Origin of the sequence: Kordiimonas lipolytica, assembly GCF_042651265.1 — a bacterium.
Taxonomy (GTDB): domain Bacteria; phylum Pseudomonadota; class Alphaproteobacteria; order Sphingomonadales; family Kordiimonadaceae; genus Kordiimonas; species Kordiimonas lipolytica.
Genome location: NZ_JBHSCR010000005.1, coordinates 170,053 through 226,624, shown reverse-complemented (window position 1 = coordinate 226,624; position 56,572 = coordinate 170,053). Strand labels below are relative to the sequence as shown.

The 56,572-nt window shown below is 56.6% G+C and carries 55 protein-coding genes (2 of these 55 running past the window's edge); 34 read left to right on the top strand and 21 right to left on the bottom strand.

The window, feature by feature from the left end:
* The 4 genes from murB to ftsZ form a co-directional block, all read left to right on the top strand.
* Positions 1-902 carry the 3' portion of a UDP-N-acetylmuramate dehydrogenase gene (gene murB, locus ACFO5Q_RS08800; RefSeq protein WP_231727334.1) on the top strand. 16 nt of this gene lie to the left of the window's left edge, so 902 of the gene's 918 nt are visible here — the last part of the coding sequence; its start codon lies off the left edge, out of view; its stop codon occupies positions 900-902.
* Positions 899-1,675, top strand: coding sequence for a cell division protein FtsQ/DivIB (locus ACFO5Q_RS08795; protein WP_068152028.1), 777 nt, complete (start codon positions 899-901; stop codon positions 1,673-1,675). The genes murB and ACFO5Q_RS08795 overlap by 4 nt, the downstream gene beginning before the upstream one ends.
* A 21-nt stretch (positions 1,676-1,696) precedes the next feature.
* Positions 1,697-2,959, top strand: coding sequence for a cell division protein FtsA (gene ftsA / locus ACFO5Q_RS08790; RefSeq protein WP_068152030.1), 1,263 nt, complete (start codon positions 1,697-1,699; stop codon positions 2,957-2,959).
* A gap of 74 nt (positions 2,960-3,033) precedes the next feature.
* Positions 3,034-4,716, top strand: coding sequence for a cell division protein FtsZ (ftsZ, locus tag ACFO5Q_RS08785; RefSeq protein WP_068152032.1), 1,683 nt, complete (start codon positions 3,034-3,036; stop codon positions 4,714-4,716).
* A gap of 131 nt (positions 4,717-4,847) precedes the next feature.
* On the opposite strand, the gene ACFO5Q_RS08780 is transcribed toward ftsZ, so the two are convergent.
* The 10 genes from ACFO5Q_RS08780 to ACFO5Q_RS08735 form a co-directional block, all read right to left on the bottom strand.
* Positions 4,848-5,297, bottom strand: a complete 450-nt coding sequence (locus tag ACFO5Q_RS08780) for a DUF6265 family protein (protein WP_197421286.1) — start codon at positions 5,295-5,297, stop codon at positions 4,848-4,850.
* Between the two features lie 25 nt (positions 5,298-5,322).
* On the bottom strand, positions 5,323-5,769 hold the full coding sequence (locus ACFO5Q_RS08775; RefSeq protein ID WP_068152035.1) for a molybdenum cofactor biosynthesis protein MoaE: 447 nt from the start codon (positions 5,767-5,769) through the stop codon (positions 5,323-5,325).
* A 2-nt stretch (positions 5,770-5,771) separates the two neighbouring features.
* Entirely contained in the window at positions 5,772-6,023 is a 252-nt protein-coding gene (gene moaD / locus ACFO5Q_RS08770) for a molybdopterin converting factor subunit 1 (protein ID WP_269448989.1), read from the bottom strand.
* Between the two features lie 2 nt (positions 6,024-6,025).
* Positions 6,026-6,577 carry a CDP-diacylglycerol--glycerol-3-phosphate 3-phosphatidyltransferase gene (gene pgsA / locus ACFO5Q_RS08765; RefSeq protein ID WP_068152039.1) on the bottom strand — a complete coding sequence of 184 codons (552 nt, stop codon included), beginning with the start codon at positions 6,575-6,577 and terminating at the stop codon, positions 6,026-6,028.
* Positions 6,578-6,654: 77 nt separating this feature from the next.
* Complete coding sequence (gene uvrC, locus ACFO5Q_RS08760; protein ID WP_068152042.1) at positions 6,655-8,511, bottom strand: excinuclease ABC subunit UvrC; 1,857 nt, start codon at positions 8,509-8,511, stop codon at positions 6,655-6,657.
* Positions 8,512-8,887: 376 nt separating this feature from the next.
* On the bottom strand, positions 8,888-9,313 hold the full coding sequence (locus tag ACFO5Q_RS08755) for a dihydroneopterin aldolase (protein WP_068152044.1): 426 nt from the start codon (positions 9,311-9,313) through the stop codon (positions 8,888-8,890).
* A 3-nt stretch (positions 9,314-9,316) separates the two neighbouring features.
* The gene (locus ACFO5Q_RS08750) at positions 9,317-10,075 is read right to left on the bottom strand and encodes an SDR family oxidoreductase (protein WP_068152047.1); all 759 of its coding nucleotides are present in this window, start codon (positions 10,073-10,075) and stop codon (positions 9,317-9,319) included.
* Positions 10,075-11,055 (bottom strand): calcium/sodium antiporter, encoded by a 981-nt coding sequence (locus ACFO5Q_RS08745; RefSeq protein ID WP_068152049.1) that lies wholly within the window; start codon positions 11,053-11,055, stop codon positions 10,075-10,077. The genes ACFO5Q_RS08750 and ACFO5Q_RS08745 overlap by 1 nt, the downstream gene beginning before the upstream one ends.
* 79 nt (positions 11,056-11,134) lie before the next feature.
* The gene (locus tag ACFO5Q_RS08740) at positions 11,135-12,070 is read right to left on the bottom strand and encodes a 2-hydroxyacid dehydrogenase (protein ID WP_068152052.1); all 936 of its coding nucleotides are present in this window, start codon (positions 12,068-12,070) and stop codon (positions 11,135-11,137) included.
* A gap of 16 nt (positions 12,071-12,086) precedes the next feature.
* A complete protein-coding gene (locus ACFO5Q_RS08735; RefSeq protein ID WP_156432057.1) occupies positions 12,087-12,788 on the bottom strand; it encodes a hypothetical protein in 702 nt (233 codons plus the stop codon).
* Positions 12,789-13,041: 253 nt separating this feature from the next.
* On the opposite strand from ACFO5Q_RS08735, the gene rpmF reads away from it, so the two are divergent.
* On the top strand, positions 13,042-13,227 hold the full coding sequence (rpmF, locus tag ACFO5Q_RS08730) for a 50S ribosomal protein L32 (RefSeq protein WP_068152552.1): 186 nt from the start codon (positions 13,042-13,044) through the stop codon (positions 13,225-13,227).
* A gap of 92 nt (positions 13,228-13,319) precedes the next feature.
* Here the strand turns inward: rpmF and ACFO5Q_RS08725 are convergent, their stop codons facing one another.
* Positions 13,320-14,570, bottom strand: coding sequence for an RDD family protein (locus ACFO5Q_RS08725; protein WP_068152055.1), 1,251 nt, complete (start codon positions 14,568-14,570; stop codon positions 13,320-13,322).
* Positions 14,567-16,258, bottom strand: coding sequence for a molecular chaperone HscC (locus tag ACFO5Q_RS08720; protein WP_068152059.1), 1,692 nt, complete (start codon positions 16,256-16,258; stop codon positions 14,567-14,569). Before ACFO5Q_RS08720 ends, ACFO5Q_RS08725 begins: the two co-directional genes overlap by 4 nt.
* Positions 16,259-16,398: 140 nt before the next feature.
* On the opposite strand from ACFO5Q_RS08720, the gene ACFO5Q_RS08715 reads away from it, so the two are divergent.
* Together ACFO5Q_RS08715 and ACFO5Q_RS08710 are read left to right on the top strand one after the other, a co-directional pair.
* Complete coding sequence (locus ACFO5Q_RS08715) at positions 16,399-17,178, top strand: M48 family metallopeptidase (protein ID WP_068152063.1); 780 nt, start codon at positions 16,399-16,401, stop codon at positions 17,176-17,178.
* Positions 17,179-17,288: 110 nt separating this feature from the next.
* A complete protein-coding gene (locus tag ACFO5Q_RS08710; protein WP_068152066.1) occupies positions 17,289-17,693 on the top strand; it encodes a DUF6869 domain-containing protein in 405 nt (134 codons plus the stop codon).
* Between the two features lie 18 nt (positions 17,694-17,711).
* Here ACFO5Q_RS08710 and nadC read toward each other — a convergent pair whose 3' ends face one another.
* The 3 genes from nadC to ACFO5Q_RS08695 form a co-directional block, all read right to left on the bottom strand.
* Positions 17,712-18,551: a carboxylating nicotinate-nucleotide diphosphorylase gene (nadC, locus tag ACFO5Q_RS08705; RefSeq protein ID WP_068152069.1), complete on the bottom strand. Its 840-nt coding sequence runs from the start codon at positions 18,549-18,551 to the stop codon at positions 17,712-17,714.
* Positions 18,552-18,576: 25 nt separating this feature from the next.
* Complete coding sequence (nadA, locus tag ACFO5Q_RS08700) at positions 18,577-19,575, bottom strand: quinolinate synthase NadA (protein WP_068152071.1); 999 nt, start codon at positions 19,573-19,575, stop codon at positions 18,577-18,579.
* Positions 19,576-19,650: 75 nt separating this feature from the next.
* A complete protein-coding gene (locus tag ACFO5Q_RS08695) occupies positions 19,651-20,559 on the bottom strand; it encodes an MBL fold metallo-hydrolase (protein ID WP_068152072.1) in 909 nt (302 codons plus the stop codon).
* 490 nt (positions 20,560-21,049) lie between these two features.
* On the opposite strand from ACFO5Q_RS08695, the gene ACFO5Q_RS08690 reads away from it, so the two are divergent.
* From ACFO5Q_RS08690 to ACFO5Q_RS08680, 3 genes are read left to right on the top strand one after another with little or no spacing between them, the layout of a single operon-like run.
* A complete protein-coding gene (locus tag ACFO5Q_RS08690) occupies positions 21,050-22,366 on the top strand; it encodes an APC family permease (RefSeq protein WP_068152076.1) in 1,317 nt (438 codons plus the stop codon).
* Entirely contained in the window at positions 22,363-23,241 is an 879-nt protein-coding gene (locus tag ACFO5Q_RS08685; RefSeq protein WP_068152077.1) for a dimethylarginine dimethylaminohydrolase family protein, read from the top strand. The genes ACFO5Q_RS08690 and ACFO5Q_RS08685 overlap by 4 nt, the downstream gene beginning before the upstream one ends.
* Before the next feature lies 1 nt (position 23,242).
* Entirely contained in the window at positions 23,243-24,352 is a 1,110-nt protein-coding gene (locus tag ACFO5Q_RS08680; protein WP_231727337.1) for an aromatic ring-hydroxylating oxygenase subunit alpha, read from the top strand.
* Here the strand turns inward: ACFO5Q_RS08680 and ACFO5Q_RS08675 are convergent.
* Positions 24,349-25,287 (bottom strand): MBL fold metallo-hydrolase, encoded by a 939-nt coding sequence (locus ACFO5Q_RS08675; RefSeq protein WP_068152080.1) that lies wholly within the window; start codon positions 25,285-25,287, stop codon positions 24,349-24,351. The two genes, ACFO5Q_RS08680 and ACFO5Q_RS08675, sit on opposite strands and share 4 nt — an antisense overlap.
* An 80-nt stretch (positions 25,288-25,367) precedes the next feature.
* Positions 25,368-26,396, bottom strand: a complete 1,029-nt coding sequence (locus ACFO5Q_RS08670; RefSeq protein WP_068152083.1) for a polyprenyl synthetase family protein — start codon at positions 26,394-26,396, stop codon at positions 25,368-25,370.
* Positions 26,397-26,549: 153 nt separating this feature from the next.
* Here ACFO5Q_RS08670 and ACFO5Q_RS08665 point away from each other — a divergent pair, with 153 nt between their 5' ends.
* The 9 genes from ACFO5Q_RS08665 to ACFO5Q_RS08625 all read left to right on the top strand — a co-directional run bounded on the left by ACFO5Q_RS08665 (position 26,550) and on the right by ACFO5Q_RS08625 (position 36,606).
* Complete coding sequence (locus tag ACFO5Q_RS08665; RefSeq protein ID WP_068152086.1) at positions 26,550-27,371, top strand: tRNA1(Val) (adenine(37)-N6)-methyltransferase; 822 nt, start codon at positions 26,550-26,552, stop codon at positions 27,369-27,371.
* A 33-nt stretch (positions 27,372-27,404) separates the two neighbouring features.
* Entirely contained in the window at positions 27,405-28,292 is an 888-nt protein-coding gene (locus tag ACFO5Q_RS08660; RefSeq protein ID WP_068152087.1) for a S49 family peptidase, read from the top strand.
* Between the two features lie 33 nt (positions 28,293-28,325).
* Positions 28,326-28,628, top strand: coding sequence for a chorismate mutase (locus ACFO5Q_RS08655; RefSeq protein ID WP_197421288.1), 303 nt, complete (start codon positions 28,326-28,328; stop codon positions 28,626-28,628).
* Between the two features lie 3 nt (positions 28,629-28,631).
* The gene (gene map / locus ACFO5Q_RS08650) at positions 28,632-29,372 is read left to right on the top strand and encodes a type I methionyl aminopeptidase (RefSeq protein WP_068152089.1); all 741 of its coding nucleotides are present in this window, start codon (positions 28,632-28,634) and stop codon (positions 29,370-29,372) included.
* A 117-nt stretch (positions 29,373-29,489) separates the two neighbouring features.
* Positions 29,490-30,386: a glycine--tRNA ligase subunit alpha gene (locus ACFO5Q_RS08645; RefSeq protein ID WP_231727338.1), complete on the top strand. Its 897-nt coding sequence runs from the start codon at positions 29,490-29,492 to the stop codon at positions 30,384-30,386.
* Between the two features lie 3 nt (positions 30,387-30,389).
* Positions 30,390-32,495 carry a glycine--tRNA ligase subunit beta gene (gene glyS, locus ACFO5Q_RS08640; RefSeq protein ID WP_068152091.1) on the top strand — a complete coding sequence of 702 codons (2,106 nt, stop codon included), beginning with the start codon at positions 30,390-30,392 and terminating at the stop codon, positions 32,493-32,495.
* Between the two features lie 105 nt (positions 32,496-32,600).
* Complete coding sequence (gene ppdK, locus ACFO5Q_RS08635; RefSeq protein WP_068152094.1) at positions 32,601-35,261, top strand: pyruvate, phosphate dikinase; 2,661 nt, start codon at positions 32,601-32,603, stop codon at positions 35,259-35,261.
* 42 nt (positions 35,262-35,303) lie between these two features.
* Positions 35,304-35,726 carry a hypothetical protein gene (locus ACFO5Q_RS08630; protein WP_068152101.1) on the top strand — a complete coding sequence of 141 codons (423 nt, stop codon included), beginning with the start codon at positions 35,304-35,306 and terminating at the stop codon, positions 35,724-35,726.
* 58 nt (positions 35,727-35,784) lie between these two features.
* Positions 35,785-36,606, top strand: coding sequence for a phytanoyl-CoA dioxygenase family protein (locus tag ACFO5Q_RS08625; RefSeq protein ID WP_068152103.1), 822 nt, complete (start codon positions 35,785-35,787; stop codon positions 36,604-36,606).
* Here the strand turns inward: ACFO5Q_RS08625 and ACFO5Q_RS08620 are convergent, their stop codons facing one another.
* The 3 genes from ACFO5Q_RS08620 to ygfZ form a co-directional block, all read right to left on the bottom strand.
* Positions 36,607-36,729: a hypothetical protein gene (locus ACFO5Q_RS08620; RefSeq protein WP_269448990.1), complete on the bottom strand. Its 123-nt coding sequence runs from the start codon at positions 36,727-36,729 to the stop codon at positions 36,607-36,609.
* Positions 36,730-36,797: 68 nt separating this feature from the next.
* Positions 36,798-37,508: a hypothetical protein gene (locus ACFO5Q_RS08615; protein WP_380084329.1), complete on the bottom strand. Its 711-nt coding sequence runs from the start codon at positions 37,506-37,508 to the stop codon at positions 36,798-36,800.
* Positions 37,509-37,779: 271 nt separating this feature from the next.
* Complete coding sequence (gene ygfZ / locus ACFO5Q_RS08610; protein WP_068152107.1) at positions 37,780-38,565, bottom strand: CAF17-like 4Fe-4S cluster assembly/insertion protein YgfZ; 786 nt, start codon at positions 38,563-38,565, stop codon at positions 37,780-37,782.
* A 130-nt stretch (positions 38,566-38,695) separates the two neighbouring features.
* Between ygfZ and pyrC the strand changes: the two genes are divergently transcribed.
* The 11 genes from pyrC (at position 38,696) to ACFO5Q_RS08555 (ending at position 50,955) form a co-directional block, all read left to right on the top strand.
* Positions 38,696-39,778 (top strand): dihydroorotase, encoded by a 1,083-nt coding sequence (gene pyrC, locus ACFO5Q_RS08605; protein WP_068152111.1) that lies wholly within the window; start codon positions 38,696-38,698, stop codon positions 39,776-39,778.
* Between the two features lie 28 nt (positions 39,779-39,806).
* Positions 39,807-40,442: a LysE/ArgO family amino acid transporter gene (locus ACFO5Q_RS08600; protein ID WP_068152117.1), complete on the top strand. Its 636-nt coding sequence runs from the start codon at positions 39,807-39,809 to the stop codon at positions 40,440-40,442.
* Between the two features lie 213 nt (positions 40,443-40,655).
* Positions 40,656-41,213 (top strand): peptidoglycan-associated lipoprotein Pal, encoded by a 558-nt coding sequence (pal, locus tag ACFO5Q_RS08595; RefSeq protein WP_068152118.1) that lies wholly within the window; start codon positions 40,656-40,658, stop codon positions 41,211-41,213.
* 180 nt (positions 41,214-41,393) lie between these two features.
* On the top strand, positions 41,394-42,257 hold the full coding sequence (locus ACFO5Q_RS08590; RefSeq protein ID WP_068152119.1) for a tetratricopeptide repeat protein: 864 nt from the start codon (positions 41,394-41,396) through the stop codon (positions 42,255-42,257).
* A 23-nt stretch (positions 42,258-42,280) separates the two neighbouring features.
* Complete coding sequence (gene tilS, locus ACFO5Q_RS08585) at positions 42,281-43,558, top strand: tRNA lysidine(34) synthetase TilS (RefSeq protein ID WP_068152120.1); 1,278 nt, start codon at positions 42,281-42,283, stop codon at positions 43,556-43,558.
* Between the two features lie 148 nt (positions 43,559-43,706).
* Entirely contained in the window at positions 43,707-45,611 is a 1,905-nt protein-coding gene (ftsH, locus tag ACFO5Q_RS08580) for an ATP-dependent zinc metalloprotease FtsH (RefSeq protein ID WP_197421290.1), read from the top strand.
* A 6-nt stretch (positions 45,612-45,617) separates the two neighbouring features.
* Entirely contained in the window at positions 45,618-46,745 is a 1,128-nt protein-coding gene (gene folP / locus ACFO5Q_RS08575; RefSeq protein ID WP_231727339.1) for a dihydropteroate synthase, read from the top strand.
* A gap of 101 nt (positions 46,746-46,846) precedes the next feature.
* Positions 46,847-48,190 carry a phosphoglucosamine mutase gene (glmM, locus tag ACFO5Q_RS08570; RefSeq protein WP_068152123.1) on the top strand — a complete coding sequence of 448 codons (1,344 nt, stop codon included), beginning with the start codon at positions 46,847-46,849 and terminating at the stop codon, positions 48,188-48,190.
* Between the two features lie 17 nt (positions 48,191-48,207).
* Positions 48,208-49,023 carry a bifunctional hydroxymethylpyrimidine kinase/phosphomethylpyrimidine kinase gene (gene thiD / locus ACFO5Q_RS08565; protein WP_068152565.1) on the top strand — a complete coding sequence of 272 codons (816 nt, stop codon included), beginning with the start codon at positions 48,208-48,210 and terminating at the stop codon, positions 49,021-49,023.
* Positions 49,023-49,790, top strand: coding sequence for an alpha/beta fold hydrolase (locus ACFO5Q_RS08560; RefSeq protein ID WP_068152125.1), 768 nt, complete (start codon positions 49,023-49,025; stop codon positions 49,788-49,790). The genes thiD and ACFO5Q_RS08560 overlap by 1 nt, the downstream gene beginning before the upstream one ends.
* A 13-nt stretch (positions 49,791-49,803) precedes the next feature.
* Positions 49,804-50,955 (top strand): serine hydrolase domain-containing protein, encoded by a 1,152-nt coding sequence (locus tag ACFO5Q_RS08555; protein ID WP_197421292.1) that lies wholly within the window; start codon positions 49,804-49,806, stop codon positions 50,953-50,955.
* Here the strand turns inward: ACFO5Q_RS08555 and ACFO5Q_RS08550 are convergent.
* Entirely contained in the window at positions 50,952-51,431 is a 480-nt protein-coding gene (locus ACFO5Q_RS08550) for an EF-hand domain-containing protein (protein WP_231727340.1), read from the bottom strand. The two genes, ACFO5Q_RS08555 and ACFO5Q_RS08550, sit on opposite strands and share 4 nt — an antisense overlap.
* Before the next feature lie 371 nt (positions 51,432-51,802).
* Here ACFO5Q_RS08550 and ACFO5Q_RS08545 point away from each other — a divergent pair, with 371 nt between their 5' ends.
* From ACFO5Q_RS08545 to ACFO5Q_RS08530, 4 genes are all read left to right on the top strand, one after another.
* Positions 51,803-52,960, top strand: a complete 1,158-nt coding sequence (locus ACFO5Q_RS08545; RefSeq protein WP_068152128.1) for a phosphoserine transaminase — start codon at positions 51,803-51,805, stop codon at positions 52,958-52,960.
* 84 nt (positions 52,961-53,044) lie between these two features.
* Positions 53,045-54,622, top strand: coding sequence for a phosphoglycerate dehydrogenase (serA, locus tag ACFO5Q_RS08540; protein ID WP_068152130.1), 1,578 nt, complete (start codon positions 53,045-53,047; stop codon positions 54,620-54,622).
* A gap of 291 nt (positions 54,623-54,913) precedes the next feature.
* On the top strand, positions 54,914-56,077 hold the full coding sequence (locus ACFO5Q_RS08535) for an ATP phosphoribosyltransferase regulatory subunit (RefSeq protein WP_068152133.1): 1,164 nt from the start codon (positions 54,914-54,916) through the stop codon (positions 56,075-56,077).
* Between the two features lie 38 nt (positions 56,078-56,115).
* Positions 56,116-56,572, top strand: partial view of an adenylosuccinate synthase gene (locus ACFO5Q_RS08530; protein ID WP_068152139.1) — the beginning only. It continues 836 nt past the right edge of the window; only the first 457 of its 1,293 coding nucleotides appear in the window; its start codon is at positions 56,116-56,118; the stop codon falls past the right edge of the window.

The window sequence follows — 56,572 nt, the reverse complement described above, 5'->3', positions numbered from 1 at the left end:
GCTTGCCCCATGTAAAAGGCAGACTGGTGGAAAATGCGCCATTGTCTCGCCTGAGTTGGTTCAGAACCGGCGGGCCCGCCGATGTGCTTTTCGAGCCCGCAGATGAAGCTGATCTGGTTTCTTTCCTGCGCCATGTGCCGGGTGATGTTCCAATTACCGTCATTGGTGTTGGCTCAAACCTTCTGGTGCGCGACGGCGGCGTAGAGGGCGTGGTTATCCGCCTTGGTCGGGCTTTTTCCCAGATCGATGTGCGCGGTGACGTGGTCAAAGCCGGGGCAGGCGCCATGGATGTACATGTTGCGCGGGCTGCCCAGAAGGCAGGGCTGACAGGTCTGGAATTCATGGTGGGTGTCCCGGGCACAGTTGGCGGCGCGCTGCCGATGAACGCCGGTGCCTACGGGGTCGAGATCAAGGATGTGTTGATCCATGCTCACGGCGTTGACCGCTATGGTCATGTTCATGAATTGCGCGCTGCTGATTTCAATTTTGGCTACCGGTCATCGAACCCGGAAACCAAGAACCTGATTTTCACCCGGGCGTCCTTCCAGGCGCATACAGGTGACCCAGCAGAGATACTCTTTCGAATGGAGGAAATTTCAGCCGAACGCCAGGAAAGCCAGCCAATTGGGACACGCACCGGGGGCAGCACTTTCAAAAATCCAGAGGGCAAGAAGGCGTGGGAGCTGATCGACGCAGCAGGCTGCCGCGGCATGCGCATTGGCGATGCGCAGGTTTCCGAGAAGCACTGCAACTTCCTTCTGAACCTTGGCAGTGCGACTGCTGCCCAGATTGAAGAGCTGGGCGAGGCGGTGCGCGCCAAAGTGCTTGAAAAGACAGGCGTTGAGCTTGAGTGGGAAATTCGCCGTATCGGCCGTACCGCAGAGGAGCAGACGTCCGCATGATGACCGCTATTGTCCAGCGCAGAAGACTGCTTTTGACACTTGGTTTCCTTGCGTCAGCGGCCATCTATGGCACCTGGCTGGCGCCCATGGTTGAAAACTGGGTGATTGAACGGTCCCGTGACGCGGGGTTCGTGCTCAGTGATTTGCAGATCACGGGCGTTGAACGCAGCAAGCGCGCAGACGTGCTGGCGGCCCTCGATGTGGATGATGGCGTCCCCTTGTTGACGATGAATCTGGAAGCGATGCGCCAGCAGCTGGAACAACTTCCCTGGGTCAAGGAGGCGCAGGTAACGCGCGTGCTGCCGGAAGGCCTTAAGGTTGTGCTGACGGAACGCCAGCCCTTTGCCCTGTGGCAGAAGGATGGCAAGGTCAGCCTGATCGATGAAACCGGCACCATCATTACCCAGCGTGGATTGGTCGAATATTCCGACCTGATGATGATCGTGGGAGAAGGCGCAGCCGACAAGATTGGCGAACTGCAGGGTCTACTTGATGGTGCAGGTGGTCTGGCGGCACGGGTCCGCACGGCTGTGCGGGTTGGCAACCGCCGCTGGGACATGATTTTCGATAACGGTATCCGTGTAAAGCTCCCGGAAATGACAGCAAAATATAGCGCCTCCCAGGCGTGGAAAAAATTTGCGACGCTTGAGGACGAGTATCACTTGCTTGGCCGCGAAGTCGATGTCATTGATATGCGCCTGTCTGACCGCATGGTGCTTAGGGTTTCACCGGAAGGTCGCCGCCGTATGAGCGGCACCGGTTGGGCAACCTAGTGATGTTGAGAGTATGAAATCATGAAAACACTGAACGGCACACAGGAAGGAATGATCGCAGCGCTCGATGTCGGGTCCGCCAAGATTTCCTGCCTTATTGCTGAAGTCGATGCCGACGGCCACATGCGGGTACGCGGTGTGGGCAACCGGGCTTGCCTGGGTGGTGTTTCCTCTGGTGCAGTGATTGATATGGATGCGACGGAAAAAGCTATCCGCGCATCTGTTGACCAGGCCGAAAAGATGGCTGGTGCAACAATCAGTGATGTTTTCCTTTCCTTCTCGGGCGGAGAGCCAACAAGCACAGTCATCGAAGTTCAGGTGGATGTGGACGGTCATGCCGTCAGCCAGTCTGATATCGACCGGGCGATTGCCAAGGCCCGCGAACAGGTAGATGCCGAAGAAGATGAGATATTGCATGCCTTTCCCGCGGCTTTCGCGGTTGATGGCAATTTCGGTGTCAAGGCGCCCACCGGCATGTACGGCAAGAAACTGAGCGTAGCACTGCATGTCATCACGGCGTCGAATGGCCCGCTTCAGAATTTGCAGACCTGCGTGCGCCGGGCGCACCTGAATGTGGCGGGCGTTGTGTTGACACCTTTCGCCTCCGGTCTGGCGACCCTTGTGGCTGACGAAGCCAAGATGGGCGCCGCCTGCATTGATATCGGTGCTGGCACGACCAGCATTTCCATCTTCGCCCAGGGTGCGCTTGTGCATGCAGAGGTGCTGCCGATCGGCGGTGCCCAGATTACAGAGCAGGTTGCACGGTCGTTGCTGACACCGTTTGAGCACGCCGAAAGGCTGAAGACCTTCAACGGCGCAGCAGCAGTTGATGCCGCTGATGAACGGCTTGAGATTGAAGTGCCGCAGGTGGGCGAAGGTGGCGATGATGCCATCGTGCGCCAGCCACGAAGCGCGCTGACGGGCGTGATCCAGAAAGAACTGGAGCTTCTGTTTTCCACCATCGGCAAGCGTCTGGATGCATCGGGCTTCTCAGGGGTTGCGGGCCGCCGTGTTGTTTTGACAGGCGGTGTGGCGCAAACCGAGGGTATCCGCGACCTGGCAAGCCGTGTTCTTGGCCGCCAGGTGCGCATTGGCAAACCTGAAATGATCGACGGCCTGCCAGCTGCGGCACAGGCACCGACTTTCGCGGGCGCTGTGGGGCTTTTGCTCTATGGCGCGCGGCGTCCGGTCACTGAAACCATGAAAAAGAAACAGGAAAAAACAGCAGTACCCACAAGGGGGGCGTTTGGCCGCTTCTCGCGCTGGGTTCGGGACAATTTTTAACGGGCAGAAACGCTTGCAGGCTGGCCAATACAGCCCACGCAGGATACAAAGGGATCAAACGGAGGTACTGGGCAATGTCTATCGATTTTGAACACACGGAACTAACGGAGCTGACGCCGAAAATCGCGGTCGTCGGTGTTGGCGGTGCGGGCTGTAATGCCGTCAACAACATGATCCGCGCACAGCTGCAGGGTGTCGACTTTGTCGTGGCGAACACGGACGCGCAGGCGCTTGCCAATGCGGAAGCTGACAACCGCATCCAGCTTGGCGTGCAGATTACCCAGGGGCTTGGCGCTGGCGCCCAGCCGAAGATTGGTCAGGCCGCTGCCGAAGAAGCGCATGACAGCATCGACGAGATGCTGAACGGGTGCCATATGGCCTTCATCACCGCCGGCATGGGCGGCGGTACCGGCACAGGGGCCGCGCCAGTGATTGCCAAGCGCGCACGCGAGCGTGGCATTCTGACGGTAGGTGTTGTCACCAAGCCGTTCCAGTTCGAAGGCGGTCGCCGCATGAAGATTGCGGAAGCCGGAATTAGTGAACTGGCACAGCATGTAGACACGCTGATCATCATTCCGAACCAGAACCTGTTCCGGGTGGCCAATGAGCGCACAACTTTCGCTGACGCTTTCAACATGGCAGATGATGTATTGCATTCGGGCGTACGCGGCATCACTGACCTGATGGTTATGCCTGGCCTGATCAACCTCGATTTTGCCGATGTACGTACCGTGATGTCTGAAATGGGCAAAGCCATGATGGGCACAGGCGAAGCGGAAGGCGAAAACCGGGCCCAGGAAGCTGCGGCTGCAGCCATTTCGAACCCGCTTCTTGAAGAAGCATCGCTCCAGGGTGCCAAGGGCGTGATCATCAATGTTACGGGCGGCATGGACATGACGCTTTATGAAGTCGATGAAGCCGTAAATATGGTTCGTGAACTGGTAGACCCAGAAGCACTGATCGTCTTCGGTTCCGCATTCAATCATGACTTGGAAGGCAAGCTGCGGGTATCCGTTGTTGCCACCGGTATCGAAGGCGGTGAAGGCAGCTATGCTATGCCTGTGCCACGGCGTACCGAAGCCCCGGTTGTTGAAGATGTACAGCCAGCGACAACACCTGAAGCCGAACCTGCAGCAGACGCTGGCATCTCGGAAGCAGAGGCCCAGACGGAAGAACCAGCTGCTGAAGTTGTTGCCACCAAAGCCGCAGATGATGAGGATAATATCGTCGCGGCAATGTCTTCGCTCAAGCAATCGATGGAAGCTCCTGAGGACTCTGAAGTTGATGAGGAAGACGATGACCTTGCTCATTCCATGTCCGTGCCACACGAGGAAGCGGAAGAAGATATCGAAGCCAAGGCCGTAGCCGCCCAAGGCGAAGATACCTTCATTGCCGAAGCTCCAATGACGCCGAAGGCCAGCCCACAGCAGATGAAGCAGCCAAGCGCGTTCCAGGAAGCGGCATACACCAACACGCCTGAACCAAAGGAAGAAGCAGAAAAGCCAGCCGCCGCTGAAGAGGCCGCGCCTCAGAAACGCAGCCTGTTTCAACTGATGACATCAGGCCTGCGGTCAAGCGATGAGCCTGTGGCGCCTGAAGTGCCGTCCAATGACGCGGGCCGCCAGGCGGCTGAACAGGCTGCAGAAGAGGCCGCGCCTGCTGTTGGTGGTGTAGACCCGGATGAGCGTCCAGCCCCAAAAGCGCCAACGGACCAGCTTGAAATCCCAAGCTTTCTAAGGCGTCAGAATAACCAATAAAAGTTGGCGGAAGCCAAAATAGGAAAGGCCGGGAATTCCCGGCCTTTTTTCATTGCAGCGCTATTTCACCCGCTTATAGGCAAACAGCATATCCCGCTCGGCATCGCCTTCCTTGAGTCTGACATACATGTTCATGGCATCATCTTCATGGCATCATCGCTGACGCGCTCAATAGTGAAGCCATCAAAATAGAGCGCGGTGTCAGTTACTTTCACCAGCGGGAAGTTGACAGTTTCGTCTTTTTCTTCCCAGCCCCTCAGGTCGCCATGAAAATGTTTCAGCTGCAGAAGCAGCGTGTTGCCCACTTCGCGGATAACCTCAAGCTCATAAAAATCCACCTTGCCGTCAGACACCAGCTTGAAGGCACCTGCCATGCTGTCGCCGAGGGGCGGTGACCAGTTTTCTTCCACTTGGCCACCGAATGCTTCCCCGCGCCAAAGGCCCGCTATCCAGGCGGCATCCGCAAGTGTCGCTGGCGGGGATGTCATGCCTTCGGTGAATGTAAGGGTTCTGCCTTCTGCAATCGCAGCAGGGCTAAGGTACGCAAAGAACAACAACAGGGCAGTGATGACAGGTTTCATTCTAGCCTCCTTCTGTTCTGAATGGTCAGCCCCAGCGCTTGAGGGCGTCTGTATCGCTTTCCTTGGCATCGACCCACTGGCCGCCCTCTGACGTTTCTTCCTTTTTCCAGAAGGGGGCTCGGGACTTGAGGAAATCCATCAGGAAATCCGCGGCCTCGAATGCGGCATGCCGGTGCGCACTCATGGTGATGACAAGCACTATATTGTCACCAGGCTCCAGTCGTCCGTACCTATGGATCACGCGGCAACCAACAAGAGGCCAGCGTTTTTCAGCTTCCTCCGCCACGCGGCCCAGTTCGGCTTCCGTCATGCCGGGATAGTGCTCAAGCGTCATGGCTTTCAGGTCGCCGTTCATGTCCCGTACGGTGCCGGTGAATGTCACAATGGCTCCGATGTCCACCCGTCCGTTCTTCAGGGCCGCAATCTCATCAGCAATCTGGAAATCCCCAGCCTGAACCGAGACACTTGCCATGATCAGCCCCCCGTGACGGGCGGGAAAAAGGCGACTTCGTCTGCGTCCGTCACCGGATGGTCCAAGCCTACGTGGGTCTGGTTGACCGCGATGCGCACGACCGATTTGTCGCCAAGTGCTGCTTTGTAGATGTCATTAATGCTGCAAAGGTGGTCAATCAGGTCTGAAACAGTGGCAATGCCTCCGGGCAATTGCATGCTCTCTTCCGATTTTCCGACCCGTTCCCGGATCCAGGCGAAATAGACGAGCTGCATGATCACACCATATGCTTTAGGCCAGCACGCAGATAATCGATACCGGTGTAGAGCGTCAGAATAGCGGCCATCCACAACAACCCGATGCCAATTTCATGCGCGGGCAATCCAAACTCTGGCGCGCCTTCAGACCAGACGAGTGCGCCAAGGGCGAACATCTGCACGGTCGTTTTCCATTTGGCAAGCATGGTAACGGGCACGCTAACCTGTGCGCCGGCCAGAAACTCGCGAAGGCCGGACACGAGCAGTTCCCGGCACATGATGATAACGGCTGCGATGACATGAAGGCCATCCACCCACCCGGCAAAAACAACCATCACAATAACGGCGGCGACCATCAGCTTGTCTGCGATTGGGTCCAGAAAGACGCCGATTTTGGAGACACTGCCTGTGGCGCGTGCCAGATAGCCATCGAAGAAATCTGTAATGGCTGCAAGCGCGAAGGTGGCGAAGGCCACATGGCTGCCCAGCGGCTGATCCATAAAAAAGGATGCCACGAGAACCGGGATAACGAAAATCCGGGACATGGTCAGAATGTTAGGCAAAGTCCACATGGGTTGTCCTGTGCTTGCAGTGATGCCGCAACAATAGCTGAAACGGCGGTGGCGTCAATGATTGCTGCCGAGTTTAATCAATCACGGAAATGATCGTAAATTTGCTGGGCCATGGCTTTGGAAATGCCGTCCACGCCTTCAAGATCGCGCACATCCGCATCGGCAACAGCCTTTGCGGAGCCAAAGTGATGGAGCAGGGCTTTCTTGCGCTTTGGACCAATGCCGGGAACGCCGTCCAGCGGCGATTTCCTGATGTCGCCCGAGCGGCGCGCCCGGTGGCTGCCGATGGCAAACCGGTGGGCCTCGTCCCTGAGGCGCTGCAGGTAATAGAGCACAGCGTCATTTTCCGGCAGCATGAAAGTGTCGCGCCCGGGCATATGAAACTGTTCGCGGCCCGCGTTTCTGTCTGGCCCCTTTGAGATGGCGACGACACATACATCTTCGGATACGCCAAGGTCATCCAGCACTTCCATGACGGAAGACAGTTGCCCCTTGCCGCCGTCGATCAGCAACACATCGGGCCAGTGGCCCCGGCCTTTGTCTGCATCTTCCTTCAACAGTCTTTTGAACCGGCGGCGCATGACTTCGCGCATCATGGCGAAGTCATCACCGGGCGCCGTTTCATCCGACTTGATGTTGAACTTGCGGTAGCTGTTCTTCATGAAGCCGTCAGGACCGGCCACGATCATGCCGCCAAGCGCGTTGGTGCCCTGAATGTGGCTGTTGTCATAGACCTCGATCCGCTCTGGCGGGTCATCAAGGCCGAAAAGGTCGGCAACGCCCTGAAGCAGTTTGGCCTGGCTGGCTGTTTCCGCCATGCGGCGTTCAAGGGCCTCGCGGGCGTTGCGACGGGCCTCACCCATCACTTCAGCCTTTTTGCCCCTGGCTGGTACCGAGATCGCGACTTTGCGTTCCATGCGCTCCGACAAGGCCTCTGAAAGCAGTTGCTGGTCGGGAATCTCATGCGACAGCAAAATCAGCCTCGGTGCAGGCTTGTTGTCATAGAACTGGGCAAGGAAGGCCGCCAGAACATCTTCGACGCCTTCGCTTTTGTCGTGCTTGGGGAAATAGGCCCGGTGGCCCCAGTTCTGCCCCGCGCGGAAGAAGAATACCTGGATGCCCACGGCGCCGGCGACTTCTTCGGCCGCGATCACATCGGCCTCGTCGACCATGGCGTTCACCATGGCCTGGTGGCTCTGGATGTGGGTAAGGGCATTGAGGCGGTCCCGGTAGACGGCGGCAACCTCGAATTCGAGCGCGTCACTGGCTTCCTGCATCGCAGAGGCGAATTTCTTCTGGATGCCGGATGTGCGGCCTTCCAGGAAAGCGCGCGTTTCCGAGACCATATCGTCATATTCCGCGTGGCTGACTTTGCCCACGCAGGGGCCTGAGCAGCGCTTGATCTGATAAAGCAGGCACACGCGTGTCCGGCTTTCAAGCGTCACGTCCGAGCAGGAACGCAGCTGGAATACCTTCTGCAATGTATTCAGCGTACGGTTTACCGCCGAGACACTGGCAAAGGGGCCAAAATACAGCCCTTTGTGTTTTCGCGCGCCGCGGTGCTTTGTGATCTGTGGCCATTCGTGGTCCTGACGCATCAGGATATAGGGGAATGACTTGTCGTCCTTCAGGAGCACATTGAACGGGGGCTTGAAGCGCTTGATCAATGATGCTTCAAGCAAAAGGGCTTCGGCTTCTGTCCGTGTGGTGACAAACACCATGGACTTTGTTGCAGCCACCATGCGCATCAGGCGAACCGTCAGGCGGTTTTCCTGCGTGTAGCTGGTGACGCGCTTCTTGATGTTTTTCGCCTTGCCAACATAAAGAACATCCCCGTGGGCATTCAGCATTCGGTACACGCCCGGGGCGGTAGGGGCCGTCCTCAAGTGTTCCTTGATGGTGTTGATGCCTATTTGCAGCGCTGTCTCAACCACGAAAAAAGTGATCCTTTATGTTCGTCATATGGACTTGTGCCGGAATGAGGCAGCAGAATCAATGACATGATTTTGTCATTTTGATTCGTCAAAAAGATTTCCACTGAACCTGTGGATAAGTTTGTGGGAAAAACCCAAGATGCAAGTGCAACATCGCTGTAACACTAGGTTTTATCCTTTTTGCCTAATTTTTGGGCAAAAAAGCTAAGTCATTGATTTATAAAGAACTAGGGTCAGTCAACCACTTAATTTTTACCATAACAATTTTGTATTGTTGTCTGATGATAGGCGTTATGGCAGCCGTTGATTCGGTGTGCAAAACTCACGCCGTTATCCCGCTCGCGTCAGGTGAAAAAGTTCAATTGTTACTAATTGGTTAAGGCCGTTTGTGGCGTTCTATTTCAACGCCGACGCTGGCCGCGCCTTCGACGGCTTCCAGCTTTTCCACCTTTACCCGGGCGGCAATGACCTGGTCATCTTCCAAGGCCATCTCAGCAATTTTCTCTGCCAAGGTTTCAACCAGGTTGATATGGCCGGTTTTGATGATGGCCTGAATCTTGGTTACGATGTCGTTGTAGCAAACAACATTCACCAGTTGGTCTTCATGGTGTTCGACTGTTTCGGCTACCGATAGGTCTACGTTGATGCGAACAGCCTGACGGGTATCTTTCTCATGTTCCCAGACGCCGATCTCGGCTTGGGTAACATAATCGCGGACAAAAACATGGCGAACCGAGCGGGCCGCATCTGCAAAAGGCAGGTGCAGGATGTTTGCTCTTACCAGTGCGTCATCGTGCGACATTACTCAGTCCTCCAGAATGTCCGGGGTACGCCAGGCCAAGTGCTGACCACCGTCCAAAGCCAGCATTTGCCCTGTAATCGACGGACTCTCAAGTAGAAAACGTACAGCCGCACAAATTTCTTCAAGGTCTGGCCCGTGCCCAAGAATCGTACTGGCGGCTTCTTGTTCAAATATTTCAGAGGTTTGGCGTGTGTTTTTGAGCGTCGGGCCGGGCCCGATTGCATTTACCCGAATGTTGGGCGCAAAGGCCTGCGCCATGGTCCGTGTGAGGGTCCAGAGGCCGGTTTTTGATGCGGTATAGGAAAAATATTGGGGATTCAGCTTCAGGACGCGCTGGTCGATCATATTGATGATCGTGCCCCTGGCACCTTCCGGAAGCCGTTCGGCAAAGGCCTGGGCCAACATGGCAGGGGCCCGCAGGTTCACGGCCTGATGGGCATCCCAGCTGTCCACGCTGAAAGTCTGGGCATCGTCTTTTTCAAACAGAGACGCGTTGTTGACAAGCAGCGTAAGAGGCTTGCCGAGGGCTTCTTCCGCTGCTGCAACAAGCCCGGCAGTATCTTCAGCATTCGTAAGGTCAGCCTGCACCGCAACAGCCCTGCCGTCATAGGCCTCGATATTGGCGACAACGTCTTCGGCTTCTTCCTCTGATCCGTGATAATGCACGGCGACGTCATAGCCGTAGGCTGCCAGGTCCATAGCGATGGCCCTGCCAATGCGGCGGCTGGCTCCGGTTACCAGTGCTGTCCGCGGCGCGCGCATCAGAGCGTCATCCCCATGGCGCTGGCGCTTTCAGCAGACTGCGCCAGATAGACGATATAGGCGATATAAAGCAGCACCATAATGGCGCCGGCCTTTTTGCCAACGTGACTGCGCGCCCGGGTAAAGGGTACCAGCAGAAGCGACGCCCCAAGCATGACCCACAGGTCAACCTGCAGGAAGCTGTCTGGCACAGGGATCGTGCCCACCATTGAGGCTACGCCTACAATGGACAGCAGGTTGAATATATTGGAGCCGATTACGTTACCCACGGCAACGTCGCAGTGGCCGCGTACCGCAGCCACCAGTGCCGTGATCAGTTCCGGAAGGCTTGTGCCAAGAGCAACCAATGTCAGGCCGATGACGGCTTCTGAAACGCCAAATTCGCGGGCGATTACAACAGCACCTTCAACCAACATATCAGCGCCAAAGATCAGGCCGACGAGACCCCCCACAACCATGATCGTGGCCAAGCGGTAGCTGTCAGGTTTGTGCTGAAGCTCTTCCATCTCCTCAAGCTCTTTCGCGGCTTCGATCGGGCATGCTTTGCGGCGAGCAATGGAATAGCCGATAAACAGAGTAAGGAAGGCCAGCAGGATAAGGCCCTGCTGCCAGGCAAAAGATCCGCTGAAGGCCATAGCCATAAAGAGCACAGTGGAAACCAGCATGAATATAAGGTTGCGGCCGAGGCGCGGCGCAGAGCAAACCATTGGCGCGATCATGGCTGGAAGGCCCACCACCAGCAGCACGTTGGCGATATTGGACCCAACAACATTACCCAGCGCAAGGGCGGGTACATTGTTCAAAACTGCGTCCACACCAACGACAAGTTCAGGTGCGGATGTTCCAAAGGCGACAATGGTCAGGCCGATGATCAGCTTGGAAACGCCAGCACGGCGCGCAAGCGAAACGGATCCACGAACGAGATAGTCGCCGGCAACTACCAACAATACCAATCCGGCAACAACTTGAATGTAAGCCATACGGTGATCGAATCCTTTTTTACTCGGCCCCAAACACGCCGTTTCGGCTTATATAGGGATTCATTTCCGCAAAAGAAAGTCAGTAACCGAGATTTGTATCCAGCAAATTCTCCGGGCTCTCGCCGTTTTCGATCCGTTTAATGTTCCTGAGCACATATTCCGCAGCCGTGTCAGGGCGGGTGATGGCCGCACTGTGCGGCGTGATGATGACTGTGTCATAGCCCCAAAGGGGGTGATCCTTCGGCAGTGGTTCTTCTGGGAACACGTCAAGGGATGCACCCGCGATATAGCCGCTGTCGAGTAAGGCCATCAGGTCGTCCAGCACAATCAGGCTGCCGCGGCCGGCGTTGATGACGCTGGCACCTTCCGGTAGGCGCGACAGACGGTCGAAATCCAGCAGGCCTTCGGTTTCCTTGGTGGAAGGCAACAGCCCCACCACTATGTCTGTGCGTGCAAGGAAATCATCCAGTTGTTCCATGCCGGTGAAATGGGCCACCAGGTCGTCATCCTTGGGGCTTCGGGACCAGGCGGCGATATTGTAGCCAAGCGGCTTCAAGGCCTGCGCCGCACGCTGCCCGAGCGCGCCATAGCCCAGAATGCCAACCCGCACATCCTTGGCGGCAAGGGAGAACACGCGCTTCCACTGGTTCTTGCGCTGGGCGGCCAGAAGCTGGGGCGTCTGGCGGTGGTGCATCAGTACATTCATCAATATATATTCAGCCATGCCTTCCTTGAGGCCTTCGTCGCCCATGCGGATGATGGGCACGTCCTTTGGCAGGTCTGGGTCACGCGTCAGGTGATCAACCCCCGCGCCGAGGGAGAAGATCGCCTTGATGTTGGGGTAGCGCGCCAGAAGGCCGGGTTCCGGCTCCCACACGAAAGCGTAGGCGTCACCGTCCTCTGGACTGCCCCAGTCCGGGTTGCCGAGGAATTCGACCTTGGGGTCGATGGCGTGGATGCACTGGCGCCAGATATCGTGCGGATAATCGGCCAGGTAAAACAGAATGCGGGTCATGGGGCGTGTCTCCCTTTTACTTAACTTTTGTCGCTAGCGTGTCGTGGTGGCCCACAATCAGCTCCCGCAGGTGGAAGCTGATGTCCGCCCGGTTCTTGAAGCCTGCTTCCACGGCGGCTTGCTCAAACGCTTCTGTGGGCAGGTCTGGGCTTTCCGCGAATGTCTTCAGGCTTTCATGAAAGCCAATTGTGAAGGCATCCACGTCTGATCCCATCGTCACCGTGAAGATGACATTGGTCACTTGCCCCGTTTTGGCAAGATATTCATTTTCCCGACGGCGTTGGCTCAGGAGCGCATCGTGCTTGCCCGCTGCCGCATTGAACATTTCAATATGGTAAAGGCCGGTACCGCTGTTCATCGCTTGAATCTTGCTCCAGGGCGTTTCAGACGTGGCTAGGAAACGAAGCTCATAATCCACCAAAAGGCGGGTTGATGCCCTGAGGAGAGTAGACCACAAAGATTTGAACTTGGCGCATTTTTCGCTGGTGCAGCTATCCCCATAGGGGGCCAGCAACATCAGGTCCCACTGGTCTCCTTGGCTATGTCGCATAATTATGGGGCGAGTGCCTTCAACCTCATCCCAATCGGTTTCTTTGATTTGCTTTAAAAGTTCAGGAAGCTTGCCCGGTGCCGCCCGGTACTGCGTTACCAGATAGTCGTCTGCGGCTGCTGCCACGCCGTTTAGTGCAATTAGGCAAGCCATTATAATGGTGCGCACGTTGCTCCCCCTTTATGGTTTTGATCTTATCTAGGTCATAATATTGAAAAGTCCGCTTGAAAAGCGCCCGGGAATCAACTATTTGTGCGCCCAAGCAAGGGTGCTGACGAAAAGTTGCGTGTTTTCCTTGCATTTTGAAGACGTGCACCTTATGTTGCGCGCCTCGAATCAAGGTGTTCACGGATTTCGTGGGCCCGAACGAACAGCCCGGCAGCGCCATATGTTGGCCCCGGCGAGTGAAAAGGTTAGAAAAATGGCAGTTCCAAAGAGAAAAGTTACCCCGTCTCGCCGTGGTATGCGTCGTTCGCATGATGCCCTGAAGGCGGTTAACTACCAGGAAGACTCGCACACTGGTGAGTACAAGCTGCGTCACCACATCGACCTGAAGACAGGTATGTACCGTGGTAAGCAGATTCTGGAGCCTAAAGGCGACTTCTAAGCCTTAGCTTCCTCCTGAAGAAAAAAGCCGGCCCCTCAGCATCTGAGCGGCCGGTTTTTCTTTGCCTTCAGACCGGATGCTTGGGGGCCGCCCTAACGCGTTCTGCCATAGTTCAGGACGAACGAGAACGATAACAGGTCGTGCGGGTAACGACCGCCTGCGATCCAGCTGGTGATGATAAAGGGCCAGATAACAGCCGCGAAGTCAGAGACCGGTTCGCCCCATAGATGATTTATCCACTGTAGCCACCAGATGCTGGCACCAAGCATCAGGGAACGCATCAGGGCCTGCCAGAAGTTCAGGGGCTGTAGGTCGAGCGTCAGTGCCTGAAGCCCCAGGATGCGCTTGCCGATGGTGGCCCGCCATTTGGACGCTTCGAAAAAGGGTGTCATAGCGAGATAGGCGATAAAGGCGATGTCCGCGTGTTTGATATGGGCCTCCAGCCCGTAGAGCTTCGCGAAGATAATCAGGGGAATCGACACAATCGCCAGGTCGATCGCCATCGCAACCAGGCGGTAGAATGGGTATACGGGCCCTGCCTGTGGGCGTTTCGGGTCACGTGGTTTGCGTTTGTGCAGCTTGCTGCCGCCCTTGACCCCGAACCCATCTGCCTTGGAATGCAGCGGTGCGGCGGGCAGGTCCTTGAGGAAAGCAATCTCGCTGTAGTCAAACCGGTTCAGAAGGTCATGAAAGCGGAAAGACCAGCCAAACTGGGTATTGAGGTAGGCAAGGATAGTGTCCCCCACCTTCAGGTGCCACTGGTCGCCCCGAAGCTTCATCTGGGTCGCCTGGTGTTTGATGATCAGGGCCAACAGCCTTTCACCTACTTCAGCTCGGAAGGCTTCATCCAGCAGCAGGGGCTCTTTTTCTATGAAGCGCCATTTCTCGGGTATATGAATGTCTGGGTTCTTGGCAAGCAGTGCTTGTACCTTGTCCAACATCCTGGCGGCTGCGGCTTCATCGATGGCCTGAACTTCGTCAGCAGATGTTCCTGGCGCCGGGTGGCCTTCAATAGAGTCCATGCTGTCGGCGGCTGTTTCTACCCATACGTCAGCTGGTTTGGGCCCTTCGCCTCCTGCTTCATCAGGCGCCTCTTGGGGGGCTTCCTGCCCCTCCGGGGCTGCCATCATGTCAATGTCGTCAAAGGAAAGGACGGAAGCAGCGGGCACGGTCCTCCCGGTTTCAGCGAGTTTCAGCGCGCGCTTGTAGGCATCATGCAGCTGCTTGAAGGCCTCCGGGTGTTCGTCAGGGCGGGTTTCCTTCAGCTTCCGTGAGTAGGCTTTCTTGATGTCTCGCTTGTTTTCCGTGGGCTCAATGCCCAAACGGGACCATGGGAAAGTCATAACATGCTGCCCGGGTCCAGTTGGTCAAGGGCTTCGCTGAATTGCTCGCGGGCTTTGGCGATATCCGATTCTTTCTGGCTATCGAGCACACTCTCGAATTCTGCCAGATAGCGTCCGATCAGGGTCCGCCGCTCCCCAAGGGATGTCAGGTACAGCTTCTCCGCCCGGGAAATCAGAATCAGATTTTCCTCTTTTTCGCGGGGATGGAACTTGAGGCCAGCCAGCCGGGCGCGCGATTTTTCAATTTCTTCCTGCGTCAGGGACCCTGGCGACTGCTCGATCACATGATTGATGACCTGGCCGGTGCTGTTGATCTTAACATCAACCTCCAGGAGGCCGTTCATGTCGTAGCTGTAGCGCACGTCAATTGTCTGCTCACCTGCCGGGCCTTTGGGCACTGTGACGGCAACAGAGCCCAGGAAAATATTCTGCTCCACCAGCCGATGCTCGCCCTGGAATACGTTGACCTCCATGCGCCGCTGATTTTTTACGACCGTCGCCAGGGTCTCGACATGGCTTGTGGGTACGACGCTGTTGCGTTCGATAAGCGGCAGGAAAAAGCCCGCCTTGCCGGAACCAGATGGGTCGACCACCTCTGTTCCCAGCGTGTAGGGGCATACGTCTGTCAGGACAACATCATCCAGCGTCTTGTCGCGCGCCTTGAGGCCAGCCTGCACAGCGGCCCCCATGGCGACAACAAGATCCGGGTCAAGGTGACCGGCTGGGATGCGCTTGAAAAGAGTGCCAACCATATTGCGGAAGACGGGCATGCGCGTCGCGCCGCCTACCAGCAAAACCTCGGTCACATCAGGAACCCTGAGGCTGGCATCGCGCAGGGCTTGTTCGATGGGGTGGCGCACCCGCATCAATTGGGGCTGGGTGCATTCCTTGAACCATTCAGGAGTGGCCTCGAAGCGCACGGCTTTGCCGCCCAGGTCCAGCTCTATGGCCATGCTGTCCTGTGTGTGGATTTTGCGTTTGACCTGCTCAAGCCGGTCATAGAGCTGCTGCAACTCAGACTTTCCAAGCTTATCCTTGTCGATACCCACGGCTTTGCAGAAGCTGCCAACCATCGCCTCAAGGAAGTCTTCCCCGCCCAGGAAATTGTCCCCCGCGCTGGCGTGAACTTCCATAATCCCGTCGAAATACTCAAGGATGGACACATCGAAGGTGCCACCGCCCATATCCAGGACGACAAACATGCCTTCCGCCCGTTCATGCAGCCCGTATGCGAGCGCCGCAGCTGTCGGCTCGTTGATCAAACGTCGGACAGTCAGCCCGGCAATTTCCCCGGCCTGCTTGGTGGCATGTCGCTGATTGTCGTTGAAATAGGCTGGTACGCTGATGATGGCTTCGGTCACTTCCTCGCCCAGATGGGCTTCGGCATCTTCCTTGAGGGCCTTAAGGACAAACGCGGATAGCTCCGTTGCGGTGAAGCGTTTTTTGCCAAGGCTCACCTGATGGTTCGTGCCCATCAGGCGCTTGAACACCCCCACCGTGTTGTCTGGGTGGGTGATCAGCCGGTTCTTGGCCACCTTGCCAACAATGACATTGTTGTCGCCGTCCAGCCCGACCACCGAAGGCGTCAGGTAATCACCACTTCTGTTGGGGATCAGCTCAACTTCGCCATCCCGCCAGAAACCGCAGGCGCTATTGGTTGTTCCTAAATCAATTCCGATAATTGTCATACCAACTTCACAAGCTGCTGTTTCAGGGATTAGGATATGGAAGCATGAAGCATCATGTCTGGCATAGTGTTTTCATGACATGGATGTGTCAATGTTCGTATCGGATATTGCTTCGATCAAACAAGGCGGAGGACGGCGAAATGAAAATGATAAAGGGCGTGTTGCTGGGGGCCGGGTTGTTGCTTGTGACGGCCTGTATGACAACCAACGAGGTGACTGGTCGGTCCCAGTTCATCATCATTCCCCCCAGCCAGGATGCCGCCCTTGGCCTTGAGGCCATGAACGAAGTCAAAAAGTCAGCTCCAGTTCAGACCTCGGGGCCGATGGCAGAAAGGGTGCAGCGCATCGGTGCCCGCATCGTTGCCATATCTGACGCACCGAACCTGGGCTGGGAATTCGTTGTGATCGACGAGCCTGTCCTGAACGCCTGGGCGCTGCCTGGCGGAAAGGTGGCCATTTACAGCAAGATGGTCGAAAGCTTCACATCCGACGAAGAACTGGCTGCAGTGATCGGGCATGAGATTGCTCACGCGGTGCTGCGCCACGGCGCAGAACAGATGAGCCGTGCCCAGATGCAGAACCTGCTGATCATCGGTGCTGGCGTGGCCGTTGGTGCAACGACAGAGGATGATGAAACTGCCCAGATGGCAGTTGGCCTCGCCTCGCTTGCGACAGCCGGCTTTGTGCAGTTGCCCCATAGCCGCAAGATGGAGCTGGAGGCCGACCATGTAGGCACCATGTATATGGCCAAGGCGGGGTATGACCCACGCGCGTCTGTTCGGCTTTGGCAGCGCATGAAGACGCTGAAGGAAGGTGGGGGGCAGCCTCCGACCTTCCTGTCCACACACCCGTCGGACGACAAGCGCATTTCACGCCTTGAGGAACGCATGGAAGAATATCTTTCCTACTACCGGAAATAATAAAAGTTTAATAAAAACAATTAGGTAACTTGTCTGTTTGGTAATCTTTTGTCACGTTTTGGGACAGGGAGTGCAGAACGCGCGCAAATGCGCCCAACAGGCAGGGCAAAATGACCGAACATGAAATCCATCAGTTGGCGCAAGACTATATAGGGTATTTTGCCCTTGGCGCAGAGGCGCAAGACGCGCAGTTCAAGGCTGTGGAAAAGCTATGGAAGCTGTGCCGGGAAGACCCGTCCATCGGCTTCCGGGTGATCTGGGTCGCGGTCAATCTTGTGAACGCGGACAATCTGAAAGCGCTGTCGTTCCTTGGTACAGGGCCACTGGAAGACCTGATCAAATTTCACGGAAACGAATATCTGAATCTCATGATCGAGGCTGCGCGCGAGAATGCAAATTTTTGCGTGGCGCTTTCCTGTGTCTGGCGGCATGCCGTCAGCGAAAATGCCTGGGCGGAGCTGAGTGGCGCCATGCCGCAAATCCGTGCGTCTCATGGACGGATGCAGCCTGCTTAAAGCACAACCTTTTTGGAGTTAGGCGAAATCGAGGCCGATATCTACAGCGGGCGCTGATTGGGTCAGTCTGCCGACGGAGATATAATCCACACCTGTTTCAGCAATAGACCTGATGGTATTGAGGTTCACACCACCTGAGGCTTCACATGGGATGGCACCATCCACAATCGCGCGCGCCTGCCTGAGCATCGCGGGCGGCATGTTGTCCAGAAGCAGGCTATTGGCACCTGCCTTCACTGCTTCGCGCACCTGCTCAAGTGTATCGCATTCAACCTGGATGTCATTGCGGCCTGCGGCTTTGGCACCCGCCACAGCTTTCTCAACCGAGCCGGCGACAGCGATATGGTTGTCCTTGATCATCACGGCATCAAACAGGCCCATACGGTGGTTCTTCGCGCCGCCCATCGCGGTAGCGTACTTGCCAAGTTTCCTAAGGCCAGGGATGGTTTTCCGTGTATCCAGAAGCGTGGCGCCGGTGCCCTTGATCTGGTCTACATATTGGCGGGTCAGCGTTGCGATACCCGACAGGTGCTGCACGATATTCAGCGCAGTGCGCTCGGCGGACAGCATGGCTCTGGCCTTGCCTTCAACCCGCATGATGGCGGTGCCGGGGTCGACCTTGTCGCCGTCGTGGGCAAAGAACTCGATCGTGCAGTCAGGGTCAAGCCGCCTGAAGATGGGGGTCGTCAGCGGCAGGCCAGCCAGCACCATCACTTCGCGGGCATTCATGGTGGCCGTCAGGCGCGCGTCCTCGGGGATCACCGTTTCGCAGGTTACATCACCCGTGGCGATGTCTTCCGCGAAAGCGGTGTCGATAAAGGCGTCGATTTCCGCCGTCGAGAGTGGAAAATCGGTCATGTGCCTTGCTCCCTGGCGGATATGATTACGCGCCGATGGCGGATACGTCTTTGCCGGTATTGATGGCCGCGCTCAGTTCCAGCATCTTGCGAAGTGGCTTTTCCGCAGCCTCGCGAGTCTCTTCATCAAGCTCAATCTCAGGCCCTTCGTCACGCAGGCAAAGATACAGCTTTTCCATAGTGTTGAGCGCCATGAACGGGCAGGTGTTGCAGCTGCAATTGCCGTCTGCGCCCGGTGCACCGATGAAGGTTTTCTCTGGCGACGCTTTTTCCATCTGGTGGATGATGTGCGGCTCAGTGGCCACAATGACGGTGTCGCTCTCTGTTTCTGATGCGAACTTGAGGATCGAGCTGGTGGAGCCAACATGGTCTGCGTGCTGCACGATGTTATCCGGGCACTCAGGGTGCGCGGCGACCGGCGCGTTCGGGTGCTTGGCCTTCAGCTTGATCAGCTCTTTTTCGCTGAACAGTTCGTGGACAATACAGGTGCCTTGCCACAAAAGCATATCGCGGCCCAGCTTGCGCGACAGGTACCCGCCCAAGTGACGGTCTGGCGCGAAGATGACCTTCTGGTCTGCGGGCAGCGAGCTTACGATATGTTCGGCGTTTGAGCTGGTCACGATAATGTCTGTCAGGGCCTTCACGGCGGCTGAGCAGTTGATGTAGCTCAGCACCATATGGTCCGGGTGGGCTTTCACAAACTTCTCGAATTCGTCCGGGGGGCAGCTGTCTTCAAGGCTGCAGCCTGCGGCCAGGTCAGGCAGTACCACTTTTTTCTGTGGGCTCAGGATTTTGGCGACTTCGGCCATGAAGCGCACACCACAGAAGACGATCATGTCGGCATCGGTTTCCGCTGCCTTGCGCGAGAGGTCGAGGCTGTCGCCCACAAAATCTGCGATGTCCTGGATTTCCGGTGCCTGATAATAATGTGCCAGGATAACCGCATTCTTTTCTTTACGCAGGCGCTGGATCTCGGCCACGAGGTCGAGGGTGGGATCAACAGCGGTGCTCGTTTGCAAATTCATGTCAGTCTCCTGCACGCAATACTAAAAACCTATTGGTGCCGCATAGATAGCCCCACGAAAGCCTAAAGGCAAGGCTTAGGCGGGAAGGCGATATTCGCTCATTAGTGTTGCTGGCCCATCGGTCATCACGCGGCCTTCATCCACCAGCGCAATCAGGTGCCCAAGCACGGACCGGGCGGCCGCTGGATGCAGCGCTTTGTTCACATCTTTATACATGCGGCTGACCATTATATCGATGGTCAAAGGGCCATCTTCAAGATGCCTCAGAATTTGGCCTTCGCGCATACGCCGGTGGGTGATGATGCCGCGAATGAAGGGTTCGGGGTCTTCGACTGCCGGGCCGTGGGTTGGCAAAAGGCGCTTTGGCTTTTCCTCAATCGTACGCTTGAGGCTTTTTAGATACGCGCGCATGTCGCCGTCAGGCGGGGAAATCACTGTCGTGGCCCATCCCATGATATGGTCGCCGCAGAACAGGGTCTGTTCTTCTTCCAGCATGAAGCACAGATGGTTGGCGGTGTGGCCGGGGGTAAAGATGGCACGCAGGGTCCAACTGTCGCCAGATACACGGTCGCCGTCCGCCAGCTTGTGGTCTGGCATGAAGGCATGATCCGCGCCAGCTTCCACTTCCTCGCCGTCAAGGCCACCCTTCCGGCCTGCGCCGTGGGGGCCGAAGGCGTATATCGGGGCACCTGTTTTATCGCTGAGCCAGGCGCTGAGGGGCGAATGGTCGATATGACTGTGGGTTACCATTATGTGGCTGATGGTTTTTCCCTTGGTTGCCTCAAGGATGGCGTTGCCGTGGGCTTCCATCATCGGCCCGGGGTCGATCACAGCCACATTCTGGCCACTACCCACAATGTAGGTGCCGGTGCCGGTGTAGGTGTATGGGCTTGGGTTTTTGCACAAAACGCGGGTGATCAGCGGGGAAATGGTCTCCGCTTCGCCGTATGGGGCATTCAGGTCATGGATGAAATCGGCGCTCATAAGGTCTCCAAAGGCATGTCCAATGGGTAACCTGTGTCGCATTCGCTGAAAAGCAAAATGACAGAAATCTGATTTTTTGGGAAGGGTGGTTCGGAGCCGACCGCACCAAAGCGGATTGAGGTGGGGCAAGAGGCGCGGCCGACTCCAATGGCTGGGTCTTCAACAAATTGGCAGCTGCGAAGACCCGAAACTCAGGAACCTGGTATCTGGTGGCAGCCGGAGTGCCAGGTTCGCCTTCATAGTCGCAAACCCCGTGCCAGAAATGATGCCTTTGATTTTCAACAGTTTGGAGGGCTATAAAAAGAACATCAGCTCATTCTGTGCCGACTTGGGACAGAGTTGTCCCAATATGAGACATGTTCATGTGTCTCGATTTGATCCAGAATGGGGCGCTTTATCTTCAGCGGCTTCTTCAGTGACATCTATAAAAGCGCTAGGTGGGGGCGGCTGTTTCCGCTAGGGTTTTTCCGGGATCAGGGGAGGAGATTTTATGGGGGACTATCAAACCCGCCGCGTGATGGGGTTCTGGCGTACCTGGGGGCTTTCTGTTGGCATGATGGTGGGCTCGGGCGTTTTCATGTTGCCAACCGTTCTTGCGCCCTATGGGGCATACGCGTTGGCGGGGTGGCTGGTGACTGGGCTGGGCACCATCGCACTAGCTTACTCGCTCTGCTATATGGCGAAACGCATCACCGCAACGGGCGGGCCTTATGCCTATAGCCGCGCGGGCTTCGGCGATTTCGTCGGGTTTCAGATGGCCTGGGGTTACTGGATTTCCCTATGGATTGCCGTTGCGGCCGTTACCGTGGCCTTCATAGGGTATCTGTCTGAATTTTTCCCAGCACTCAAGACTTCGCCTACGCTATCGGTACTTGTGGGACTGTCCCTTATTTGGATTCTTGTATTCATCAATTGCCGCAGTGTGCGCGGCTCTAGCGCGCTGCAGTTGATTACCACCCTTGCCAAATTCCTGCCGCTTCTTTTCCTCGCGCTCGTGGGGCTGGTGAGCGTCGAAAGCACGAATTTTGCGTCCATGAAAGAACCCGCCGACGGGCTTGATGCCACCATTGCAGCCAGTGCGCTTGCCATGTGGGCCTTTATCGGGTTTGAGGTGGCGACCGTACCAGCAGGCGAAGTGCAGGACCCGGCCCGCACCATTCCCCGCGCCACTATGGCCGGTGTTCTTGCTGTGACCATCCTTTATTTTGCCGTAACCGTTGCAGCCTTTGGCCTGTTGCCTGCGGATGAGTTGATGAATTCAACAGCACCGCTTGCGGACGCGGCATCTGCCTTGGTGGGCCCAGTTGGGGCAACTGTTATTGGCGTGATCGCGCTGATTGCTACCAGTAGCGGCGTGAACGCCAACCTATTCGCAGCCGGGCAGATGCCCATGGCTGCCGCACTCGATGGCCTGTTCCCAAGCCTGTTTGGCATGAAAACAAAATTCGGCACGCCGGCATGGTCTTTCATCATCGGCGGCATTCTGTCGTCGATTGCGCTGGCGCTCAATTTCGTTAACGGCCTAGTGGTGGCGTTTGAATTTCTGATTTTGCTGTCCACCGTGACGGCCATTTTGCCGGTGGCCATGTCTGCCGCATCGGCCTGGCTGTATGCGGTGCGTGATCCGCACGCCTCGCGGGGTGTGCATCTGCGCGATACCATCGTGGCCGCAATTGGGTTTGCTTATGCGGTGTGGATCATTGCCGGGTCAGGGCGGGACAGCGTTTATTGGGCCTTCCTGCTTCTACTGGCAGGGCTACCGATTTATGTTTGGGTTACAAGACAAAGACGAGAAGGGGCGGAATGAAGACTATATCCGGTTTGAACGAATATGGCGCGCTGAAGGTTGTAGCAGTAAGGCCGCCCGAGCATGCCTATGTAAGTGACGAAAAGATCGCAGATGAATGGGAGCGCCTGCGCTTTTATTCCGCACCCAAGCTTGGCCCTGCGATCAATGAACACAAGATTTTCACGGACAAGCTTCGGGCTGCAGGAGCCGAAGTGATCTCTCTTGGCGGCAATGACGCGCTCACGCTTGATTCCATCTATGCTCGTGACGCGTTGCTCGTGAGCCCCAAGGGCTTGATTTTGTGCCACATGGGCCGCAAAGGGCGCAGGGGCGAACCGGCGGTGAATGCAAGCTTATTTGAGGCTTTGGGCTATCCGATTTTGGGCGTTATTGAAGCACCGGGCACTATTGAGGGCGGCGATATCATCTGGCTGGATGACGGTGCCCTGGCCGTGGGCGAGGGCCCGCGCACCAATGCCGAAGGCATCAAGCAGCTTCAGGACATTCTGGGGCCTGAAGTGGAAGTGCACACCGTGCCGCTGCCGCCGCCAAGCCACCCTGAGGATGTTTTTCACCTGATGTCCATGATCAGCCCGCTCGACCGCGATCTGGCGCTGATCTATCGCCCGCTGATGCCGGACAGCTTCATTAACTGGCTGGAGGCGCGCGGCATCAGCTTTGTTGAAGTGCCGGAAGAGGAATTCATCCCCATGGGCTGCAATGTGCTGGCGCTTGGACCCCGCAATATCCTGATGCTGGACCGCCTGCCGGAGACCAAGGCGCGGCTTGAGGCTGCGGGTTGCACGGTCGATACTTACACAGGCGACGAGATCAGCAGAAAAGGCGAAGGTGGGCCGACCTGCCTGACAAGGCCGCTTGTAAGGGGTGCATAGCGTGACGAATGCATATGAAAGCCTGCCTGCCTGGGCCTATTATGATGAAGGCTACTTTCAAAAGGAAATGGAGGCGGTAGTCCGCCCGGCGTGGCAACTGGTGTGTCACCAGAACGATGTTCCGAACGTAGGCGACTATGTCACGCTGGATATCCTGAATGAACGCCTTGTGGCTGTGCGCGGCAAGGACGGCAAGGTCCGCGTGTTCCATAATGTGTGCAGGCATCGCGGCTCGCGCCTCCTTGAGGGCAATGACGGGTCGTGCCCCGGGCGCATTCGCTGCCCTTATCATGCCTGGACATGGGACCTCGAGGGCACGCTAGTGAATGTGCCCTATGAGCGGGACTTCGAGGGCTTCGACCGTGCGGATCACTTCCTGCCGGAAGCGGAAAGCTGTGAGTTCCTCGGGTTCATCTGGGCGCGTCTCAAGCCAGGTGGGCCGAGCATTGAGGACCAGTTCGCGCCTTATCTGGATGAACTGAGCCGATACAGGATTGAGGAGATGCAGCCGCTTGGGCGCTTGACGCTCAGGCCGCGGGCAGTGAACTGGAAGCAGATCGCGGACAATTATGCTGACGCGCTTCATATCCCGGTGGCCCATCCGGGGCTGTCTGGCCTTGTGGGCAATACTTACGGCATGGAAGTGCAGGGCGATATCCACAAGATGTGGGGCGATGTGATGGACACCCGCAAGGACAGCTGGTCGACAAAGCTCTATAAATCCCTGCTGCCCAAGGTGGATCATCTGCCGGACCATCTGCAGCGCCACTGGTGTTATTACCGGCTGTGGCCCAACGTGGCGTTCGATGTCTACCCCGACCAAATCGACTTCATGCAGTTCATCCCGCTTTCGGCCACGGAAACACTGATCCGCGAGGTGGCCTATGTGTTGCCGGACGACCGGCGGGAGATGCAGGCCGCGCGTTACCTGAACTGGCGCATCAATCGGGAAGTAAATGCGGAGGATACGGCGATCATCAACCGGGTGCAGGACGGCATGGCGTCCTCAAGCTTCAGCACCGGGCCGCTGGCAAAAACCGAAGTATGCCTGTTGGATAGCGTGCGCCGCATCCGCGAAGCCTTGCCGAAGGAATTGGGCGAAAGGGGTTAATGCCCCTTCGCTTTCAACCATGCTCCGACACCATAGCTGTTCCACGTAAGGATCGTTTTGCTGCCATAGGCAAAGTCGTCATAGTGGGCAAAGTCTTGCATCAGCTTGTTCACTGCTGCTGTGCGAGCTTCTGGTGTAAGTCGGCCATTTGCATCAAGCGCGCCATCTGCGGCTCGAGCGTCCTTGATAACGGCAACAAGCTTGTTGATGTAAGCGATCTGAAGATCCGCGTTTGCAATGCGACTGGCATCATTGTGCCCCGGCAATACGTGTGTGTCTCCACTGAAGGTGGACTTGAGAAACTCCAGATGGGAAAGCGCGCCGTCAATGTGCCCTTCGCCCAGATAATAGTGGGTATAGGGATAAAAGGTATCGCCCGCGAATACTATATTCAGATCTTTCTGGTAGGCGCTGATGTTATCAGCGGCTTCCCCGGCACCCAGGTCGTGGATCTCAAAATCGATCCCGGCTATGGTGACGGTCTCACCATCCTTGACGATGGTGGTCGGCATCACCAGCCGCTCGTCAAGCGCTTCACCAAAGGCGTTGGGCATCTTGTAGGACTCCAGCATCTGCTTCAGCGTCGGGGCGAAGCCGTCCGCCGTTCCTTGCGTGGCATAGATCGGGAAGTCGCCGAATAGGTCCTTCAGGACCGGCAGGCCGCCAAAATGGTCTGAATGCGGGTGCGTCACGATAACACCTGAAAGCGATTTGCCGCTGGCCTTGATCTGTGCCGCAAGCCGCCTGGCGTCAGAAGGGAGTAACTGCGCGTCAATCAACGCGACGCCGTCTTCGCCTTCGATCCAGTAGCTGTTGGTATTCCATGCAATATGGTTCGATACATACCTATGCAGCGCGGAAGGATGAAGGTCTGCGGCACTTGCAGAAAGGCTGGCTGACATGGCTAGAAGTGCGGTAGCGGCAAGTCTGATCATTTGTCCCTCCCTGATGACATAGAGGGATCAAATCATCCGTTCATGGAAAGGTCAATTGACAGAAAGCTTAGGGTGCCGGATCAGTAAGCCCGCATCACACAGAAGTCGACGATATCGATCAGTGCCTTTTTGGCCGGGCTGTCACGGAAGATCGCGAGCGAGTCCTTGGCCATGTTGCCATAGTGGCGGGCGCGTTCGATGGTGTCGTTCAAGGTGCCATGCTGGTTCAGAAGGTCGATGGCCTTTTCAAGGTCACCATCCGTCTGCTTGCGGCGTTCCATGGTGGTTTTCCAGAACTTCTGTTCATCTTCTGTGCCGCGGCGGTAGGCCAAAATGGTCGGCAGGGTCACCTTGCCTTCGCGGAAGTCGTCCCCGATTTCCTTGCCAAGCGTGGCCTGTTTCGCGGAATAATCAAGGGCGTCGTCCACCAGTTGGAAGGCAATGCCCAAATAGCGGCCATAGGCCTCAAGCGCGCTTTCAACCTCTGTGCCCTGTTCGGATACGACGCCGACGACTTCGCAGGCGGCAGCAAATAGCACGGCTGTTTTGGCGGTGATCACCTCAAGATACTTTTCTTCTGAGGTGGTCAGGTCATTGGCGGTGGTCAGCTGCAGCACTTCACCTTCAGTGATAACTGCGGCCGCATTTGCCAGAATTTTCAGAACACGGAGCGAATCGCTTTCGACCATCAGCTCAAACGACCGGCTGAACAGGAAGTCTCCAACAAGGACGGTAGGCTGATTGCCCCAGATAAGATTGGCGGTTTTCTTGCCGCGCCGCATGTTGCTTTCGTCCACCACATCGTCATGCAGAAGCGTGGCGGTATGGATGAATTCAACAGCGGCAGCGAGGCCGATATGGCGCTTGCCCTCATAGCCAACAAGCTTCGCGGATGCGAGCGTTAGCATCGGTCGCAGGCGTTTGCCGCCTGAGGAGATCAGGTGGCCTGCAAGCTCCGGAATCAGGGCAACCGGGCTGTCCATACGCTTCAAGATGGTGTCGTTCACAAGCGCCATGTCATCAGCGGTCATGGCCTGAAGGCGATCAATTGCCTCCTTGTCCGCCGTTGGCTCTTTGTGATCGTGCATGTTTACGACGTTGCTGGACATTCGATCCCCGCTTTCACTTTTCATTCAGGGCGCGGACATTACTGCCTGACTTTACGGCTGGCAAGGTTTTGCACGCATTTTAGGTCAATTGACCGCAGATAAATTCCACGTACAATTACAGGCATCAAATAAACAAGTGGTGAACGAAACCCAGTGGACGACCAGGCCCGAGACAAAAGCACGCATGTCTTTCCCACTGACCCCTGTCTGGGGCCAGGTGAGACGGTTGACAATTTTCTTGGTGGGGCAGTCAAGCTGATCCAGCCGAAATCCGGTTACCGTGTCTCGATGGATACGGTGATGCTGGCCGCCTGTGTCCCTGCCAAGGCGGGTGAGCGGGTCATAGAAGGTGGTGTTGGCTCAGCCGGGGCTGCGCTTTGTCTGGCACGCCGGGTGCCCGGTGTTTTCGTGCATGGTCTTGATATCCAGGACGATATGCTGAATTTCGCCCGCCGAAATATTGCCCATAATGGCCTCGAAGACTATGTGACTGTATCGCAAGGCAGTATCACCGAACTCAGGCAGGAAGATGAAGCCACTTATGACCATGTGATGGTCAACCCGCCGTATCTGGCGGATGGCAAAGGTATTCGCCCGCCTGCGGAAACTAAAGGCCTGGCCCATATGGACCAGAGCGCTGGCGTGCGCGACTGGGTTAAATTCTGCATTCACCTTGTCAGGAACAAGGGCACGGTTTCCATCATCTACCGGGCAGACAGGGTGGATGAAGTGATCGCCCACCTGCACCGGCGGGTGGGGGAGCTGAAGATCATGCCGCTATGGCCGCGGTACGGTTCGCCAGCAAAGCGCGTGATCATTCAGGGGCGCAAAGGAATGCACGGTACAGCGAGCATTCTACCTGGTTTGGCGCTCCATGGTGAGGTGGAGCGCTACACCCGTGAGGCAGAAGAAATTTTACGTGATGGCGCAGCCCTTGACCTGAAAGCCTTTGCGCATCCGCGCCAAAGCCGCTAATCAAGGGCAGAATGAATATCCAAAGTAGCAAGCATGGCTAACCGACTGTCTAAATTCGTCTATGAACTCCGTCGCCGCCTGTTCGGTGATCCGCCGCCTGTTGTGGCGGTGGTGCGGCTGTATGGCGTGATCGCGCCGGGCCAACGGTTCAAGCAGAATTTGAACATGGCGTCTCTTGCAAGCACGCTTGATCATGCTTTTTCCATTCCCGGCCTGTCGGCTGTGGCGCTGCAGGTAAATTCGCCCGGCGGGTCACCGGTGCAGAGTGCGCTGATTACCAAGCGTATCCGCGACCTGGCGCGCGAAAAAGATGTGCCTGTGCTGGCGTTTGCGGAAGATGTAGCGGCATCGGGCGGTTATATGCTGGCGCTGGCGGGCGACGAAATTTACGCCAACGAGTCGTCGATCATTGGCAGCATCGGTGTGATCGCGAGCGGGTTTGGTTTTGACAAGGCGATCGAGAAATTGGGCATTGATCGGCGCCTTTATACGGCTGGCGACAGGAAAGCCATGTTGGATAGCTTCTCGCCAGAGAAGGAAGAAGATGTGGAGCGCCTGAAGGAACTTCAGGAAGAAGTCCACGAACATTTCAAATCCCTGGTGCGCGAGCGCCGGGGTAAGCGTCTCAAAGGGCTACGTGGGCGCTTGTTTTCCGGCGATGTCTTTACGGGCGCCGACGCCGTCAAAATGGGTCTTGTGGACGGTATTGGCGATGCGCGTGAAGTTCTTCGGGACCGGTTCGGCAAGAAGGTGCGACTGCGCCTGATTGGTGAACGGAAACCCCGCCTGGGGTCGATCCTTGGCCTTGGCCGGACGGTCGACAGCTTTGAGGCAGGCGGGATCGGCCAGATCGAAGATATGCCGCATGGGCTTTTGGCGGCGATTGAAGAGCGGCTGTTCTGGAACCGTTTCGGGCTCTAGTGGCCCTTGAGTGAATATGACGGAGGAAGCGCTGTGACAGGCGAAAACCACGAGACCCAGTTGAACGCCTACCGGGAAAGCATCGACAACATCGACGCTGCCCTTATTTTTATGTTGGCCGAACGCTTCAAGATCACCAAGGCAGTTGGTTTCTACAAGCGTGAGCATGACCTGCCTGCAGCCGATGCCGGACGGGAGCAGAAGCAGATCGAGCGGTTGCGAGAGCTTGCGAAATCCGCCAACCTGGACCCGGAATTCAGCGAAAAATTCCTCCATTTTATTATACGTGAAGTGATCCAGCACCATGAACGGATCAGAGAGAAAGGCGAACTTTAAGGCATGACTGTTGACGGCCCGGACCAGCTTGAAAAACTGAAGGAAATCGGCGCTATCTGCCGCGACGTGCTGGCCGCTATGGGCGCGCGGGTGGCACCCGGTGTCACGCCGCTGGAGCTTGACGCCATGGCGGGTGAAATGCTGGCGGAGCGCGGTGCGACATCCGCGCCCAAGCTGGCCTATGATTTCCCCGGGTTCACCTGCATTTCTGTTGGCGATGCAGTGGCACATGGCATCCCTGATGGTACGCCCCTCAAGGAGGGTGATCTGGTCAACATTGATGTGTCGGCAGAAAAAGACGGTTTCTTTGCTGATACGGGGTCAAGTTTCGCGGTTGGTAAAATCTCACCTGACCTGCAAACGCTGCTGGACGCCACCAAGGCCGCCCAGCGAAAGGCCATGTTCGCGGCACGCGCCGGCCAGCCCCTAAATGCCATCGCCAAAGTGGTCGAACGGGAAGCTGCCAAGTTTGGCTTTAAAATTATTGAAGGCCTGAATGGCCACGGTGTTGGAAGCTGGATTCACGAAGAGCCGACGGTATCAAATATCTATTACCCGCGTGAGCGAGAGCGCCTCAAGGAAGGGCAGGTGCTGACCATCGAACCGTTCCTGGCGACCCACAGCCATCAATATTATGAGGACGAAGACGGCTGGACGCTCCGCCTGGCTGACGGGGGCTTTGGTGCCCAGTTCGAGCATACCTTTGTTGTGACGAAAGGCGCGCCAATCATCCTGACGGCGTAAGGCGCGAAAATCTTTGCTGTTCCAAGGGATTCTCTTGCTTGACCCCATGGGGTCCGCCCGTTAGTTTGCAGCGCAGCAATTCCGAGTAACAGATTCGATTTTTTAAAGCGGTCATCCATGACAGATTTTTCAGCTACTTCGAAACGCAATCCGGACGCCATGCCGTTCCAGAAAATGCTGCTGACGCTCCAGAATTACTGGGCGGATCAGGGCTGTGTCATCCTTCAGCCATATGACATGGAAATGGGCGCAGGTACGTTCCACCCGGCGACCACCTTGAAGGCGCTTGGTCCAGAGCCATGGAAAGCCGCTTATGTGCAGCCTTGCCGCCGCCCGACCGATGGCCGGTATGGTGAAAACCCTATGCGGCTGCAGCACTATTATCAGTTTCAGGTGATCCTGAAGCCAAGCCCGGACAATATGCAGGAACTTTACCTTGGCAGCCTCAAGGCCATCGGTATTGATGCCGAGCTGCATGACATCCGCTTTGTGGAAGACGACTGGGAAAGCCCCACGCTTGGGGCCTGGGGCCTTGGTTGGGAGGTCTGGTGTGACGGCATGGAAGTCAGCCAATATACCTACTTCCAGCAAGTGGGCGGCTTTGACTGCAAACCTGTGTCCGGCGAGCTGACCTACGGGCTGGAGCGCCTGGCCATGTTCGTGCAGGGCGTAGACAATGTATATGATCTTGATTTCAACGGCGCGGGCGCAACTTACGGCGACGTGTTCCTTGAAAACGAGCGCGAGCAATCTGCCTACAATTTCGAACATGCCGACACAGACAAGCTGTTTGAAGATTTCAGAAAGGCACAGGAAGAATGCGCCAAACTCCTGGAAGCCGAGCTGCCGCTGCCTGCCTATGAGCAGTGCATCAAGTCTTCGCACACCTTCAACCTGTTGGATGCACGCGGGGTCATTTCGGTAACGGAACGACAGGCCTATATCGGCCGTGTGCGTGACCTGGCCAAGGGCTGCTGTGAAGCCTGGATCAGGAAAAACGGGTGGGAGGTATAAGTTATGAGTGATCTTCTTATTGAACTCCTGTCCGAAGAAATTCCGGCGCGGATGCAAAAGAAAGCATCCGAGGACCTAAAGGTCATGATGACCACGGCGCTGAAGGAGGCGGGGCTGACGTTTGAGATCGCGCAGGCCTATGCCACACCGCGCCGCCTGGCGCTGACCATCAGTGGCATTCCGGACAAAACGCCTGATATTTCCGAAGAACGTCGTGGCCCACGCACCGATGCGCCGGAAAAAGCGCTTGAAGGTTTCCTGCGCGGCGCGGGCGTGACCCGCGACCAGCTTGAAGAGCGCGAAGAAAAGAAAGGTACTTTCTTCTTCGCCAAAATCGAAAAGCCGGGCCGGGCGTCTGCTGACGTGATCGCAGAGGCGCTTGAAGCAACCGTGCGCAATTTCCCATGGCCCAAGTCCCAGCGTTGGGGCGATGGCAGCCTCAAGTGGGTTCGTCCGCTGCAAAGCATCATCTGCCTGTTCGGCAGCGATGTGGTTGACCTTGATATCGACGGCATCAAAGCAGGCAACAGTACGCGCGGGCACCGCTTCATGGCGCCCGCGACATTCACTGTTTCCGATTTCGCCGATTACCGCACAAAGCTGCAGGACGCCAAAGTGGTGCTAGACCCTGCTATGCGCATGGCCAAAATCGCGGAAGCGGCGCAGTCCCTTGCAGACAAGCAGGGTGTTGAATGGGTGGAAGATAAGGGTCTCCTTCAGGAAGTGGCGGGCCTTGTGGAATGGCCGGTGCCGCTTCTGGGCTCGTTTGATCCAAGCTTCATGGAAGTGCCGGAAGAAGTGCTGATCCTGACCATGAAGAAGGACCAGAAATATTTCGTCACCCGCGACACGGATACGGGCAAGCTGGCCCCATACTTCATCACGGTTTCAAACCTTGAAGCCAAGGATGGTGGCGCAGCTGTCGCGACCGGCAACGGCCGGGTGATCGCTGCCCGCCTGGCGGACGCCAAATTTTTCTGGGAACAGGACCTCAAGGGCAAGCTGGAGGACAACCTGCCGGCGCTCAAGGATATCGTCTTCCATATTGAACTCGGGCGCATGTCCGACCGTGTTGCGCGCATGAAAGCACTGGCTGGGTTCCTGGCTGAATATATTGACGGCTGTGATCCAGCTGAGGCGGAGCGCGCAGCAGAGCTTGCGAAAGCAGACCTCGTGTCCGGCATGGTCTACGAATTCCCTGAAGTGCAGGGCATTATGGGCCGCTATTATGCGAGAGCTCAGGGCGAAAGCGATGCGGTGGCCGATGCCATTCGCGACCATTACGCTCCTGCTGGTCCATCCGACGATTGCCCATCAGCGCCGGTATCGGTTGCTGTGGCACTCTCCGAAAAACTCGACACGCTGGTTGGTTTCTTCGCGATCGAAAAGCGCCCGACGGGATCGAAAGACCCATATGCGCTCCGCCGTGCGGCGCTTGGCGTCATTCGTCTGATAACCGAAAACAACATTCGCCTGCCGCTCGAGCATGTGCTTGGCCTGGCGGCCAAACCGCTGAAGCCATACCTTGAACTGAAGGCTGAGGGTGGTGAGGACGCAATACTGAAGCATCTGGAAACCACGTTTGAAGAGCATCTTCTGCCCTTCTTCGCTGACCGCCTGAAGGTGCAGCAACGTGACCTGGGTGTGCGACACGATCTGATCGACGCCGTGTTCGCCAAAGGCGATGATGATCTTGTGCGTATTCTGAACCGTGTGTCGGCCCTTTCGGCATTTCTTGATACCGACGATGGCGCCAACCTCCTGGCAGGGTACAAGCGTGCGGCCAACATCCTGAAGATCGAAGAGAAGAAAGACGGCAAGTCCTATGACCAGGACGTGCATGAGGCGGCGCTCGTCGATCCGGAAGAAGAGGCGCTTGCCGTTGCGCTCACGCGCGCTGGTGCAGATGCCGAGCACGCGCTTGCTGCTGAAGACTTTGAAAAGGCGATGGCCGCGCTATCTACTCTAAGAGCGCCAATCGATGCCTTCTTTGACAAGGTAACGGTTAACGCCGATGATGAAGCGCTGCGGGCCAACCGCCTTGCGCTTCTTAGCCAAATTCGCGCCGCGGTGAATACCGTGGCGGATTTCAGCCTGATCGAAGGTTGATCACAAAATGGCCGGGCAACCAGATATAAAAACTGCCCGGCGCCCCGATGAAATCTGCGTACCAGAAGGGGACCTCGGGTACGCGACGAAGGACTGTAGAGCATCATGACCAAATGGGTATACAGCTTTGGTGATGGCGCGGCTGAAGGCCGTGCCGATATGAAAAACCTCCTGGGCGGCAAGGGTGCGAACCTTGCGGAAATGGCCTCCCTGGGCTTGCCGGTGCCCCCGGGGCTAACGATCACCACGGAAGTCTGCACCTATTATTACGCCAACGGCCAGGAGTACCCGGACACGCTTGAGAGCGAAGTCAACCAGGCCATTGCGAAAATCGAGAAAAGCGTTGGCGCCAAGTTTGGCGACAAGGATAACCCGCTTTTGGTGTCTGTGCGGTCTGGCGCACGGGTTTCCATGCCGGGCATGATGGATACGGTCCTGAACCTTGGCCTGAACGATGAAACCGTTGAAGGATTGGCGAAGAACAGCGAAAACCCGCGCTTTGCCTGGGATAGCTATCGCCGCTTTATCCAGATGTATTCCGATGTGGTGCTGGGTGTTGATCATTATCACTTCGAAGAGCTGATTGAGATCCTGAAGGAAGAGAAGGGGATCGACCTTGATACCCACCTTGAGGCGGAAGACTGGAAAGAACTGGCGCAGCAGTTCAAGGCCAAGACGGAAGAAGAGCTTGGCAAGCCGTTTCCGCAGGATGTGCGGGAGCAGCTTTGGGGCGCTATCGGCGCTGTCTTCTCAAGCTGGCAGATTGACCGCGCCAAGGTATACCGCAAGCTGAACAATATCCCGGAAGACTGGGGCACGGCGGTAAACGTGCAGGCTATGGTGTTCGGCAACATGGGCGATACGTCGGCAACCGGCGTTGCCTTCACGCGTGATCCATCTACCGGCGATAATGAATATTACGGTGAGTATCTCATCAATGCGCAGGGCGAAGATGTGGTGGCGGGCATCCGCACGCCGCAGAACCTGACAAAGGCTGCCCGCGAGGCTGCTGGTGCCACGCTGCCGTCGATGGAAGAAAGCATGCCGGAAGTGTTTGGGGAGCTTGCCGACGTGTTCGACAAGCTTGAGCACCACTATAAGGACATGCAGGACATCGAATTTACCGTTCAGCGCGGCAAACTATGGATGCTGCAGACCCGTGCGGGCAAACGCACGGCCAAAGCGGCGCTCAAGATCGCCGTTGAAATGGCAGCAGACGGCCTGATTGACGAGAAAACAGCGGTGCTGCGGGTTGAGCCTGCAGCCCTTGACCAGCTTTTGCACCCAACACTGGACCCGGACGCACCGCGCGATGTGCTGACCCGTGGCCTGCCGGCATCCCCGGGCGCTGCATCTGGCGAAGTTGTGTTCGATGCCGACCACGCTGAAGCAGCGGCCAAGGAAGGCCGTTCGGTTATCCTGTGCCGGGTTGAAACCAGCCCTGAGGATATCCACGGCATGCACGCTGCGAAAGGCATCCTGACAGCGCGCGGCGGCATGACCAGCCACGCAGCCGTTGTGGCGCGCGGTATGGGGCGTCCCTGTGTATCAGGTGCCGGCCAGCTTCGGATTGATGGCAAGGCAGGCGTGATGTCCTGCGCAGGCCGTGAGGTCAAGGAAGGCGATATCATCACTATCGACGGCGCATCCGGCGAAGTTATGATCGGTGAAGTGAAAACCCTGCAGCCAGAACTGGCTGGCGATTTCGCCAAGCTGATGGAGTGGGCCGATAGCTACCGCAAGCTGAAGGTGCGCACCAACGCCGACACGCCGCATGACACGTCAACCGCGCGCGAATTCGGTGCGGAAGGCATTGGCCTGTGCCGCACTGAGCATATGTTCTTTGAAGGCGAGCGTATCATTGCGGTGCGCGAGATGATCCTGGCGGATGACCTGGCGGGCAGGAAACATGCTCTGGCTAAATTGCTGCCTATGCAGCGCGGTGACTTTATTGAGATATTCAAGATCATGCGCGGCCTGCCGGTGACGATCCGCCTGCTGGACCCACCACTTCACGAATTCCTGCCGCGCGAGGAAGACGAGTTTGAAGACGTTGCCAAAGCCATTGGTGCCAGTGTTGACCATCTGAAGCGCCGCGCATCTGAACTGCATGAGTTTAACCCGATGCTGGGTCACCGGGGTTGCCGCCTCGGGATCACCTATCCGGAAATCTATGAAATGCAGGCACGGGCCATCTTTGAAGCCGCTATCGTGGTTGAAGAGGAAACCGGTGAAACGGTTGTGCCGGAAATCATGATCCCGCTTGTGGCAACTCGTAAGGAGTTGGGCATGATGCGTGCTGTTGTTGAAGCTGCCGCAGAAGAGGTTTTCGCAGAGAAGAACCACCGTGTCGAATATATGGTTGGCACCATGATCGAATTGCCACGCGCTGCACTGCAGGCTGGGAAGATTGCGGTTGAGGCAGACTTTTTCTCATTCGGCACCAACGACCTGACGCAGACCACCATCGGCATCAGCCGGGATGATGCGGGCCGGTTCCTGGATGAATATGTGAAGAAGGATATCTTCGCGCAGGACCCATTTGTTTCCATCGATCAGGAAGGTGTGGGCGAGCTTGTGGAAATTGGCGCAGAGCGCGGTCGTTCCACCAAGCCTGACCTGAAGCTGGGAATCTGCGGCGAGCACGGCGGCGATCCGGCATCTGTCGAGTTCTGCCACCGGACGGGGCTGGATTATGTGTCCTGTTCCCCGTACCGGGTGCCGATCGCACGGCTCGCGGCCGCTCAGGCAGCCTTGAAAGACTAAAGATCAGAGGGCCTTCGGGCCCTCCTTACATTTGGGGGATGTATGAAGAAAGTGGGCATTGTACTGGCGCTGGTTTTATTGGCCGCGCTGGCACGGGGAATACTGCATTGGCTGGTCTTTGGGGAAGGGGTTTTCGCGAGTTTTCTTGAGACTCCTGAGGATATCGCACGATTGGTTGCCAAGATCATTCTCGACTTGGTTGTTGGGGCAATTGTCGTACTGTTTGCTCTGCCTGCTGTGCTGCTTAGCCGCAGGCGAATGCCTGTTGTCGCGTCGATGGGAACGGCTGCCCTGGTGCCATGTCTGCTGCTGTTTGGTCTGGAATTCTTCACGGCTAACGGCCTGCCTGAAGCGGCGATCAGGCTTTTGGGTATCCTCTTTGTACAAGGACTTGTGGTCGCTGCTGTGGCTCTCAAATACTGGCCAGCGAAAAATAAGGACGCCGTGCAAAACATCTTTGAATAACCGATAGCGCTTTTTATTTTGGTGGCTTGGCCTATCTTCTTTTACGAGGGAGATAATCATGAACCACGCAGAGATTATCGAGACCATCAAGGATCAGGGGTATTTCATCATTGAAGGCCTGATGACGCTTGAGAAAATCGATGCCGCACGGACAATCCTGGACCCAATTTTCGCGGAGCAGTGCACGGGCAGGAACCAGTTCGAAGGCTTCAAGACCCAGCGAATTTACTCGCTGCCTAAATATGGCCCGGCGCTTTGGCCCTTTTTCGACAATGAAGATGTGCTGAAGATCATCAAGCCGCTTCTGTGGGGGGACTGCCTGATCACAGCGGCGCTCGCGGCCAATGTGCTGCCCGGGGAACAGCCGCAGGCGTTTCATACCGACGACAGCTTCTATCCCGTGTCGCGCCCGCGCCAGGCTTTTTCGGTTGGGGCGATCTGGGCCATGGATGATTTCACAGCTGAAAACGGCGCGACGCAGTTAATCCCATACAGCCACCTGTGGGGCGACGAGCAGCCTGACGGTGTGCTGACCACTTTTGAGGCATTCTCTATTAAGGAATCGGGGCAGGCGGACGGCTGGGCGACGCCTGAAAATACCAAGATCGTCACTGCAGAAATGCCGAAGGGCTCTGTGCTGATTTTCCTTGGGAACTTATGGCACAGGGCAGGGGGCAACGTATCAGAGGGCTCGCGCCTAGGGTTATTCCCGCAATATTGTGCAGCCTGGGCGCGGCAGCAGGAGAATTTCTTCTTGTCCATCCCGCGCGAAGATGTTGCAAAGATGCCGGAAAGCATGCAGGCCCTGTTGGGATACCAGATTCACCCACCCTTCATGGGGCATGCAGGCGGGCGGCACCCGGCGAAGCTGCTGAAATGACTAGTTTGCCATTGCCAATACGATAATCAGGATGGAGGCAACAGCGGCGCCAAGGACAAAGAGATTGTGGCGCTCATGTGCTTTGTTCTTTTCCTGCAAGCGTTGTTTCTTGTTTTTGGTCATGACCCTTCCCCGTTTGGAGAATGGCAACACAAGATGAAGAAAAAAACAAGATTTTAAGTGCCGCATGGCTATTCGGTGCGGCTCAGCACCTCGTCATGCCAAAGGCGCCAGTATTTGGCTTCTAACCCCGGCGGCATCAGCCAAAAGGCGTTTGCATTGGTATATTCGTCGGTTTGGCGTAGGCCAACCAGCAATTCATTGATGCGTGAGATAACAGTGCGGCCCTGGGGTGTGTCATTGCAGGCGATGCCGCCCATGCCGAACTGGCCCTCATGTTCCAGCAACGGGTAATAGCTGTATTCGCCGCCATTACCTTCGGTCAGTTCGTTGAAGTGCAGCATGGCGTAATAATCGATAAAATAGTCGAAACGACCTGCATCAAGCATTTTGAACATGCCCTGCGTCAGGCTGGTGCGACCTGACCAGCGGAACATATTCCCCGCATTAGGATCGTTCGCAAAAATATCGTTCAGCCAGCGGCTGTATACGCGGCCCGGCTGAAAAGCGCCCTGTGCGGATGTGTCGGCAATCAATGCCCTGAAATCTATTCGACCATTCGTTTCATGGGCTTTTATCCTGGGCGCGGCTTCTTTTCTGGCAATGATGCCGTGATAGAAGAACAGAAAGGTTGGTGCGCTGAAAACAAGGCCTTCGCGTTGCTCCAGGCTTAGGTCAATACCCTTGTAGGAAGAGGTGGCAAAGCAGGCCTCCATCGTTTTGAGAACAGTGTAGATGCGGACATTCACAACCGCCTGTTCAGTATGTCTGTATTCAGGCATTCCGGCTTGCACAAGGCGCTCACCTGTTTGGGCATAGCCTTTGCCAGCCCACGGTCCTTTGTTGATCCAGGCGGGTTGCCAGTCCAGGTTCAGCCAGGTGATGGTGGGTTTTTCTGCACAATTTGCGGCAGTTGATCCGGCCAGCAGGGCCAGACATAAACCTATTACACCTCGCATTCTGTCGGTGCGCACTCTCTCAATCCCGCTTCAGGTTACAGACGACCTTCCGACCCTAGGTGGCGGAAGTTAAAGAACTGCAAATCGGTGAAGACTATAGCAGGGTAACAGGCTGACCGTTACAGCAAAGCGTGGCATCTTCATATTCAAGCCGGAAATAGGCAAGGGCCAGGTCGCCATTTGACGTCCGGATCTCACCCGCGGCCTTGCCGGTTTCTGTCTCAAGGGCGGTGCCAGCATCTGGTGCACCGCCTTCAACGCGCACGGGCCGCAAGATTTTTTTCAGGTTGGTGCGGTGCTTCATGCGTGCGGTCAGTTCCTGCCCCACATAGCAGCCTTTGGTGAAAGACACGCCGTGCAGTCGCTCAGCCGCGGTTTCCAGCCAGAAGTATTTTTCTGGGATCATGTCACGACTGCCATCCGGCACGCCGTGGCGGAGACGGGCCTGTTCATAATCATCACGGTCAAGAGTGGGGGCATCGGGGCAGCCCGTGGTCACAAGGCGCCAGCCCAAGCCTGCATGCCGGGGGTCTGGAACTGCGACTCCAGGGGCAGCGGGCCTTTCAAGCGAAGCCCAGACGCCCAGTGCTGTCTCATCCGCAATCGTCACATCAGCGCGCAGCTTATACATCATCAGTCGCCGCATCAGGTCTGTCTTGCGCGCAGCTTCAATATCCAGCAACAGGTCATCGCCTTCCGCCATGATGATCATGTCGTACATATATTTGCCCTGTGGCGTCAGGATCGCGGCATAAACGGCCTTGTCGGCTGTCACACCTGTGACGTCGTTGGTCACCAGTCCCTGCAGGAAGCTGCGGGTGTCCGGGCCTGAAAGACGCAGAATGGCGCGGTGATCAAGATGCAATAGGGGGGCTGACATAATAATCCTATCTGGTGCTGATATTCAGGCTACACATAGCCACTTTATTGCGGCTTTCAAGTTGTAAGGTGAGGCGAAGACCGTTACAACAGCCCTCACGCAGGTATGAAGTAAAAACAGGAATACTCCAATGACAGCGCCCGCCTCCAAAACGTCTCAAAATGCTATCGATCGCCTGGTTATTCGCCAGCCAGATGACTGGCATGTCCATCTGCGGGACGGTTCGATGCTGGAAACCGTGGCGTCCTATACGGCGCGCCAGTTCGCCCGGGCGATCATCATGCCAAACCTGACGCCGCCTGTCACGACCGTCGCTGCAGCGGAAGCTTACCGCGCCCGTATCCTGGCAGCCGTGCCGGAGGGTACCGAATTCACGCCGCTGATGACCTGTTACCTGACAGACAGCATCGATCCCGCCGAAGTATCCAAAGGGTTTACCGCAGGCGTATTCACGGCCTGCAAGCTGTATCCTGCGAATGCGACAACCAACTCAAGCTTTGGCGTCAGCGATGTGAAGAACATCTATCCGGTGCTGGAAGAGATGCAACGTATCGGCATGCCGCTTCTGGTGCACGGGGAAGTAACAGACAGCCATGTCGATATCTTTGACCGCGAGGCTGTGTTTATCGATCGGGTGATGAAGCACGTCGTTGCCGACTTTCCGGGCCTGAAAGTGGTGTTTGAACACATCACAACGGCCGAAGCGGCCGCGTTCGTGATGGAAAGCGCGGACAATATCGGCGCAACCATTACGCCGCAGCACCTTGCCTACAACAGGAATGCCATGTTGGTGGGCGGCATCAAGCCGCACTTCTATTGCTTGCCGGTTATCAAGCGGGAAGAACACCGTCTGGCACTTAGGAAAGCTGCCACATCCGGTTCGCCCAAGTTCTTCCTGGGAACCGATAGCGCGCCGCATACCAAGGACGCCAAGGAAAATGCCTGCGGCTGCGCAGGCGTGTTCAACGCACCTTTCGCCATGGAAAGCTATGCCAACACATTCGAAGAAGAAGGCGCGCTGGATAAGCTTGAAGCCTTTGCCTCAGAGAATGGGCCGAAGTTTTATGGCCTGCCGTTCAATGAGCGCCGTATTGTCTTGGAGCGGGCACCAGTGGCCGTACCGGACCATGTCGAAGGAAACGGTAATCGCCTTGTGCCTTTCCTGGCTGGCGAAACACTCAGCTGGCGGTTCGCTGGCATTGTGGACGCCTAATCAGGCAGGGCCGGGGGGACGAGTAGGGGTGATCAGCGGGCTTGCATATGTACTTTGGGGCATGGCTTTCGGCTTTGCCCTCTCTGCACCGATTGGTCCCGTGAATATCATTTGTCTTCGACGCAGTCTTTTCGGGCGCGCGCGTGACGGATTCGCGATCGGATCGGGTGCAGCGCTCGGCGATGCCTTCTATGCTGGGCTCGCCGCGCTTGGGCTCAATGCCTTTCTTGCGCTGATTGACAGCTATGACACGGCGCTGCGCCTTGTTGGGGCGCTGATTATGCTTGTGTTTGCTGTACGAATCTGGCGTGCCCATCCCCACCTGGACCGGGAGCCCATGGAAGGCGGTGTGAAACGGGGCATGATTGGCGCGCTTGTGCTGACGCTTACCAATCCCGGCGTGTTCTTTGGCTTTCTTGGCATGTATGCCCTTGCAGGAATTGGTGATCTGGGCGCGGCTTCCGGTCATGCAACAAGTGATGCTGTCATGCTGATCCTTGGTGTGTTCATGGGCAGTTGCTGTTGGTGGGCGCTTCTTGTCGGAATTGGCCGATACCTGCGGGACAAGGTCAATGACAACCTGCTCACCATAATCAACCATGTTTCTGCTGCCATCATTGGGCTTTTTGCCTTGGGAACGCTATTCAGCCTCCTCCCGATGTGATCAATGATGACGTTTTTGTGAAAATTCAGCGGAAATTTCATGCCGAAACAAGTATTTGAGTAACTTTGATTGCTTGATTGCGACAGATTCGCGTTCTATAGTTGCCACGAACTTGAGGTGTTGCTCACCAGCTTTCTGATTTAGGGGGAGGCGGGGGAGCGATAGTACACGTATAAAACGCGGGAAATCCCCGCTCCGTTGGAGGGAGCAATAATGACGTCCGAGCGCCTGGGCAAGAATATCGCCATCATTTCCGCGGCTGCACTGATTCTGGCAGCCTGTTCATCCACACCTGAGCCTGAGACGGATACATCCTCTACGGATATGTCGACCGAGCAGTCGCAAACTGATACCGGTGCTCCAACGCAGCCTGATATGGGTGAAGTAAAGCAGGACACGTTGGATCCGATTGAGGTTCCTGGCCAAGAAGGGCTGACCGCTTATGCAGGTGATCGTGTTTTCTTCGAGTATGATAGCTCTGAAATTACAGCTGAAGCACGTGCGACACTTTCGAAGCAAGCTTCCTGGCTGATCCGTCATCCACGTGTTCGTGTGTCGGTCGAAGGTCACTGTGACGAGCGCGGTACCCGCGAATATAACCTCGCGCTGGGCGAGCGTCGCGCGACCGCCGTTAAGAATTATCTGATCGCCCTTGGCGTTCCAGCTTCCCGCATGAATACCATCAGTTACGGCAAGGAACGCCCTGCTGTTGTTGGTAATGGTGAAAGCACCTGGAGCCAGAACCGTCGCGGTGTGCTCCGCGTCCAGTAAGCCATAGGCGCACTAAGGACAAGTGGCCCCGTGCCCGGATTTCCGGTGCGGGGCCGTTTTTTATCAGGTGCCCATTGTTCATGGTTGCGCGGCAGCCATTATCGGGCCGCAATTAATTCGTAAGTCTGTTTCCCGGGGCAATGAGTGGTCGTTGGCCCGGAAGTAAAGGAGAACCAGGACATGATCTGGCGTGCTGTTGCCATCTGTATTCTCATTTTGTCAGCAACCATTCAGGTGCAGGCGCAAAGCCGGGCAGAACTGGCGCTGAAGGTAGAGCGGCTGGAGCGCGAAATGATCGCGCTTGAAAACCGATTGCGTGGCGGTGCTGTGGCCCGCCCGGCAGCAGGGGCACAGGGCAGTTTGGATGACAGGGCGCTTCTTGCTGATCTCGCAGCCAAGATCGGTACGGTGGAACGCCAGATGCGAACCATGACGGGCCGCATGGAAGAAATTGAACACCAGCAGCGGAAGCTTGATGAAGCGATGGGTCTGTTGCGCAAGGAGCTTCAGCTCCAGCAGCAGGAGGCGGCAGACTACCGCGCAAACCAGGAAGTGGCCCGGCAAGATTCGGCGTCATCCCAGCCTGTCGATACCGCGCCTGCGGCCACCCCCGCGGTCGAAGTGCCGACGGAACCAGAGATCGCGTTGCCGGAGGGTGAGCCATCGGGCCAGTATCAGTATGCTTTCGGGTTTATCCAGAAAAACGACCTTGATAGTGGTTTTACAGCCATGGACATGTTCCTCAAGGCCCACCCTGACGACGCACTGGCAGGCAACGCCAAATTCTGGCTGGGGCGTATTCACCTCCTGAAGGGCCGTTTGCCTCAGGCCGCGCAGCAGCTGTTGGCGCTGATTGAGGAGCACCCCAATCACGCAAAGCGGGCGGATGCTCTGCTGGATCTTTCAGACGTATTGATCGGCCTTGGCAGTAAGCCCGATGCCTGCAACGCACTGGCCGAATTCCGCCGCAGCGCTGACGATGCTTCAGACCGGCTCAAGGCCCGAGCAGAGCGGACAGCCAAAGAGGCTGGCTGCACCAATTAATTTAGCAAACCGGGGCTGGCTTTTTGGCAAACGAGCTGACAGCAACAGAAGTGAAAAGGGCGCTAGACGCCTGCGGGGTGCCGGAGGGCGCCCCTCTTGCTATTGCGGCTTCTGGCGGGCCGGATAGTCTCTGCCTTGTTCTGCTGGCGTCTGAAATTGCCAATGTGGTTTGCTTGACTGTTGATCATGGCCTCAGGCCTGAAGCGTCTGCTGAAGCGGGAGCGCTGGGCGCCCTGATGGCTGACCAGGGTATCGACTTTCACAAACTGACCTGGCAGGGAGAAAAGCCCAGCTCGAACGTGCAATCGGAAGCGCGGATCGCCCGCTACCGCTTGATGAACGACTGGTGCAGGGCCAATGGTATCGAATATTTGCTGACCGCCCACCATCAGGACGATCAGGCGGAAACCCTGCTGTTGCGGCTGGCGCGCGGTAGCGGGGTATACGGCCTTGCTGCGATGGCGCCAACGTCCCGGGTTCCGGGTTCAGGTGGGCAGGTGACGCTGGTGAGGCCGCTTCTGGACGTGCCCAAAGCCCGGCTTGTGGCGACACTTCGGGCGCGAGAGCTAAACTGGTTGGAGGACCCAAGCAACAAGGCTGAACAGTTTGACCGCGTAAAGGTGCGGGCTTTCCTTGAAAATCCGCCGCTTGAAGGTTTGCGTGCAGACCGTCTGGCAGCAACTGCTGCGCGGCTTCGGCGTACCCGCGATGCCCTTGAATATTATGAAAACCAATGGCTGGCTGAGAACGTAGAAACCAGAGATGACGGGACCCTGGTGTTTGACCCGGCCAATTTCGATTCGGTGCCGCAGGAGATCGCCTTGCGGGCGACAGCCAGCATGTGCCGGTGGGCAAGTGGCGAACGCTATGTACCCCGAATGGAGAAGCTGGAGCGCGCGGTTTTAGCCATGCGCGAAAGCGGGTTCTCCGGGCTAACGCTTTATGGGGTCCAGTTTATTCCTGTGCCGGAGGGACGGGTGCTGGTGACACGGGAACTACGCGCAGCACAAGGGCGGATGCCTTTGGTGAACCACACCGTTTGGGATAACCGTTTTGAGATTTCAGCCAAGGGTGATATTGCAGGGCTGGAAATTGGCCCGCTGGGGCAAGAAGGGTGGAATAGTGCGCTGAAGGTTTGGCCGGAAATCCGGCAATCAAGCCTGCCGCATGCGGCCAAAGTCGTATTGCCGACCATCTTTGATGGTCAGCAGATTGTGGCAATTCCGCATCTGGAAGTCGCTCAAGGTCGTGGAAATGATGTAAGCTTGTCGCTTAAATCCCACGATTGGCCGAAAAAGTAGCTTTATTGGCCATTCTCCTCTTGCATGGGGGCGGGTCACGCTTATCTCTTGGATAAGCATTTTTAAAGGAAGAATGCAGGATAAATGCATCTGACGCAGTCGCCGCAAATGGGGCGACACATGAAAGGCAGTTATAGTGAATGGTTTTATGAGAAACGCACTGGTCTGGGGACTGATCATCCTGTTGCTGGTGACGCTTTACAATCTGTTCCAAAGTGGTGCGCCGAAGCCACGGGAAATTCCCTACAGCCAATTTGTTCAGGAAATGGAACAAGGCAGTATCGAGCGTATTGAAAAGCAGGAACAGGATATCACGGGGACTTACAAGGGCTCTGGTGAGACCTTCACTGTAATCGCGCCATTCATGATTGGTGACAGCTTGTCCCAGCTGGCTGTCGAAAACGGCGTGACCTACCGAGAAATCAAGCGTGAAGAAAACGGCCTGATGCAGGCGATGATCGGCTGGTTGCCCTTCATTCTGTTGATCGGGGTCTGGATTTTTTTCATGCGCCAGATGCAGGGCCGGTCCGGCGGCGGCGGGGCCATGGGCTTCGGCAAGAGCCGCGCGCGCCTTCTGACTGAAAAACAGGGCCGCGTGACGTTTGAAGACGTCGCTGGCATCGAAGAAGCCAAAGAAGAGCTGGAAGAAATCGTGGACTTCCTTAAGGACCCGCAGAAATTCCAGCGTCTGGGCGGCAAAATCCCCAAGGGTGCGCTTCTTGTTGGCCCTCCGGGTACTGGTAAAACACTTCTGGCGCGCGCCATTGCGGGCGAAGCCAATGTGCCTTTCTTCACCATTTCCGGTTCCGATTTCGTGGAGATGTTTGTGGGCGTTGGCGCAAGCCGCGTACGTGATATGTTCGAACAGGCCAAGAAAAACGCGCCTTGTATCATCTTTATCGATGAGATCGACGCAGTTGGCCGTCATCGGGGTGCAGGCCTTGGCGGCGGTAACGACGAACGTGAGCAGACGCTGAACCAGCTTCTGGTTGAGATGGACGGCTTCGAGGCCAACGAAGGTATTATCATTCTGGCGGCAACGAACCGCCCAGACGTCCTTGACCCAGCGCTTCTGCGTCCGGGCCGTTTTGACCGTCAGGTGGTTGTGCCGAACCCGGATATCGATGGCCGCGAGAAAATCCTGGGCGTTCACATCAAGAAAGTGCCGTTGGCGCCGGATGTGGATATCAATGTGATCGCACGTGGTACGCCGGGCTTCTCCGGTGCTGACCTGATGAACCTTGTGAACGAAGCAGCGCTTCTTGCGGCGCGGCGCGGCAAGAAGATTGTTGCGATGGCCGAATTTGAGGACGCCAAGGACAAGGTGATGATGGGGACCGAGCGTCGGTCAATGGTCATGACCGAGGACGAGAAGAAGCTGACTGCATTCCACGAGGGCGGGCATGCTCTGGTCACACTTCACTGCAAGGCGTCTGACCCGATCCATAAGGCTACTATTATCCCGCGTGGCCGTGCGCTGGGCATGGTGATGCGCCTGCCTGAACGGGACGAATATTCCCAAAGTCGTGAAAAAATGCATGACAACCTGGCGATTGCCATGGGAGGGCGTGTGGCCGAGGAACTTGTTTTTGGCCACGATAAGGTAACGAGTGGGGCTTCAAGTGACATCCAGTATGCAACCAAACTGGCTCGCGCGATGGTTACCCAGTGGGGTATGTCCGACAAGCTTGGCCCGCTTCAGTATGCTGCGAACGAACAGGAAGTCTTCCTGGGGCACTCTGTGGCACAGCAGCAAAATGTATCCGAGGCAACCGCAAAGCTGATTGATGAAGAAATCAAACGCTTTGTTGAGGAAGCGAATAACCGGGCGAAGCAGATTCTGACGGACCACCGTGATCATCTGGATATCATTGCCAATGCACTTCTTGAATATGAGACGCTTTCCGGCGACGAGATCAAGAAGCTGATCAATGGCGAGAAAATCCGGACCGAGCCGAAGAAACCAAGCGGCAAGTCAGACGTGCCGCCTGCTGCACCAACGGCTGTGCCAAGCGCCGGTATCGACCATGGCGAACCACAGCCTGAAGGCTAACGGCCGGTGACGGTAGATGATCTGGAAAAATTGACCGACGGGGCGAGAGCATATCTCGTGCCCGTCGGTGCCGTTTGGGGGACACTTCAAGGCTTTGCTTCCGGTATTCCGGGGCTTGCGTTTTCCGCGTTCCGTTTGATTGTTCGCGAAGGTGCAGATGTACAGCTGGATCATTCCGTTTCGGCAGACAGTCTGACAGCAGCCCTGGCGCCGCTGCCATTGACCGTGCGCGTACAGGCGGAGGCTCAGCTTGACCGACTTGCGGCCCCACGCCCGCCGATGGCGCTGCCTGGCAGGGATGCGCCGCTTGGCTTCAGTCGCCCTTTGGTGATGGGCGTATTGAATGTCACGCCGGACAGTTTCTCTGATGGCGGCAAATTCCTGGATACGGATGCGGCAATCAGGCGCGGACGCCAGATGCGGGCCGAAGGTGTGGACATCATCGACATCGGCGGTGAAAGCACGCGCCCCGGTGCAACGCCCGTATGGGAGGGCGAGGAAGCAGAGCGTGTTGTGCCGGTAATCGAAGCGCTCGCCGCCGACGGCATTCCGCTTTCCGTCGACACCCGACATTCAACGGTGATGACAAAAGCGGTGGAAGCGGGCGCCCATATTATCAATGACGTATCTGCCCTTACATATGACCGGGACAGCATGAAGGCGGCCGTCGCGACAGACGCGCCGATCATCCTGATGCACTCTCAGGGCACGCCCAAGACCATGCAGGACGCGCCGGACTATGACGATGTACTTCTGGATGTGTACGATTACCTGGAAACCCGTATTGAGGCTTGCGTCGCCGCCGGTATTGACCGCAACCGCTTGATTGTTGACCCAGGTATCGGGTTCGGTAAGCGCGTTGTGCAAGATAATCTGGCGCTGATGAATGGTTTGGCATTCTTCCATAACCTTGGTTGCCCGGTCCTGCTTGGGGCGTCAAGAAAGCGCTTCATTGGTGCTATCACAGGCGAAGAGGAAGCGGACAAGCGTATGCCTGGTTCCCTTACTGCTGCGCTTAAAGGGGTGGAGCAAGGCATGCAGATCGTCCGTGTCCATGATGTGGCGGAAACCGTCCAGGCTGTCAGGCTAGCGCAGGCCATGCATGACGCCGCCATGATGGGGACGGGGGCTTAAGGTTGGTTGAACATGCCTTCCATGTGGACGCTTGAGGCCGAACTGGTTACAATTGCCCCCAATTTTAGATTTCCATTCATTTGACGATCAGGGACTTGGGTATGAGCCGGAAATATTTTGGCACGGATGGCATGCGGGGTGAGGTCAATCAGGGCTTCATGACCCCAGATGTCGCGATGAAGGTGGGCCTGGCTGCCGGCCGGGTTTTCCGCCGTGGCGACCATGTCCACCGGGTGGTGATCGGTAAGGATACCCGCCGTTCCGGCTATATGTATGAGCCGGCTATGGTGGCGGGCTTTATTGCTGCAGGGATGGATGTGATTACCGTAGGGCCGATGCCTACACCGGCCATTGCAATGCTGGTAAAATCGTTCCGTGCTGACTTGGGGGTGATGATATCCGCAAGCCACAACCCGCATCATGACAATGGTCTCAAGTTTTTCGGCCCCGATGGCTATAAGCTTTCGGACGAAACCGAACTGGCCATTGAGGCAAAGATCGACAACGGTTTTCATGAAGCTCTTGTTCCGTCTGAAAAGCTCGGCAAGGCGTTACACTTTGAAGATGCGCGCGGGCGATATGTGGAATCGGCGAAGGCCACCGTCCCGCATGGTGTGACCTTCGATGGCCTGAAGGTGGTTGTCGATTGTGCGCACGGCGCAGCCTACAAGGTGGCGCCTATGGTTTTGTGGGAGCTGGGCGCGGATGTTGTATCCATCGGTGTCGCGCCGAATGGTTTCAACATTAACAAGGATTGTGGGTCCACCCACCCGGAGGCCATGTGCAAACGTGTGGTGACTGAGGGCGCTGACCTTGGTATCGCACTTGATGGTGATGCCGACCGCCTTATCCTTTGTGATGAAAACGGCACCATCGTTGACGGTGATCAGATTATGGCTCTTATCACCCGCAATTGGCACAAGCGCGGTGTACTGAAGGGCGGGGGGCTTGTTAGCACCGTAATGTCCAACCTTGGTCTGGAGCGCCTTCTTGAGGCTGACGGCCTCAAGCTGGAACGAACCAAAGTAGGCGACCGCTATGTAGTGGAACGCATGCGAAAGAACGGCTTCAATGTGGGCGGTGAGCAGTCTGGCCACATCGTGTTGAGCGATTTCGCAACCACGGGCGATGGCTTGATCGCCGCCCTTCAAGTGATGACGGAAATCAAGCAGTCAGGTCAGAAAGCGTCTGAAGTCTGCCGCCAGTTCGAGCCGGTGCCACAATTATTGAAGAATGTACGCTTCAAGGGTGGTGATCCGCTGGCAACAGACGGGGTCAAAGCCTCGATTGCTTCGGCGGAACAGGAACTGAACGGCTCAGGTCGTCTTGTCATTCGCAAGTCGGGCACCGAACCTGTGATCCGGGTCATGGCGGAAGGCGATGATGAGGCCATGGTGAACCGGGTCGTGGACCAGATTTGTGCCGAGATTGAAGCAAGCGCATAATGGGAAGGCCAGAAAGCATGGAACAGAAACCGAAGCAGATGGGAAGAGTGTTGATCGTCGCAGGCTCTGACAGTTCTGGCGGCGCGGGCCTGCAGGCCGACATCAAGACAGTTACCATGCTGGGCCAATATGCGGCCACGGCGGTTACAGCGGTCACAACCCAGAACACCAAGGGCGTGACAGGTGTAGAGGCTATGGCGCCCGGGATTGTCGCATCTCAAATGCGGGCGGTTCTTTCCGACATTGGTGCTGATGTGATCAAAACCGGCATGCTGCATGATGAAGCTGTGATCGAAACCGTTTTGGCCGTTATCGACGATGTGGCTTTCGATGGAGATCTGGTGGTCGACCCTGTGATGGTGGCGACTTCCGGCAGCATGCTGTTGCAGAAAAATGCGGTTACAGCCCTTAAGACACTGATCAGCCATGCCAGCCTCGTGACGCCGAATGCCAATGAAGCCGAAGTGCTGACCGGCCGCCTGATCAATAGCGTGGATGACATGATAGCAGCCGCGAACGATATTCTGGAAACCGGCGCGGAAGCTGTGTTGATCAAAGGCGGGCATCTGGAAGGCCCGACCTCCACTGATGTTCTCGTTAGTGCCAAAGGCGAATGCCGGATCACAAGCGACCGCATTGATACCAAGAGTACGCACGGCACAGGCTGCACGCTTGCGAGTGCCATGGCAGCCTTGCTCTCGGCGGGCCTGTCATTGGAAGCTGCGTTTGAAAAAGCTCACACTTTTGTCCATCTTGCCATCAAGGCAGCTCCTGGGTTTGGCGCTGGCCATGGCCCGCTTGGCCACGCCCGCGTACACCTGGATATCGACTAATGGATCTGTTTTACCGGACTCGCGGTGACGGCCCGCCGCTTGTGATGCTGCACGGCCTTTTCGGATCGGCAGACAATTTGGGCGGGCTGGCGCGTGCGATGGAAAATGACTTCCGCATGGTGATGGTGGATCACCGTAACCATGGCCGCAGCCCCCATGCCCCGACAAACAGCTATGGTGAAATGGCTGAAGACATCTTCGATGTGATGGACCGCGAGGGAATCGACAAGGCCCATGTATTCGGCCATTCGATGGGCGGCAAAGTTGCGATGCAGATGGCGCTTCTGGCGCCAGAGCGCATTGACCGCATGGTCGTGGGGGACATCTCCCCGGTGGCATACAGCCGTCACCACGATGCTATTCTCAAGGGCATGGCGAAAGTTGCTAAAGCTGCACCGCAGGACAGGGCTGGCGCAGAGACCATTCTGGCGCCATATGTCCGGGAAGCAGATGTCCTCAGTTTTCTTCTGACAAATTGGCGAAGGGCGAGTGACGGAATTTGGCGCTGGCGCCTGAATTTTGACGCGATCCGGGATGATTATGACTCCATAGTTGCGGGCGTCGATGGTGACCCGGTTGATACGCCGGTGTTGTTTCTGCGCGGCGGGGAATCGGATTATGTTACTGCAGAGCACAGGGATACTATTTTGCGCCTGTTTCCGAAGGCCACTGTGCGCACCGTGGAGGGCACGGGCCACTGGTTGCATGCGGAAAAGCCGGAACTGGCGGCGCGGGTGATCACGCGCTTTTTGCAGGATGAACTTTAAACAGGGACTTGGTGTGAAACGTCTGAAGGCAGTAAAGCTCAGTGGTATTTTGGGGGTAACACTCTTTGGGGGTATGGCGGGAGCGCAAGCGGCCGGGCTGATACCTGATTTTGAGAAAGAGTTCCTGCGCGAGGTGGAAACCAACAAAGTGCCGGGTGCAGCTTACGCCATTATCAAGGGCGGTCGCGTTGTCGCGGTGAAGGTATACGGCACCCGCGCCGTTGACGCCGACCTGCCGGTGACCAGCCAGACGGTTTTTCGGCTTGCGTCCGTTTCAAAGACGTTTGCCGCGGACCTGGCGGCCATTCTGGCGCGTGAAGGCACGTTGGACCTTGAAGCGCCGGTGACGAAATTCGTACCCGAGCTCAAGTTCAAGACAAACGGATTCGCGGGCAAAGTGAAGCTGAAGCATCTGCTGAGCCACAGCGCGGGCATCACGCCAAACGCATACGACAATATGCTTGAGGACGGATGGACTCTTGAGAAGATCGTGCCGCGGTTCGACCGGATTGAGCCCATGTGCCAGCCAGGTGAATGCTATGGCTACCAGAACATTCTTTTCAGCCTGATTGAGCCAGCGATCGAAAATACGACAGGAAAAAGCTATCCATCACTTGTGGAAAGTCGGCTGCTTAAGCCTCTTGGAATGAACCATGCCTCCCTGGGACTGGAAGCCTATCTTTCAACGGCCAACCGGGCGGAACCGCATATTTTTACTCGCCGCGACGGCTGGATCAGGGTGATGGTGGACCGTAATTATTACCGTGTCATGCCCGCCGCCGGTGTCAATGCCAGCATTGAAGACCTTGCCAAATGGGTAGTGGCTCAGATGGGCTATAATGACGCCGTGTTGCCGTCTCCCGTCCTGAAGATGGTGACGGAGAAACGCGTGGATACATCGCGCGAACTCAGGCGCCGGGGGTGGCGCGGCAAGCTGACGGACGCCCACTATGGCTTCGGTTGGCGCATCTATGCGGTCGACGGCCAGGACGTGGTACTGCACTCAGGCGGCGTGCGCGGCTTCAGAAGCTTCGTGTCCTATTCCAAGGACCTGGACATAGGCTTTGCGATTGTCATGAACGCCCAGACACGGTCGATCGACCGCCTGTCGTCCCATTTCTGGGTCACAGCATTTGATGAAGTCGAAACCACGGCAAGCCGCTAATCGCCCGTTACCATCGGGCTGCCGCCTCGGGGTGCGCGGCCACCCCGGCCGCTTTTGCTACCCGGGCCGTGGTCTTTGCCTCCGCTCATTTGTGTGTGGCGAACCATGGCCATGGCTTCATGGGGGCTGATGGTGCAATTGCCGTCACCATCCGCGTTCAGAAATTGGCTGTGCGGTACGGCCTCCATTTCCTCCAGTTCCACTGCACCGGTTCCGTTGGTGTCGACGCGTAGGAAATCAAAGAACATGAAGCTTTTGTCTTCAAACTTGGCGTGGCGATATTCGCCCGAGACCAACTTGCCATCCTTGTTTTGATCCAGCATTCGGAACAGACGGCTGCGCTGGACATTGATATCATCGCAGGTGGCTTCACCGTCGCCGTTATAGTCCCAGCGCTCAACATACAGGCGGTAAACCTGTTCCACACGTTCAGCATGTGCTTCAGGGTTCATGTCCATCTGTGGAGGACCATCCAAATGATTTCTTCCGCCGCGTTCTGGCCCGCCCGTACATGCAGTTAGGCTGAAGGCAGCACCGAAGAGGATGTAATGAAAGACTCGCACGCGCATATTTTCCTCCGCATTGTCGTGACCGGGCAGGGCCGGTGTTTTGTATAGATACGCGAACGGAGCGCTAACCCTTCGGAATCCTGATGATTTTTCGCGCGTGAAATATCGTTACAAAAACTTCTGCATGTCGACACAAATCTTTCGTTGACTTCGGCGCCCATATCGCTAGTTTCCGGCCTTGGTAGTTCCCCCAACTGGGAACCGGTCGTCTGTAAGGTCGGCATAACCTTTGGGACACGCCTCCCCAACGAGGCGCAACTATCTGGAAGGATAGCGATATGACAAAGCCTATCACGGCACCCGCACGGCCCGAGTTCAGCTCTGGCCCATGTGCAAAGCGTCCAGGTTGGAGCGTGGACGCGCTTAATGACGCCCTTACGGGGCGGTCTCACCGGTCTAAGCCTGGCAAGGCTAAGCTGAAATACGCCATCGATAAAACTCGTGAAGTTCTAGGTGTGCCTGCGGACTACCGCATTGGTATTGTGCCCGGTTCCGACACCGGCGCCGTTGAAATGGCGCTCTGGTCGCTTCTGGGTGCGCGCGGCGTTGATATGCTTGCCTGGGAAAGCTTTGGCTCTGGCTGGGTAACAGATGTTGCCAAACAGCTGAAACTTGAAAAAGTACGCCTGTTTGATGCGGATTACGGCAACTTGCCGGATCTGGACGCGGTCGATTTCGACAATGATGTCGTGTTTACCTGGAACGGTACCACCAGTGGTGTGAAAGTGCCGAACGGTGACTGGATCGACGCTGACCGCAAAGGCCTGACCATCTGCGACGCCACTTCGGCCGCTTTCGCGATGGACCTGCCGTTTGAAAAACTCGATGTTGTGACCTACAGCTGGCAGAAGGTGCTGGGCGGCGAAGCTGCGCACGGTGTGATCATCCTCAGCCCCCGCGCCGTTGAGCGTCTTGAAAGCTACACGCCATCCTGGCCGCTACCGAAGATATTCCGCCTCACGAAAGGTGGCAAGCTTATCGAGGGCATCTTTGTGGGCGAAACCATCAATACCCCGTCCATGATTTGCGTTGAAGACTATATCGACGCGCTTGAGTGGGCTGCAGACCTTGGTGGCCTCAAGGGTCTGATCGCCAAGTCTGAAGCCAACCTGAAGGTTCTTGAAGACTGGGTCGCAAAAACCGACTGGGTTGATTTCCTGGCGGCAGACAAGGCCACACGGTCCAACACCAGCGTGTGCCTGAAGGTTGTGGACCCTTGGTTCGCCTCCCTTGACGCAGAAGCACAGGCGGCTGTGCCGAAGAAGCTGGCCTCCATCCTGGATGCTGAAGGCGTGGCCTATGATATCGGTGCCTACCGCGATGCCCCTCCGGGTCTTCGCATCTGGACCGGTGCGACTGTGGAAGCCGCAGACCTTGCTGCACTGACGCCGTGGCTTGATTGGGCCTATGCTGAAGCTAAAGCGGCGCATTCCTAAAACAGATTGTATCGGCAGGGGCCCGGCCATCGCTGTGTGGCCCCGCCATTTCAAAAAAACAGATTTGATAGAGAAGGAACGATCATGCCTAAGGTGCTGATTTCCGATAAAATGAGCCCACTTGCCGAGAAGACGTTCAAAGATCGCGGTGTGGAAGTTGACTATAAGCCCGGCCTGGACAAGGACGAGCTTCTGAAAATTATTGGCGACTATGATGGCCTGGCTATCCGGTCTTCCACAAAAGTAACGCCGAAGGTTCTCGAGGCTGCCAAGAACCTGAAGGTTGTTGGTCGCGCAGGTATCGGCGTGGATAACGTGGATGTGCCAGCCGCTACCAACGCTGGTGTGGTGGTTATGAATACGCCTTTCGGTAACTCCATCACCACAGCTGAGCATGCCATCGCCATGATGATGGCGCTTGTGCGCCAGATCCCGCAGGCCAATGCGTCCACGCATGCTGGCAAATGGGAAAAGTCCAAATTCATGGGCATGGAAATCACCGGCAAAACACTGGGCCTGATCGGTTGCGGCAACATCGGTTCCGTGGTGGCAGAGCGTGCGCTGGGCCTCAAGATGAAAGTCGTTGCCTATGATCCTTTCCTTGCGCCCGAGCGCGCGGCGGACCTTGGCATCACCAAGGTTGAGCTCGATGACGTGTTCGCCAAGGCTGACGTGATCACGCTTCACACGCCACTCACCGACCAGACGCGCGGCGTTGTGGGCGTTGAGGCCTTCAAGAAAATGAAAGACGGCGTACGGATCGTGAACTGTGCCCGTGGCGGCCTGATCGATGAAGCAGCGCTTCTTGACGCGCTCAACAGCGGTAAGGTTGCTGGCGCAGCCCTGGACGTGTTCGAGGTTGAGCCTGCGACCGATAACCCGCTCTTTGGTCATGACAATGTTATCTGTACGCCGCACCTTGGCGCATCCACCACAGAAGCACAGGTGAATGTGGCGCTGCAGGTTGCTGAACAAATGGCCGATTACCTGCTCACGGGTGGTGTTACGAACGCGCTCAACATGCCGTCGCTGTCTGCTGAGGAAGCGCCAAAGCTGAAGCCTTACATGACGCTTGCCGAGCAAATCGGTGGATTTGCCGGCCAGCTGACGGAGCATGGCCTGAAGCGTATCATGGTTGAATATGAAGGTGCTGTGGCTGAACTGAATACCAAGCCGCTGACGGCCGTTGTGCTTGAAGGCCTGTTGTCGCCGCTGATGTCCAGCGTCAACATGGTGAACGCGCCGGTTATTGCGAAAGAGCGTAATATCCAGGTAACGGAAGTGAAGCACGACCGTGAGGGCGACTATCATACGCTGATCAAGCTGACAGTTGAAACCGAAAAGCAGACCCGCACTGTAACCGGGACGTTGTTCGCCAACCAGGCGCCACGGATCGTGGAAATCAACGGCGTGCGCCTTGAGGCTGAAGTTGAGCCGAATATGCTCTATGTCATCAACGATGACAAACCTGGTTTCATCGGTGCACTTGGTTCGCTTCTGGGTTACAACGGCGTGAACATCGCGACCTTCGCGCTCGGCCGTAAGATCGAGGGCGAAGAGGCAGTATGCCTTGTGGCGGTTGACCAGCCGGTTCAGGATATTGTTCTTGACCAGGTGGCGGCTCTCGCGCATGTACGGCAGGCAAAACGTCTGACGTTTTAATGCTTGAATAAAAGTCCCTCGCTTCCGCTCGGTGTACTTTTATTCAGATTTGAAATGCGAAAACAAAGCTTGAGGCTGCTCTTCTTTTTGTTTTCAAGATTTTATCTGGTGAAATCCACCTATGGGTGGATTTCATTGGCAAAAAAGCAAAACTGGATTGCAGAACCGCTTCAAGATCCAGTTTTTTAATGTCCCTTTTGGCAAAAGTACACTGAGGCGAAGCCGAAGGACTTTTGCCAAGTTGAATGAGAGGGGCCACGTTTAGTGGTCAATTGACAAGTGAATGGTCCAATGAAACAGATGGCGGGTGGTGCATACGCACGCCAGGCACTTCTGCCGGAAGGCTTTCGTGATCAACTGGCGCCAAAGGCTGAACAAGAAGCAGCCCTGGTGCGCGGTTTGGTGGATACATTCCTGTCGCATGGATACGACCGTGTGGCCCCGCCTCTTGTAGAATATGAAGACAGTCTGCTTGTGGGCGCCGGGAAAACCCGCGCCAAGCAGATGTTCCGTCTGATGGACCCTGACACCCAGCGCATGATGGCGGTTCGGGCCGACATGACCATCCAGATGGCGCGGCTTGCATCCACGCGCCTTGCGGACGCACCGCGCCCGCTCAGGCTTGCTTATACCGGCAATGTCCTGCGTACCAAAGGCAGTCAGCTGCGCCCAACCCGCCAGTTTGTTCAGGCGGGCGTGGAACTTGTCGGCAGCCCAAGTCTTGAGGCTGAGCTCGAGGTGATTGCAGTCGCTGTTGAGGCGCTCGCTGCAGTGGGAATCGGTGAATTGTCGCTGGATCTCACGGTCGCTCCGCTGGTGGCCATGATGTGCGACCAGCACAAGCTTTCAGGTGATGTGCGCGAAAGCGTGATGGAGGCCCTTGAGGCCAAGGATATCGGCGGGCTAGCGATCCTGCCTGACGCGAGCCGGTCTGCGTTCGAGAAATTGCTGCAGGCCGCTGGGCCGGCAAAGCAGGCCAATGATATGCTGTCTGGCCTTGAGCTCAAAGGCGGCGCCGGCAAGCTTGTCGCCCGTCTCAGCCGCCTGACCGAAATGGTGGAGATCCGCCTGCCTGACCTGTCGCTGACGATCGACCCGTGCGAAAGCCATGGGTTTGAGTATAAGAGCGGAATTGGATTCGCGCTTTTCGCCAAGGGTGGTGAGGGTGAACTGGGCCGCGGTGGGCGCTATATGGTGTCCCATCCTGACGGTCATGAAGAGGAAGCGACCGGTTTTTCCGTCTATCTGGATAGTCTGATGAAGGCGCTTCCTGCGGCCAAAAAGGCCGATCATCTTTTCCTGCCACATGGTACAAAAGCCAGTGATGGCAATAAGTTGCGGGCAGACGGCTGGCGTACAGTGCAGGGCCTTGATGCGGGTGCTGACCCGCTTGCTGAAGCAAAGCGCCTTGGTTGCAGCCATATCTTGCTTGATGAACGGGTTCGACCCGTATAAAAGCTCTGTTTTTAAGAGACCAGTAAAGGGGATTTCGCATGGGCAACGTTGTTGTCGTCGGTAGCCAATGGGGCGATGAAGGCAAGGGCAAGATTGTCGATTGGCTTTCTGAACGCGCTGATGTGGTAGTGCGCTTCCAGGGCGGCCATAACGCCGGCCATACGCTCGTGATCGACGGAAACGTCTATAAGCTGTCCCTGCTGCCATCCGGTATCGTGCGTGGCGGTAAAACCAGCGTTATCGGCAACGGTGTTGTTGTTGATCCTTGGGCGCTCCTCAAGGAGATGGAGACGCTGCGCGGGCAGGGCGTGGATATCAATCCACAGTCGCTGCAGATTGCTGCCAACGCCACCATGATCATGCCCTATCACCGCGAACTGGATGCCATTCGTGAAGACGCCACCAAAGGTGTCAAGATTGGCACTACCCGTCGCGGCATTGGTCCTGCATATGAAGACAAGGTTGGCCGCCGCGCGATCCGCGTTTGCGATTTGC

Bases quoted from the DNA above. Each gene is read 5' to 3' on its own strand.
- ACFO5Q_RS08795 (WP_068152028.1), top strand. From the start codon at position 899: ATGATGACCGCTATTGTCCAGCGCAGAAGACTGCTTTTGACACTTGGT.
- ftsA (WP_068152030.1), top strand. From the start codon at position 1,697: ATGAAAACACTGAACGGCACACAGGAAGGAATGATCGCAGCGCTCGAT.
- ftsZ (WP_068152032.1), top strand. From the start codon at position 3,034: ATGTCTATCGATTTTGAACACACGGAACTAACGGAGCTGACGCCGAAA.
- ACFO5Q_RS08780 (WP_197421286.1), bottom strand. From the start codon at position 5,297: ATGAAACCTGTCATCACTGCCCTGTTGTTGTTCTTTGCGTACCTTAGC.
- ACFO5Q_RS08775 (WP_068152035.1), bottom strand. From the start codon at position 5,769: ATGGCAAGTGTCTCGGTTCAGGCTGGGGATTTCCAGATTGCTGATGAG.
- moaD (WP_269448989.1), bottom strand. From the start codon at position 6,023: ATGCAGCTCGTCTATTTCGCCTGGATCCGGGAACGGGTCGGAAAATCG.
- pgsA (WP_068152039.1), bottom strand. From the start codon at position 6,577: ATGTGGACTTTGCCTAACATTCTGACCATGTCCCGGATTTTCGTTATC.
- ACFO5Q_RS08755 (WP_068152044.1), bottom strand. From the start codon at position 9,313: ATGTCGCACGATGACGCACTGGTAAGAGCAAACATCCTGCACCTGCCT.
- ACFO5Q_RS08750 (WP_068152047.1), bottom strand. From the start codon at position 10,075: ATGCGCGCGCCGCGGACAGCACTGGTAACCGGAGCCAGCCGCCGCATT.
- ACFO5Q_RS08745 (WP_068152049.1), bottom strand. From the start codon at position 11,055: ATGGCTTACATTCAAGTTGTTGCCGGATTGGTATTGTTGGTAGTTGCC.
- ACFO5Q_RS08740 (WP_068152052.1), bottom strand. From the start codon at position 12,070: ATGACCCGCATTCTGTTTTACCTGGCCGATTATCCGCACGATATCTGG.
- rpmF (WP_068152552.1), top strand. From the start codon at position 13,042: ATGGCAGTTCCAAAGAGAAAAGTTACCCCGTCTCGCCGTGGTATGCGT.
- ACFO5Q_RS08725 (WP_068152055.1), bottom strand. From the start codon at position 14,570: ATGACTTTCCCATGGTCCCGTTTGGGCATTGAGCCCACGGAAAACAAG.
- ACFO5Q_RS08720 (WP_068152059.1), bottom strand. From the start codon at position 16,258: ATGACAATTATCGGAATTGATTTAGGAACAACCAATAGCGCCTGCGGT.
- ACFO5Q_RS08715 (WP_068152063.1), top strand. From the start codon at position 16,399: ATGAAAATGATAAAGGGCGTGTTGCTGGGGGCCGGGTTGTTGCTTGTG.
- ACFO5Q_RS08710 (WP_068152066.1), top strand. From the start codon at position 17,289: ATGACCGAACATGAAATCCATCAGTTGGCGCAAGACTATATAGGGTAT.
- nadC (WP_068152069.1), bottom strand. From the start codon at position 18,551: ATGACCGATTTTCCACTCTCGACGGCGGAAATCGACGCCTTTATCGAC.
- nadA (WP_068152071.1), bottom strand. From the start codon at position 19,575: ATGAATTTGCAAACGAGCACCGCTGTTGATCCCACCCTCGACCTCGTG.
- ACFO5Q_RS08695 (WP_068152072.1), bottom strand. From the start codon at position 20,559: ATGAGCGCCGATTTCATCCATGACCTGAATGCCCCATACGGCGAAGCG.
- ACFO5Q_RS08690 (WP_068152076.1), top strand. From the start codon at position 21,050: ATGGGGGACTATCAAACCCGCCGCGTGATGGGGTTCTGGCGTACCTGG.
- ACFO5Q_RS08685 (WP_068152077.1), top strand. From the start codon at position 22,363: ATGAAGACTATATCCGGTTTGAACGAATATGGCGCGCTGAAGGTTGTA.
- ACFO5Q_RS08675 (WP_068152080.1), bottom strand. From the start codon at position 25,287: ATGATCAGACTTGCCGCTACCGCACTTCTAGCCATGTCAGCCAGCCTT.
- ACFO5Q_RS08670 (WP_068152083.1), bottom strand. From the start codon at position 26,396: ATGTCCAGCAACGTCGTAAACATGCACGATCACAAAGAGCCAACGGCG.
- ACFO5Q_RS08660 (WP_068152087.1), top strand. From the start codon at position 27,405: ATGGCTAACCGACTGTCTAAATTCGTCTATGAACTCCGTCGCCGCCTG.
- map (WP_068152089.1), top strand. From the start codon at position 28,632: ATGACTGTTGACGGCCCGGACCAGCTTGAAAAACTGAAGGAAATCGGC.
- ACFO5Q_RS08645 (WP_231727338.1), top strand. From the start codon at position 29,490: ATGACAGATTTTTCAGCTACTTCGAAACGCAATCCGGACGCCATGCCG.
- glyS (WP_068152091.1), top strand. From the start codon at position 30,390: ATGAGTGATCTTCTTATTGAACTCCTGTCCGAAGAAATTCCGGCGCGG.
- ppdK (WP_068152094.1), top strand. From the start codon at position 32,601: ATGACCAAATGGGTATACAGCTTTGGTGATGGCGCGGCTGAAGGCCGT.
- ACFO5Q_RS08630 (WP_068152101.1), top strand. From the start codon at position 35,304: ATGAAGAAAGTGGGCATTGTACTGGCGCTGGTTTTATTGGCCGCGCTG.
- ACFO5Q_RS08625 (WP_068152103.1), top strand. From the start codon at position 35,785: ATGAACCACGCAGAGATTATCGAGACCATCAAGGATCAGGGGTATTTC.
- ACFO5Q_RS08620 (WP_269448990.1), bottom strand. From the start codon at position 36,729: ATGACCAAAAACAAGAAACAACGCTTGCAGGAAAAGAACAAAGCACAT.
- ACFO5Q_RS08615 (WP_380084329.1), bottom strand. From the start codon at position 37,508: ATGCCTGAATACAGACATACTGAACAGGCGGTTGTGAATGTCCGCATC.
- ygfZ (WP_068152107.1), bottom strand. From the start codon at position 38,565: ATGTCAGCCCCCCTATTGCATCTTGATCACCGCGCCATTCTGCGTCTT.
- pyrC (WP_068152111.1), top strand. From the start codon at position 38,696: ATGACAGCGCCCGCCTCCAAAACGTCTCAAAATGCTATCGATCGCCTG.
- pal (WP_068152118.1), top strand. From the start codon at position 40,656: ATGACGTCCGAGCGCCTGGGCAAGAATATCGCCATCATTTCCGCGGCT.
- ACFO5Q_RS08590 (WP_068152119.1), top strand. From the start codon at position 41,394: ATGATCTGGCGTGCTGTTGCCATCTGTATTCTCATTTTGTCAGCAACC.
- ftsH (WP_197421290.1), top strand. From the start codon at position 43,707: ATGAGAAACGCACTGGTCTGGGGACTGATCATCCTGTTGCTGGTGACG.
- glmM (WP_068152123.1), top strand. From the start codon at position 46,847: ATGAGCCGGAAATATTTTGGCACGGATGGCATGCGGGGTGAGGTCAAT.
- thiD (WP_068152565.1), top strand. From the start codon at position 48,208: ATGGAACAGAAACCGAAGCAGATGGGAAGAGTGTTGATCGTCGCAGGC.
- ACFO5Q_RS08560 (WP_068152125.1), top strand. From the start codon at position 49,023: ATGGATCTGTTTTACCGGACTCGCGGTGACGGCCCGCCGCTTGTGATG.
- ACFO5Q_RS08545 (WP_068152128.1), top strand. From the start codon at position 51,803: ATGACAAAGCCTATCACGGCACCCGCACGGCCCGAGTTCAGCTCTGGC.
- serA (WP_068152130.1), top strand. From the start codon at position 53,045: ATGCCTAAGGTGCTGATTTCCGATAAAATGAGCCCACTTGCCGAGAAG.
- ACFO5Q_RS08535 (WP_068152133.1), top strand. From the start codon at position 54,914: ATGAAACAGATGGCGGGTGGTGCATACGCACGCCAGGCACTTCTGCCG.